Below are 55,541 nucleotides of genomic sequence, written 5' to 3'. Positions count from 1 at the left end.
CCGCAAACCCCCGCCCCGCCTCCCCTGCCCGAGCCGCTTCGATAGCCGCATTCAGGGCCAGCAGATTGGTCTGCTTGGCAACGCCGTCGATTCGGGTCGTCAACAATTGAATATCGGCTGTTTTTGCATTCAGGTCATCGAGTGCCCCAACGCCCCCTTCCGCCGCTTGTTGCGCCCCACCCAAGGCTTCCGACATGCGCTGGGCAGCTGCCGACATGCCGCTGGCCGACTCCCCGAAACTGGCCGCCAAGGTTCGCGAACTGCGCGAATTTCGGCCAACCTCGCCCAGAGCGAGTTCGACGTGCTCTATCGCCAGCGACAGACCGCGCTCTGAGCGCAGAAAAATCCGCGACAGCAGGGCTTCGCGGGCAATTGACTCCTGTGCTTCTTCGAGATGATCGAGCAGGCTCTGCATCTGCTCAAGAACGCTGCGAAACGTCCCGTGCAATCCGGGTAATTGCAGACGCCGCGCAGTATTTCCACTCGACGAAGCCTGCATTGCGCCCAGAATCTCACGAAACGCGGTTTCGGTTTGATCGAGCGCGGAATTCAGGTTCACCCGGATACCTTCCAGCATGGGATCGTCAAGGGTATGGGGCAAACGTGCAACCAGTTGGCCGCTACCAACCTTGCGCAACAATTCGTCAACCTTGGCGAGATCCGAGCGCGACTCCGAGCCCGGTAACAACAAGAGCAGCAATGCGGCGACCACGGCCCCGATCACCACCCAGGCTGATACAAAAGCCATTCCCCCGGCCAGCACCATGAGGAAGAGCACCAGCAACTTGCGCTTAAAGGGAGAAAACCAGTTCTTCATAGCTCATTCCGGTCTGTTTCATGATGTCGACCAGGACCGCCGCACCAGCCTCGATGGCCGAACGCGATCCGGCTGCCTTTTCTGCGGCCAGCATGCTCCGATAAACCGGCTCGATCTTGGCAACGGCCTCGGCTGACGGACAGCGACGCACCGAGGTATAGCCCACGATGTTTCCATTGGGATCGAAATCCGGGGTGATGTGGGTAAACACCCAGTAGAAACCACCATCCTTGGACATGTTCTTGACGTAAGCGAAGAACTCCTTGCCAGACTGTATGGTGTCCCAAGCCAACTTGAAGGCTGCACGAGGCATGTCGGGATGACGGATGATGTTGTGCTGAGAACCGAGCAATTCCTCTTCGGAATATCCGGAAAACTCGATGAATATCGGGTTTCCATAGGTAATGAGGCCCTTGGGGTTGGTTTTGGAAACGATGAAATCGTTTTCCCGCATCTTGCGTTCGACGTTGCTTGGTTCTATGGCTCTCTTCATTGCGCCCTCCGATTCTTGCGAATTTATTATAGATTACAATTTTCCAACATATCATCGGAAGCGAGGCGAAAAAAAACCCCGGCAGCCTGTGCTACCGGGGTTCGGTGAAACCTGAGCGGCTTAGTGATTGCTGGCCGACGCCGCACCAAAACCAGTCTGGGCTCGGACATACTGGTCTTCGAAGGCTTCGATTTCCTGTCCGGCGCGCACGCTGGAATCGCTCTTCGAGAAAACGTAGGCGAGCAGGAAGGCAATCGGCATCGCGAACAACGCTGGCTGGGTGTAGGGGAAGAGTGCCGCCTTGTTACCCAGCACATCGACCCACACCGACTTCGAGAAGAGCACGAACAGCACAGCGGAAACCAGACCGCCGTAGCCGCCGAACAGTGCACCGCGCGTCGTCAGGCCCTTCCAGTACATCGACAGGATGAGCACCGGGAAGTTGGCGGCAGCCGCCACGCCGAAGGCCAAGCCGACCATGAAGGCAATGTTCTGCTTCTCGAACAGGATGCCGAGCACGATGGCAACGGCGCCGAGGCAGATGGTGGCGATCTTGGAAACGCGGATTTCGGTCGCTTCCGAAGCCTGGCCCTTCATGATGACGCGGGCGTAGATGTCATGCGAGATCGCCGAGGCACCGGCCAGCGCCAGGCCGGAAACCACGGCCAGGATGGTGGCGAAGGCGACGGCAGCCAGGAAGCCGAGGAGCATGTTGCCGCCGACGGCCTTGGCCAGGTGCATGGCGACCATGTTGCCGCCGCCGATCAGCTTGCCACCGACCGTACCACCTTCGAAGAACTCGGGGTTCTGGCCGACGATCAGGATGCCGGCGAGGCCCATCAGGAAGATGACGTTGAAGAAGTAGGCCACGAAACCGGAGGCGTAGAGCACTGACTTGCGCGCTTCCTTGGCATCGGTCACGGTGAAGAAACGCATCAGGATGTGCGGCAGGCCAGCCGTACCGAACATCAGGCCGAGGCCTAGCGAAATCGCGGTCACCGGATCCTTGAGCAGGGCGCCCGGATACATCAGCTTGTCGCCCAACTTGTGGACAGCAGTCGCCTTTTCCAGCAGATTGGTGAAGGAGAAACCGAACTCACTCATCGCCAGGAACATGACCAGCGTGCCGCCCGAGAGCAGCATGCAGGCCTTGATGATCTGCACCCAGGTCGTGGCGACCATACCGCCAAAAGTGACGTAGACCATCATCAGGATACCGACGGCGAAGATCGCGGTGTTGTACTCCAAACCGAAGAGCAGCTTGATCAACTGGCCGGCACCGACCATCTGGGCGATCAGGTAGAAGCAGACGACGGTCAGCGAGGAAATCGCGGCCATCGTACGCACCTTGCCTTGGTCAAGACGATAGGCGGTAATGTCGGAGAAGGTGAACTTGCCCAGGTTGCGCAGGCGTTCGGCCATCAGAAACAGGATGACCGGCCAGCCGGCGAAGAAGCACAACATGTAGATGTAGCCGTCGTAACCCTGGGTGTAGACCATCGCGGTCAGGCCGAGCAGGGTGGCTGCCGACATGTAGTCGCCGGCAATGGCCAGGCCGTTCTGGAAACCGGTGATGCCGCCACCAGCGGTGTAGAAGTCGGACGTCGACTTGGTGCGCGATGCCGCCCAGTAGGTAATGCCCATCGTCATGGCGACGAAGATGCAGAACATGATGATGGCGTGCCAGTTGGTCGCCTGTTTTTCAGTCTGGGCAACCGCATCGGCCGCCAGCGCCAGAGTGCTCAGGCAGAGCAGGCTGAGCGCGGTAATCAGTTGACGCAACATTATTTGTTCTCCTTCCAGGCTTCCTTGACGATTTCCTGCGTCAAGGCGTCGAATTCGCTATTGGCGCGCTTGACGTAAACTGCGGTCAGCACCCAGAAGAAAATGAACATGAAAAGCTCGACGGCAACCCCCACCGTCACCTTCGATCCTTCGGCAATCGGCTGCCCCAAGGACAACGGATTGAAGGCAACAACCATCACGAAACCATAGAACATGGCCAGGACAATGAAGGCCAGGGTCCACGCAAACCTCCCCCGACGTGCAACCAGGTCCTGGAATTTCGGATTTGCCCGCATCCGCTCATACATAGCGCTGCTCATCGTTATCTCCCTTATTAATAATTAGTACAAACTGCATCAATAATTATATCTTATAGAAGACTGTAACAGGCATAACCTTGCCCCCCTATTTCGAATTAAACCGAAAGAAAGCAAGCACATGAGTAAGATCGACCTCGACCTTCAGGGCGAAATCGCGACCCTGACCTTGAACAACCCCGACAAGCTGAACGCCATCAATCGGGCCATGTGGCAGCAGCTATCCGAGCAAGTCTCACACCTCAGCGCCGACCCCGAAATCCGCTGCATCGTTCTGCGCGGCGCCGGCGATCAGGCTTTTGCCGCTGGCGGCGACCTCGAGGAATTCGTGACCGGCCGCGCTACCCTGGAACAGGCAATCGACTATCACGGCGAGGTCGCCAAGGCCCTCAACGCCATTGCCGATTGCCCACATCCGACCGTGGCACTGATCAGCGGCGCCTGTATCGGCGGCGGACTAGAAATCGCCGGCGTCTGCGACTTCCGGATCGCAGGTGAAAGCGCCCGCTTCGGGGCGCCGATCAACCGCCTGGGATTCTCGATGTATCCGGGCGAAATGGAAGGTCTGCTCCGCCTGCTCGGGCCGACCGTGGTCAAGGAAATCCTCCTCGAAGGGCGCATCATGCACGCCCGGGAAGCGTATGAAAAAGGCCTGCTGACACGGGTTGTCGCCGACAGCGAAGTAATCGACGAAGCCTACGCCACCGCCCGGCGTATCTGCGCCGGCGCCCCGCTGGTCGCCGGCTGGCACAAGCAGTGGATACGCCGCCTGCTGGACGGCAAACCGCTGACCGATGCGGAAAAGGCCGAATCCTTCGCCTTCCTCGACACCGAGGACTACAAGGAAGGACTCGCCGCTTTCCTGGAAAAGCGCAAGCCGGTGTTCAAGGCGCGCTGAACAAGCCCCACATCATCTTGCCGGCCAGGGCAAGCAGAATGCCCGCGAACACGCGCTTCAGCGTCTTCACCGGCAACTGATGGGTCAGGCGGGCTCCGATCGGCGCGGTCAGCATGCTGACCGCCGCCACGCCGACTACCGCCGGAACATAGACGAAGCCCATACTGCCCGACGGCAGACCACTCACCGCCCAACCATTCCAGATATACCCCAGCGCACCGCCCAGCGCGATCGGAAATCCGATCGCCGCCGAGGTACCGATAGCGTTCTGCATTTTGACGTTGCACCAAGTCATGAACGGCACCGACAGTACACCGCCCCCGATGGCTACCAAGCAGGAAATGAAGCCGATCCCGGCCCCCACTGCGCCGGTGGCAAGGGCACCCGGCAATTCGCGGTGCGGCTGCGGCTTGAGGTTGATGATCATCTGCACCGAGACGTAGCAAATGAACAGGGTGAAAATCAGGGCCAGCGCCTTGGTCGGCACCAGGCTGGCCACATGCGTGCCAATCAACGTACCAGCGATGATGCCCGGCGTAATGCGCAGCACGATGGGCCACAGCACGGCGCCGTGGGCATGGTGCGTACGGACACTAGAAATCGAGGTGAAGAAGATGGTCGCCATCGATGTGCCGAGTGCCAGATGCATGACTTCGCCCACCGGAAACGCCTGGGCGGTGAACACCATGACGAGCACCGGCACCATCAAGGACCCGCCGCCGATACCGAGCAGGCCGGCAAAAAAACCGGCGAATGCGCCAAGGGCAATGTAAGCCAGCCACCAGATCGTCATCGCAATCCCATCAATTGTTCGGTAATGAAAGCCCACTCGTCTGCAGCGACCGGCGTGATCGACAAACGGTTACCGCGGGCAAGGAGGCGCATGTTAGCAAGTTCCGCATGCGCACGCAGTTCGCCCAGTGACAGATAGCGTGTCTTGCGCACGAAACGGACATCGCGCAACAACCAGCGAGGCTTCTCCGGCGGGGATTTCGGGTCATGGTAAGGGCTGGATGGATCGAACTGGGTCGCATCCGGATAAGGCTCCGAACATACCTCGCAAATACCGGCAATACCGGGCTCGGCGCAACCCGAATGATAGAAGAGCGCCAGATCGCCGATTCTCATCGCATCGCGCATGAAATTGCGCGCCTGATAATTGCGCACCCCGAACCATGGAACAGTGCCCAGACGTGCCAGATCGTCGATGGAAACTTCATCAGGTTCTGACTTCATCAACCAGTACTGCATTGCTTGAATCCCGGAAATGAAAACGGGCGGCAGACGAATCTGCCACCCGTTTCTCTTACTGCAAATACAGGCCCCCGCGAGTGCCGTCAGGCCGGCATCCTGAACCTGGGTTCAGAGTGGCTGCTTTCCTCCCGCATCAGGCACACTCGATAAAGAGCGCGCACAACAGCGGTTTCAACGGTCCGCAACCGATGCCAATCAGCATTGGTTCAAGGAATGTATGGCCTTAACAAACACCGCAGGGAACACTCGGCGGGTGACGCCAGAAACGCCGGGAATCAGATGTCCAGACGTTGCTGAGGCGCCAGCACGGCATCCAGCCGCGCTCCCATGTCTCCGATTCTACGCTTCGTTTCGGAAGTATCAACCGCTTCCGCAAACTCTTTTTGCTCACCCGTTGCGGCTCCCGAAAGATGCTCGTGGGCGATGTTGAGCGCAGCCATGACGGCAACGCGTTCAGCGATGGTGTTCTTGGTACGCTGGGCGATCTCGCGCATCTTGTCGTCAACCAGATCGACCGCAGCAAGCAGTGCATCGCGCTCTTCGGGTGCGCAGGCGACACGGTACTCGCGCCCCATGATCTTCACGTCGAGGAAATTCGGCTCCAGACTCATCTCAGGCATCCTCGGGAATCTTGTCCATCAGGCCTTCGAGACGCTCGCGCGCAGCGGTCATGGTCTGACGCAAATGCAACCGCTCGGCCTCGGCAGCGACCATCTGGTTTCGCAAAACCTCGTTCTCGGCACGCAACTGGTGAACCAGGGCGATTACCTGCTCGATCTTGGCTTCAAGCGATTCAATTTCAGCGTTCATGGCGCGCACTATAGAGGCTAAAACGCCGCATGGTCAAGGACTAAGCCTTTATTCTCAAAGTGGTTTATAGCACTGTGCCGCAAATCGGCAGATGCCTCGGCGCCAAGATAAATGTAAAATGCTCGCCGTCTCAGGTGCTGCAGGAGGATTCTCCAACTGCAGTTAAACGGGAAAGCGGTGCGTCTCATAACAGACCATTCCGCTGCTGCCCCCGCAACGGTAAGCAAGTGCGGGCGTATCACGAGGCCACTGGGGTTTTCCTGGGAAGGCGATACGTCAAGACTTGCAAGCCCGGATACCGGCCTGACACGCCCATTGGAAGCGCCACGGGGAAGTGGCTTGTGCCCGCCCTCGGCCATCCCCTCGCGCTTTCCGTTCAATACTGATCCGGTATGCGGGGACGCCTGCCGGGAAAGGAAAGTCATGCATCCGATTCGTCATCGTGCTGCCGTTGCAGCCGCCATTTCCGTACTTGCCGGCCAAGCTCAGGCACAATCCAGCGAACTTGACACCGTGGTTGTCACTGCAACCCGTTTTGCTGAAGCTGATCCCAAGATTCCAGCCAACGTATCCGTCCTGACTCGCGACGATCTGCGTAATATTCCCGCCACAAACCTCCCGGAACTGCTTAAATCGGTTGCCGGCATCGAAAGCCGCCCTCTTTATGGCCCCTTGGGCATGGACGCCACTGTGGACATGCGAGGATTCGGTTCGACCGCAACCAGTAACACGCTGATTCTGGTCGATGGGATGCGCATGAACCCAGCCGACATGGGCAGCATCATCTGGTCGGCCATTCCACTATCCGGCATCGAGCGCATCGAAATCATGCGGGGATCGGGTTCGGTACTGTATGGCGACGGCGCCACCGGAGGTGTCATCAACATCGTCACCAACAAATCGGCAAAGCCGCGGGCAAATATCGCCGCCACGATGGGCAGCAGGCACTTCCAAAGCCTGTCCGGCGAATTCGGCACCGGTGGTGAAAGGGGATACTTCAATCTTTTCGCCAGCGAAGCATCGACCGATGGCTACCGCCAGAACAGCCAACAAGATCAAAAGGTGGCCAATGGCCGGGCGGGTCTCTGGCTGGGCAACGGGGAACTATTCGTCGACTATGCCGCCTATCAGGAATCGGCAGGACTGCCCGGCAATCGTCTGAGCGCCGCCTACCGGAACGATCCTCGCGGCACAGCAACACCGTATGACACGCAGGAGCGTGATGGCTACAAGATTCGTCCGGGTGTCAGCTATCGCTTGGGCAAAGACGTAACTATCGAAGCCGAAGTGGGCGTCGATCACCAGAATCTCAAGTCGAGCTATGTGAAATCGTCTTATTTCAGCGACCGTACTCGCGACACCGTTTCGTTTACGCCTCGAGTCCGTTGGCAACACGGCCTGATGGGACAACAGAGCGAAACCGTATTCGGATATGACTACTACGACAGCAGCGTCAGTTCGATCAACCGAGGAAGCCCCAACCAAGGGGCTGCGCAAACGAGCGCGGCCTGGTATTTCCAGAACATCACGAGCCTGACCTCCAATCTCAACCTGACAACCGGCTATCGTGAGCAAACCGTCCGGCAATCCGCCTACCAGGATGCCTACGCTCCCTGGTTCTCGCCAACCATGTCAGGCAACTCGACACGCACGCGCAGCGCCTACGACGTCGGGATCACCTATGCGAAGGAAACCTGGCGCGTCTTTGGCAAGACCGGCAAAACCTTCCGTTTCGCCAACACCGATGAGCTTTTCGGCTCCGATGCCTTTGGCACGCCTGTTTTTGCAGGTGATCTGCGCCCTCAACACGGCACCATCCATGAAATCGGCGGACAAATCCGTGGCTCGACAACATCGCTCAGGGCATCCCTTTACCGCCTCGACCTGAAAGATGAAATCGGCTACGACGGAGCCCTTTTCGCCAACACCAACTTCGCACCCACCCGCCGTGACGGAATGGAAGTCGAGGGTGATTGGCAAGTCAACGGCCTGCTGACCCTGAAGGCAAACTACGCCTATATTGATGCGAAATTCCGTGAAGGTGCCTACATGGAGAAGGCCATTCCGCTCGTCGCGCGCCATCAGGGCAACGTTCAAGCCATACTGAAAACCGGCAGCTTCGGGACTTACTCCGCAATAGTCCATCACACGGGCGAACGCCGTTACGGAAGTGACTTCGACAATACCCACGGCACCCTCGGCGGATACACAACACTGGATTTGCAAGCCACCTGGGACTTCAAACCCTGGCAAGTCAGCGCCAAGCTGATGAACGCTACCGATAAAAAGTACTCTCCGTTTGCCGGCTATTCTGCATTCAGAAGCGATACGTACTACTACCCAGCAGATGGCCGGGCCTTGTTCGTAACCGGCCGATACGCCTTCTGACACTGACGCAATGCCCACCCGCCAACGCGCCACCCTGATTCTCGCCAGCCTCGTGCTGTTGGCAGGCGTGAGTTTCGGATTTGCGCTGACGGCGGGTAGTTTCAAGGTTTCCTGCGCCGACGTGCTCGCCGCGCTGCTGGGCGGTGACGGCGGCGGTAGCGAGATCGTATTGCAGCTGCGCCTGCCGCGTGCCATTGCCGGCTTTGCCTGCGGAGGCTTGCTGGCGCTGGCCGGGGCGCTGATGCAGGTGCTGTTGCGCAACCCGCTGGCCGACCCTTACGTGCTGGGTATTTCCGGTGGTGCCGGGGTAGGTGCGATGTTCGCCATCATGATCGGTCTGCCGCTGCTCGGCATCGATGGGCTGGCTTTCGTCGGTGCCCTCGGCGCGATGTTCGTCGTCTTCGGGCTGGCGCACGGCGACGGCAGCTGGACGCAGACGCGCCTGCTGCTGACCGGCGTCATTGTCGCCGCCGGCTGCGGTGCGCTGGTCGCGTTGATGCTGGCCATCGCCGAGGAGCACAAGCTGCGCGGCATGCTGTTCTGGCTGATGGGCGACCTTGGCCAGAGCGCGCAGTGGTGGCCGGCCCTGCTCACACTGGGCGTCGCGCTGGGGCTGGCCATGCCTTTCGCCCGCGAGCTGAACCTGCTGTCGCGCGGCATGATGCAGGCGCAGGCGCTGGGCGTCGCGGTAGACCGGCTGCGCTACGCGATCTACCTGCTCGCCTCATTGGCAACCGCCGCATCGGTCACCACGGCCGGTTCGATCGGTTTCGTCGGCCTGGTCGTACCGCATCTGGTGCGCCTGGCCACCGGCAACGACCAACGCCTGCTGCTGCCGGCCTCGGTGCTGGCCGGCGGCTCGCTGCTGGTGCTCGCCGATACGCTGGCCCGCACGCTGATCGCCCCGCAGCAGCTGCCTGTCGGCGTCTTGACGGCACTGATCGGCGTGCCGGTCTTCCTCTTCCTGCTGTCGAGGCAGCCGAAATGAGCGCCCCACTGCTCGAAGCCCGGCAACTGCGCGTCGCAGTCGGCGACAAGACGATCATCGACCACCTCGACCTCAGTCTCGCGGCTGGCGAACGCCTGGCCATCCTCGGCCGCAACGGGGCCGGCAAGTCCACCCTGCTGTCGACGCTGGCCGGCCTGCGCAAACCCGCCGGTGGGGCGGTGCTGCTCGACGGCGAAGATGCGGCTTTGCTGCATCCGCGCCAGGCGGCGTTGCGCCGGGCCTGGCTCGGCCAGTTCCAGAACGACCCGTTCGGCTCGACCGTGCTGGAAACCGCACTGACCGGGCGCCATCCGCATCTCGGGCGTTGGGATTGGGAAAGCACGAAGGACGCAGACCTCGCCCGCAGCGCCTTGCGGGCGGTCGGCCTGGCCGGCATGGAAGGGCGCCAGATCCATACCTTGTCCGGCGGCGAGCGCCAGCGCCTGGCCATCGCTACATTGCTGACCCAGGCGGCGCCGCTCTACCTGCTCGACGAACCGCTGTCCCACCTCGACCTCAACCACCAGATGGCCGCCCTCGAACTGTTTGCCGGCGCGGCGCGCGACGGCGGAGCCGGCGTCGTCATGGTCCTGCACGACCCGGCACTGGCCCACCGCTTCTGCGACCGTGCCCTGCTCGTTTATGGCGATGGACAAACCAGCCTGGGTACCGTCGACAACATCCTGACGGCGGCAACGCTGTCCGAACTCTACGGCTACGGCCTGCGGCAGATCGAAGATCGCGGCCATCGCTGCTTCATCCCGGAATAGAAAAATGACCGTGACCCACGAACAACGCATGCAGAAAAAGAAAGCCGTCGTCGATGACAAGATCGCGGCAGCGCAGGAAGAGCGCGGCGTGCTGGTGATCAACACCGGCAACGGCAAGGGCAAGTCGAGCGCGGCCTTCGGCGTCGTCGCCCGCGCCTTGGGCCATGGCCTGAAAGTCGGCGTCGTCCAGTTCGTCAAGGGCCGCTCGGATACGGGCGAGGAAGCGTTCTTCCGCCGCCAGCCGGATGTGCAATGGCACGTCGGCGGCGAGGGCTTCACTTGGGAAACCCAGGACAAGGAGCGCGATGCGCGGGCCGCACAGGCCGCCTGGGAAGTGGCCTGCGGCCATTTGAGCAATCCGGAGATCGGCCTCGTCGTGCTCGACGAAATGACCTACGCCTTCAAGTACAGCTGGCTCGATCTCGAGGCCGTCATCGCCAAGCTGCTGGCGCGCCCCCTGATGCAGCACGTCGTCATCACCGGCCGCGCCGCTCCCCAAGCCCTGCGCGATGCCGCCGACACGGTAAGCGACATCGGCATGGAAAAGCATGCCTTCCAAAGCGGCATCAAGGCCATGCCCGGCCTCGAATTCTGAAGCCAGTCCGATGAAAACCCTGTGCCGCCTGGCCCTGTACGGCCTGCTCTGCCTGATCGTCACGGCCAGGGCCGGCGACATCGACCTGCCGTCCGAAGTCCGGGCCGAAGCCAGTATTCAACGCGGCGAACGCGATGGTTACTGGGAAAAAGTGCTGATCGTCCGCCTCCCCGAGGCACGCCGAACGCTCTCCACGTCCGACGGCCTGCTTGATGCCCGCGCCGCGATCAACCACGCCGGCCACCCGCAACTTTGGCACAAGCTGGGCATTGAGTTCATGGGCCGCGATGGCCGCGGGGGCAAGGCTTACAGCGAATACATCCATGCCGGGACGGCGCGCCGCCTGCACCTGGATAAATCGGCCGTCGCCCACATGGCTACCGCCGCCGACATGGACAATCTGGCGGTTGTGACCCGGCGCCACGGCCCGCTGACCGTCACCGTACTGGCCACGGCCGGCACCAAGTCCAATGCCATCCGCACGGGCGTCGATGCCGGCACCTACATCGAAGGCAGCGAACCGGCCGGCACCATCAACCTGTTGGTCCTGACCAACATCCGCCTCACCGACGCTGCGCTGTCCCGCGCCCTGATCACGATCACCGAGGGCAAGACGGCCGCCCTGCAAGACCTGCAGGTGCCCAGCACCTATACGCCGACGGCGCAGGCGACCGGAACCGGCACCGACAGCATCATCGTCGTTTCCGGTACCCAGGGGCCTCAGGCCAGCTACACCGGCGGCCACAGCCGGATCGGGGAACTGATCGGCAAGGCCAGCTACGAGGCCGTCGTCGCCGCGCTGGGCAAGCAGAACGGTTTCTTCCTGCCCGGCAGCCAGCGCTTCGCCGCGACCGACACGGCACCGGCCAAAGCCGGGGAATCCCTGCGCCTCGCCCTGCTCCACCTCGATCCGGTCCCGGGTGACATCGCCGACAACCGCCGCCGCATCGAAGCCGGCATCCGCGAGGCGATTGGCCAAGGAGCCGACTGGATTGTCACGCCCGAACTGGCCGAAACCGGCTACAACTTCGCCAAGCGCATCGGCACCGACTGGATCGCGCCCTATCCCGACGCCTGGATGGGCAAGCTGGCCGCCATCGCCCGCGACAACCGGATAGCACTGTTCATCGGCTTTGCCGAGCGCGATGCCAAAAGCGACAAGCTGCACAACAGCGTCGCCGTCATCGACCGCGATGGCAAGCTGCGCGGCACCTATCGCAAGCAGCGCCCGGTCGGCAGCGTTGAAAGCTGGTCGACGGCGGGTAGCGATGCAGCGCCCTTCATCATCGATGGCATCCCCGTCGGCGTACTGATCTGTGCCGATACCTACAAACCCGAACCAGCGGCCCGCCTGCGCGAGCAAGGTGCCGCCATCCTGCTCGCGCCCAGCAACTGGCCGCCGGTGGATGGCATGGGGCCGGGTAGCGCGTGGGAAGAACGCAGTGCAGAAACCGGCGTGCCGCTGGTGGTGAACAACCGCACCGGCCGCGAACCGGAACTCGATTTCACAAACGGCGAAAGCGTCGTCGCCGTGGGCGGGGAGCGACGTTTTGTTTTTGCCGCCGAGCAGACACGCCTGTTCTACGTCGACTGGGATCGCCGACAAGGCTTCCGCCAGGCAAGGCCATGACACATTTGCCCAGCCGGCATGCTGCTCGGCCTTGGCATCGAACGTGCTGCGGTGCACCTGTCGAAGCTGGCCTTACTGACGGCGCACAACAGGCCGGCAGTGGCCACGACCGGGTCGGCAAAGCTTCCACAACCCGAAGACCGGCAAGGCGGTGTTGAGCGAAGCTAGCAAATCGTAATTCTTCAGCGCCTGCCCTTCCGGCGGCAGGACGCGACGCGCAGTCAGCCGGAAACACGCAACAGGTGCCCGCCGCCATATGGTGTCGGGTGAAACGGGAACGGGGTGCGCGATCCATGCGATCGCAATGCCCCGGCTGCCCCCGCAACGGTAAGCGAGTGCGGATGCACCATCAGGCCACTGGGTGAAAACCTGGGAAGGCGGTGCGTCAAGACTTGCCAGCCCGGAGACCGGCCTGTCGCTTCGTGCTGTCCGCCCCGTGCGGCAGCGAATGCAACGGACCGTCTGCGGGAATGCGGGCGGTCGTTCGATGGAGTTTCACCATGCAGCATCCCTTGTTGCTTCCCACCACCCTGGCCGCCCTGGCCGGCTTCGGCACCGCCCACGCCGCCGGCGCGCCGATCTTGCAGGAAATCACCGTCAGCAGTGGCCGCCAGGACCTGACCGGCGTTGCCGATTCGGCGACCGAAGGCACCGTCACCGCCCGGCAACTCGCCAACCGCCCCTTGCTACGCCCGGCCGAGGCGCTGGAAACGGTGCCCGGCATGATCGTCACCCAGCACTCCGGCGACGGCAAGGCCAACCAGTATTTCCTGCGCGGCTTCAATCTCGACCACGGCAGCGATTTCGCCACCCACGTCATGGGCATGCCGGTCAACATGGTCAGCCACGCCCACGGCCAGGGCTACATGGATCTCAATTTCCTGATTCCCGAGCTGATCGGCGGCATCCAGTACCGCAAGGGGGTCTATGCCGCCGAGGACGGCGACTTCGCCACCACCGGCGGCGCCCGCATCGACTATCTGCGCAAGCTCGACCACAGCTTCGTCGAACTCGGCATGGGCCAGCGCAATTTCCGCCGCCTGCTGGCCGCCGGCGGGCACAGCCTGGGGGATATCAACCTGCTCGGCGCCTTTGAAACGAGCGGCTACGATGGCCCCTGGGAGCAGCCGCAGAACCTGCAGAAATACAACGGCGTGCTGCGCCTGACCTCGGGCACCGCAGCCAACGGCTTCAGCCTGACCGGCATGGCCTACAAGGCCGATTGGACGGCCACCGAACACGTACCGGAACGCGCCATCAGCCGCGGCGAAATCGGCCGCTACGGCGCCCTGTCCGCCAAGGATGGCGGCCGCACGCACCGCCACAGCCTGTCCGGCGACTGGACGCGCACCACCGATGCCGGCGCCAGCAAGCTCAATCTCTACGTCGTCGACTACGGCCTGAACTACTTTGCCAATCCTTCCGGCTACATCGGCGGCGTGCAGGGCGACCAGCACGAACAGGCCGACGAGCGCACCCTGTGGGGCGGCCAGGTCAGGCACAGCTGGTTCCTCGGCCCGCAATGGAAGGACACCGAGCTGAGCGTCGGCGCCCAGTTGCGCCAGGACCGGATATCGTCGGTCGGCCTGTACGCCACCGAGAACCGGCAACGGACCAACACCATCCGCGAGGACCGCATCCGCGAAACGGCACTCGCCTTCCTGCTCGAAGCCCGCACGCAATGGACGGGCTGGCTGCGCAGCACGCTCGGCCTGCGCCGCGATCAGATCGACGCCCGCGTCACGCCGCTGGCCGGCCAGTTCAACATGCGCAATGGCGGCGACACCTCGGCCGGGCAGACCAGCCCCAAGCTCGGCCTGGTCTTCGGCCCCTTCGACCTGCTCGGCCCGACCGAGTTCTACGCCAACTGGGGGAGAGGTTTCCACAGCAACGACGCGCGCGGCGCCACGGCGCGGAGCAATCCGCAAGACGGCAGCAGCGCCGATGCGGTGCCGCTGATCGTCAAGGCCAAGGGCAGCGAAGTGGGCATACGCACCACGCCGCTCAAGGGCTGGCATAGCAGCCTGTCGGTGTGGCAGATGGCGCTTGCCTCGGAACTGGTCTTCGTCGGCGACGAAGGCATCACCGAACCCAAGGGCGCCTCGCGCCGGCATGGCATCGAATGGTCCAACTACATCACGCCGGCCGACGGCTGGATCATCGACGCCGACCTCGCCTGGTCGCAAGCCCGCTTTATCGAAGCCAACCCGGACAACGGCGGTCGCCGCGTACCCAACGCCATTCCACTCACCGCCTCGCTTGGACTCATTGCCGACAGCGGAGGCCCGTGGTTCGGCGGCCTGCGCCTGCGCTACCTCGGCGCCTACGCGCTGGAGGAAACCGGCGAGCGAAAATCAGCGCCATTCTGGATGGCCAACCTGAAAGCCGGCTACCGCATCACGCCCCAGCTGCAACTGACGCTCGATGTCCTCAACCTGTTCGACAAGAAGGCCAACGACATCGAGTACTGGGGCGGCGCCTGTACCCGCAACGAGGCGGTCAACGCAACTGGCGGCTGCGGCTCGGGCACGGCGATTGACGGCCGTCTGGTGCACCCGCTGGAACCCCGCACCTTCCGCGTCGGCCTGCGCGCCAACTTCTAATCAAAACGCATTAATTGATGCAATTAGCGATAATTGGCTGAACTACTATCAAAGGTACTTGGATGAACGCAACAAGCGCACAACTTCCAGAGAAACTCTACAAGTACGAGCCTTTTTCCATTAACGCGCTCACCAATCTGAAAAAACAGTCGGTTTATTTTGGCCCACCCAGCGGCTTTAACGATCCATACGACTGCGCGATAACTCCCACCATTGTCGCCCCCAAAGACTCTAGCATAGAGAAAATCCGCGAAAAGTACCTCGCGACCGCTGAGTTACCGACGAATATACGTGAGCAATTCACCCACGTAAGTCCTAAACATCTTCGCGAAGTGCTTACGAACTCGGCGAGAGATGTACTAAATAGATCTATCTCCGATTTCGTGACAACTAAAGGGGTTACCTGCTTTTCAGAGACCAATCGCGACCTTCTTATGTGGTCCCATTACGGTGGACGCTACAAAGGGTTTTGTTTGGAATTTTCAACCTCAGCGGAATTGTTCTCACTGGCGAAAAAGGTTCGTTACGTTACTACCCCGCCATCAATTGATATCGAGAAGTTGCTTCCAGATATACAACTAGATATTGTTCAGGAGCTGTTTTGCACTAAATCTCTACCTTGGCAACACGAACAGGAATGGCGCTGTTTTCATCGTCAAGCAGGGACTTCGTTCACATATCCTGCAGACTCACTGTCTGGCGTTTATTTTGGCCCAGACATTGACATTGAGTCCAAAGAGATCGTTTGCCTCATCTTACAAGGGCAAAACGAGCACGTGCGCTTCTGGAACGGCACCAGAAGCGCAACTAATTTCCGTGTGGAATTTCAAGAATTCACATACACATCTTTCCTTGATGCAAAAGCCAAAGGCTTGCGATAGCCATTAAACCTATTTCCATGCCCACCTGTCCCGCCCTTCTCATCGCCGCCCCCGCCTCCGGCCAGGGCAAGACCACCGTCACCGCTGCCCTTGCCCGCTTGCACACCCGGCAAGGCCGCCGCGTCACCGTCTTCAAGTGCGGCCCCGACTTCCTCGACCCGCAGATCCACGCCTTCGCCAGTGGCCGCCCCTGCCAGAACCTCGATCTCGGCATGTGCGGCGAGGCCGATGCGCGCTGGCGCCTGGCGCAGGCCGCCGCCGATTCCGACCTGATCCTGATCGAGGGCGTCATGGGCCTGTTCGACGGCCAGCCCTCGGCTGCCGACATCGCCGAACGTTTCGCCATCCCGGTCATGGCGCTGATCGACGCCGGCAAGATGGCGCAGACCTTCGGCGCCGTCGCCCACGGCCTGGCCAGCTACCGAGCCGGCCTGCCCTTCGCCGGCGTGCTCGCCAACCGCGTCGGCAGCCCGCGCCATGCCGCCATGCTGAAGGACAGCCTGTCGCCCGGCATGGGCTGGTTCGGCGCCCTGCCGAAAAGCGACGACAGCCTGCCCGAGCGCCATCTCGGTCTCCTGCAGGCAGCCGAGATCGACGACCTCGGCCAACGCCTCGACAAGCTGGCCGACGCGCTAGCCGCCAGCGCCAGCATCGACCTGCCTGCGCCAGTCGAATTCCCGGAGGCCGATGCGCCGGCCATCCCGCCGCTGCTCGCCGGCCGGACCGTCGCCATCGCCCACGATGCCGCCTACGGCTTCATCTATCCGGCCAACCTAGACACCCTGCGCCGCCTCGGCGCGAAGCTCGCCTTCTTCTCGCCTATCGCCGGCGACGCCTTGCCCGTCTGCGATGCGGTGTGGCTGCCCGGTGGCTACCCGGAACTGCACGCCCCGGCCATCGGCGGCAACGCGTGGCTCTGGGCGCAACTGCGTACCCACGTCGAGGCCGGCAAACCGCTGCTCGCCGAATGCGGCGGCATGATGAGCCTGTTCGGCGAGGTCGTGGACAAAACCGGTGTCGCCCATCGCTTCGGCGGCCTGGTGCCCGGCCGTTCGGTCATGCAGAAACGCCTGGCCGCCCTCGGCACACAGTTCGTCGACCTGCCGGAAGGCGCGCTGTCCGGGCACACCTTCCACTACTCGAAAAGCGAGTCGCCGCTGGCCCCGCTGGCCCGCGCGCGCACCGCCGACGGGCGCGAAGGCGAGGCCATCTACCGGCTGAACCGACTGACCGCCTCGTATGTCCACATCTTTTTCCCCTCCAATCCAGCAGCCATCGCGGCGTTGCTCGGCCGACACTTCGAAAATACCGAAGAGTAGCAACTGAATACACTGCTAAATTCAAAGCAACTAAGCGGTTACACTACCTCGGTCGCTTTCCACAGACAGGAGACAATGCATGAAAAACTTCGTAATGATGGCCGCCGCCCTGGTGCTCGGCTTCACCCTGCAAATCAACGACGCCGAGGCCAAGCGCCTGGGCGGCGGCAGCTCGTCCGGCATGCAGCGCCAGTCGGTCGCCCCGAACAACACGCATCAGGCCACGCCGGCCCAGGCTCCGCGCCAGGCAGCTGCTCCGGCACCCGCCGCGCAACCGAAGCGCTCGTGGATGGGTCCGCTCGCCGGCCTCGCCGCCGGTCTCGGCCTCGCCGCACTGGCTTCCCACTTTGGCTTCGGTGAAGAACTGGCCAACTTCATGATGATCGCCCTGCTCGCCATGGTCGTGATCGGCGCGATTGCCTTCTTCATGCGCAAGAAGGCGGCCGCCCAGGGGCATCAGGGCATGCAGTACGCCGGTGCCGGCGCGCCCTACGGCAGCAATGCCGCGCAGCCTGAATTCACGCCGGCCGGTGGTTCCTCCGCCGCTCCGGCCGCTGCGGGCATGGCTAACATCCCGGCTGATTTCGATGTCGAGGGTTTCGTGCGCAATGCCAAGGTGAACTTCATTCGCCTGCAGGCCGCCAACGACGCCGGTAACGTCGACGACATCCGCGAATTCACCGCGCCGGAAATGTTCGCCGAGATCAAGCTGGCCATCGACGAACGCAAGGGCGCCAAGCAGACGACCGATGTCGTCCAGCTCAACGCTGAAGTGATCGATGTCGCCGAAGAAGCCAGCCGTTACATCGTGACCGTGCATTTCTCCGGCCTGATCCGCGAAGATGACCACGCTCCGGCCGAGGCCTTTGCCGAAATGTGGCACATGACCAAGCCGCGCGACGGCTCCCGTGGCTGGGTTCTGTCCGGCATCCAGCAAGTCCAGTAAGCGCCAGGGCGCTTCCCCGAAGAGCCGGCGGCACACTTCCGCCGGCTTTTTTTCGCCCGGAATTTCTTCCTTGCCGACGATAGCGGATGGCGCGATCCGCCAACGGTTCGTCGAGTAAAATGCCCCGGTAACGACAACACCCGCACCGATCATGCGCCGCTACCCTCGCTCCTTCATCATCCTGACCGCGCTGGGTGCGCTCTGCACGCTTCCCGGCGCAATCGGCCTGGCCGGCTTTGGCGGGCTGCTTCACCCGGTACTGGATGACCCGATGGCCGGGCTGGCCTTCATCATCTCCGCCGTGGCCTTGTTCGGCTCGGGCGCTTTTCCGCTGGTAATCGAGAAGCTGAAGGAAAACGAGGGGGCCTGAGCCCCCCGGTCGATTCGGCAGCGGCGCGCTCAGTCGGCGCGCATCAAGCGCCAGTACTGGAACTTGAGCGTCGCTGCAGCGGCCGCGACGATGGCGCCGAAAGTCAGCAGCGAACCCAGCGCCAGCGTCGAGAAGCCGCTGATGCCTTGGCCGACCGTGCAGCCCATGGCAACGACGCCGCCGAAACCCATCAAGGCGGCGCCAATCAGGTGGCTGGCCGTATCCTCGACACTGGCAAAGCCTTCCCAGCGGAAACTGCGCGTCAGCACGCTCCAGGCGAAGGAGCCGGCGATCACACCAAGCGCCGTGGCGATGGCAAAAGTTATCGTGCGGCTGGCATCGGACCACAGCATCAGCAATTCAAGCGTATAGGCCTGCGGCGCAACGAAGCTCAGCGACTCCATGCGCCCGCTGTTGGTGGCGATAAAGGCTTCTTCGAGCGTTTCCGGATGCTCGGCGAGGTAGCCGATGTGGCCGCTGACATACCATGCGGCAACGACCGTCAGGCCGACCCCAAGGCCGCCAAGCAGGTTATCCAGGGTCCAGAAATCACGCTTGAGCAGGCAGAAGGCCGTCAATCCGCCGCCGATGCCCAGCACAGCCAGCCAGAAGGCCGTCTTCGCCTCGATACCGGCTGCCGTCAGCAGCGCGGGAATATCCTGCCCGCCCGGCAAGGTGATTGCCGCCTTTTCCAGCACGTTCACACGGAAAATGCCGAAGATGCCGCGCATGGTCATGTAGGCCACCAAACCCAGCACGATGAAAACGACCACCGATTTCAGATTGCCGCTGCCGATGCGGATCAAGGTCTTGCCGCCGCAGCCCGAGGCCAGCACCATGCCGATGCCGAAGCAGGCGCCACCGAGCAGGTAGGACAGCCAGGCGAAGGTCGGCGTTCGGTAGATGGTCTTGCCGAGGTCGATCTGGCCGCTCGCATGCAGGAAACCGGCTCCCAGGATGGCGACGCCGATGGCCAGCAGCCACATGCGCATGCGGCTCCAGTCACCCATGTTCACGATGTCGGAGACCGCTCCCATGGTGCAGAAATGGGTCTTCTGGCCGATGGCGCCGAAAACGAAGGCAACGGCAAAGGCCAGCCAGACGACGGTGTTGGGGGCAACAGTTTCCATGATCAGCAACGGTACTGGGTGGGGTCCGGAATGCCTGCCGCAGCAAAGCCTTCGGCACGCAGCCGGCAGGAATCGCAAGCGCCGCAGGCGCGGCCTTCGCTGTCAGCCTGGTAGCACGACACGGTCAGGCCGTAATCGATACCGAGCGCCGCTCCGGCACGGATGATCTCGGCCTTGGAGAGGTTGATCAGGGGGGCATGAATGGACAATTTATGGCCTTCGACGCCAGATTTGGTGGCCAGGTTGGCCATCTTTTCGAAAGCGGCGATGTATTCCGGCCGGCAGTCGGGGTAACCCGAGTAATCGACTGCATTGACGCCGACGAAGATGTCGTCGCTGCCCAGCACTTCGGCCCAGGCGAGCGCCAGCGACAGCATGATGGTGTTGCGGGCCGGCACGTAGGTGACCGGAATGCCCGGCTGCACGCCGCCGGTCGGCACGGCGATCGAGGTATCGGTCAGCGCCGAGCCGCCGAACTGGGCGATGCCGAAATTGACGACGCGGTGCTCGCGGGCGCCCAGCGCCTGGACGACCCGCTCGGCCGCCTTCAGCTCGGCGTTGTGGCGCTGGCCGTAGTCGAAGGAGAGGCAATAACAATCAAAGCCCTGCGAACGGGCGATGGCAAGGCAAGTGGCGGAATCGAGTCCACCGGAAAGGAGTACGACGGCTGGCTTCATCATGGGGCGCGAATATACCCGAAAATGCCCATGGACCGCGACGGTATCTGTTTGTTCCTGCGCTACAATTTCCCGCTTTAGCCCACTAGCCCGGAGATTCCGATGATGCCCCGCCTGACCGCTCTCGCCGCCGCCTTGCTGCTTGCCGGTTCCGTCCACGCCGCCGACAAGATCAAGGTCGGCCTGGTATCCACCCTGTCCGGCCCCGGCGCTGGCCTCGGCGTCGATATCCGCGACGGTTTCCAGCTCGGCATGAAGCACCTCAACGGCAAGCTGGGCAACCTGCCGGCCGAAGTGATCGTCGCCGACGACCAGCAGAACCCGGACATCGCCAAGCAGGCCGCCGACAAGATGCTGAAGAAGGACAAGGTCGATTTCATGACCGGCATCGTCTTCTCCAACATCATGCTCGCCGTCGGTCCGGCCGTCTTCCAGAACCAGACCTTCTACATCTCGGCCAACGCCGGCCCGTCGCAATATGCCGGTGAGCAATGCAACCCGTTCTTCTTCAACGTCGCCTGGCAGAACGACAACCTGCATGAAGCCGTCGGCAAGGTAGTACAGGACAAGGGCTACAAGAACGTCGTGATCGTCACCCCGAACTATCCGGGCGGCAAGGACGCGGTATCCGGCTTTAAGCGCTACTACAAGGGCCAGGTTTCCGAAGAGATCTACACCAAGCTCGGCCAGCTCGACTATGCCGCCGAACTGGCGCAGATCCGCAGCCTGAAGCCGGATGCGCTGTTCTTCTTCCTGCCGGGCGGCATGGGCATCAACTTCGTCAAACAGTTCGTCTCGGCCGGTCTGTCGCGCGACACGCAACTCTTCGCCCCCGGCTTCTCGGCCGACGAGGACGTGATCAAGGCCGTCGGCGGCTCCATGCTTGGCATGTTCAACTCGTCGCACTGGGCGCACGACATGGACAACGCCGAGAACAAGCGCTTCGTCGCCGATTTCCAGAAGGAATACGGGCGCCTGCCGTCGCTCTACGCCTCGCAAGGCTACGATGCCGCCCTGATGATGGACGCCGCCGTGCGCGACGTGAAGGGCAATGTCGACGACAAGAAGGCACTGCAGAAGGTGCTGGAAGCCAAGCGCTTCAAGTCCGTGCGCGGCGACTTCAAGTTCAACGCCAACCACTACCCGGTGCAGAACTACTATCTGCGCGCCATCGGCAAGGATGCCAGCGGTCGCATCACCAACAAGACCATGGGCACCATCTTCGCCAACCACGCCGACGCCTATGTCGGCCAGTGCAAGATGAAGTGAGCCTTGGCGACGGCAGGCCCCGGGTGAGGCCCGGGGCGGCTAGTCGCTCTTGCGGATGCTTTTTGCCAGGCGCAGCAGATTCGATTGCGGCTTCAGATTGGCGCGCTTGCAGTAGTCCAGATTGACCTCGAAGGCGAGGCGTTGCCCGACCAGCGAGATGACCACCCCAACCTGCGGTAGGACCGGGGCATCGGTCACGGTCAATACCGGCTGATGGCCCAGTTCATGGGCAATACGCCCCAGGTTGTGCACCTCGGAATCGCCAATGAAAAGGAGCTGGCAATCGGCAATGGCCGCCAGCGACGAGAGACGCGCCACGACCACCCGCCGGTTGCTGATCAGCTTGCCTTCGTAACGCTTCAGCGAACGGCCGATCTTGTCGTCACCCAGGACACAGATATTGAAGCTGATCCGGTTCGACTCCGGCCATTCCGTAAACGCGCCGAAGTTATAGATGTAGGCGGCCTTCATATCGGCCTCGGCCACCGGGTCTGTCCGCTCACCCGGAGAATCGGCCAGCACGGTCCCGGCGAGCCAGAATGAGGCGAGGAGGAAGAATATCCGCATGGCTGTCGCCTCAGAAATCGCAGCGCAGCTGGAACCAGTAGGTCCGGCCGTCCATGCGCAGGGTTTCCTGCGGGATATCGCTGGCCGGGCGCCAGTCAAAAGGCGAAACCGCTTCGTAGCGCCTGTCGAACAGGTTGCGGATGCTGAACGAGGCCGAAAAACCGTACCACGTGCGCTGGCTGGACAACGTCAGATTGGCCAAGGCCATCGCCCCCAACCGTTTCTGATCGGGAACGGTGCCGCCCATTTCCTCCTGAACCAGTGCCAGGCGCGCTCCCAGGTACTGCCCCTCGAAACCGACCCGCCACTGATCGGCCAGCACCGGAAAAGTCAGGTTGAGCTTACCCAGCACATGCGGCGAGTTGGCCAGTTGCGCGCCCTGCACATTGCTCGCATCCTGCCAGGCCATGCTGCCGCGGACCCGGACTCCGCTTTCCCACGAACGCTCCAACTCGACCTCTAGCCCCCGGCTGGTGCTGGAGCCTTCCGGCAGGTAATCGTCAACTACGGCGTTGTACACCAGTTGCCGGCTCCGCTTGTAGCGATACAACGAGCCGGTGAAGCGCATGCGCGGGGTGAATTCGTGCTGGAAGACCAGTTCGCTGGCCGCCACATATTCCGGCGCTGCCATCACCCCGTAGGTCGAGCGATCGTTGGCATTCGGCATGCGGAAGGCTTCACTGTACGAAGCCTTCCATGTCGTCCCGGCGGTGGGTCGATAAATGGCCGCCAGGCGCGGGCTCCAGGTGGGCGCCAGATCGCTGGCATCGTCGTAGCGGGCGCCTATATTGAGCGACCACTGGTCGCTGAGGCGTATCTCGTCGGTCAAATACAGGCTGATCGTGCGTCTGGCGTAGTCCTCCTGCACCGTGCGCACGGTCTCGTGCGCAGCCGAAAGATAACGCCAGTGAAAATTCTGGCGAAAATCGTTGCGATACTCGACACCGAAGACGAGAGCATGATCCTGGAACCAGTTGCCAACAAATTTCTGGTCCAGCCCCCACCATTTCCCTTCAAAACGACGCTGCCCGTATTTTTCGCCATCGCTATCGTCGGCAAATTCCCGGAAAGTGTCATAGACATACTGACCGTAGTAAAAACGCGTCGAGGAATAGAGGCTCAGACCCAGATCGGTTTCGTAGCGGGCATTCAGGAAGGCGTTTTCATCGCGGATCGCAAACAGCGAATTGAACGCCGTGTAGTAACTGGGATTGGTCGGCACCGCCTTGTTGCGGTCGACATAAGCCCCTTCGAGCGTCAGGCCCTGATACGAGAATTTTCCGAACAGGCGCTGGTTGCGCTCCCAGTCCCTGGCTTCGGCGATGCCGTTATTGGTCGATGGTGAATCGTAGGCTGGGAAATAGCGATTCCGGCCATTGACGTCGAGGGCCGACACCGAGAACAGCACATCGGCGCCGTTTTCGAAGCGTTTGCCATAGGTCAGCCGCTCCTTCCTGCCGCCGTGACTGAAAACTTCGCCCGCCACCTGCGTGCCATTGAACGAGCGGCCTTGGCGCGTGACGATGTTGATGATGCCGAGCATCGCATTGCTGCCGTAGGTCACCGAACCGGTACCCGGGACATATTCGACCCGCTCGACCAGATCGAGATCGATCAGGCCGGAGTTGTCGATATAGGCCTGGTTGAAGAGGCTGTCCTGCGTCGCATAACCGTCGATCATCAGCATGATGCGGCCAGCGTAGTCACCCGGTACACCGAAGCTGCGCCCGCCCATGTATTGATAGCGGTAGTCGTAGGTGGTGTACAGGCCGCGCATGCCGTTGATCACGTCGGCCAGCGTACGGTAGCCGTAGGCCCGGATGTCGTCTGCCGTGACGATGGCGACGGCCGAGGGCGAATCGCTGATCTGCTGGGCAAGCCGCGAGGCCGGCACGACCTCCTGCTGCACCAGTTGCTCGAACGGCGTCGTCGACAGGTCGCGTGCGGTTTCGGCGCATGTCAGCCCGGCGACCATCTGCAAGCCGATCCAGACGAACACCGATTTCAGCACGCGGAACCTCATGACTCCCCCTCAAGTAGCGCGCATGGAAACACACAACAGTCGCGGTGTCAATTTTATCATTTTGGAAACTTATGCCAAAACAATCCACCCATCCCCTCGCCATCCAAAATTACAAACCTTGCTTCGCCCGCTCGTTTTTGCCGGATAATCTCGCCCCATCCCGGCCGGAAGCCCGCGCCACCCACTGCCGCCCCATCACGCATGCTCCAGCTCATCCTCGAACAGACTCTCAACGGCCTCCAGTTCGGCCTCATGCTGTTCCTGCTCGCCGCCGGATTGACGCTGGTTTTCGGCATCATGGACTGCATCAACCTGGCCCACGGATCGCTGTACATGGTGGGCGCCTACTTCGTCGCCGCAGCCACCCAGGCTGCCGATTCGTTCTGGATCGGGCTCGGCGTCGGGGTAGCCGGTGCGGCCGTACTCGGCCTGCTGCTCGAACTGACGCTGTTCCGCCGCCTCTACCAGCGCGACCACCTGTCGCAGGTGCTCGCCACCTTCGCCCTGATCCTGATCGCCAACGAAGCGGTCCGGGTCATCTGGGGCCCGGCTGCCCTGCTGCTCAATCCGCCCGAGGCGCTGGCCGGACCGGTCGAGATCGGCGGCTTTTTCTACCCCGCCTACCGCCTGCTCATCATCGCCTTCGGCATGGCGGTCGCCCTCCTGCTCTACCTGCTGGTGGCCAGGAGCCGGATCGGCATGTGGGTACGCGCCGGCGCCGCCAACCGGGAGATGACCGAGGCGCTGGGCATCAACGTGCGGGCGCTGTTCACGGCTGTCTTCGTCTTCGGCGCGGCCCTGTGCGCCCTGGCTGGCGGGCTGCTCGGGCCGCTGCTTGCCGTGCAGGTCGGCATGGGCGAAAGCGTGCTGATTCTCGCCTTCGTCGTCATCATCATCGGCGGCATCGGCTCAATCCGTGGCGCGCTGGTCGGCAGCCTGATCGTCGGCACCGTCGACACGCTCGGCCGCGCGCTGCTGCCCAGCCTGCTGCGCGCCCTGCTGCCGGCGGATGCAGCGTCAACGCTCGGTCCGGCGCTGGCTTCCATCCTCATTTACCTGCTGATGGCCGCCATCCTCTTCTTCAAGCCGCAAGGCCTTTTCCCGGCACGGGCCTGAAACCATGTCTTCCGCTCCGCGCCTGCACCCGGCGGCATTCGTGCCAAGGATCACCTGAATGGCTTTCTACCGCCCAGCCCCCTGGCAGAAACCGCTGTCCTTGGCCTTGCTGCTCGCGGCCCTCGCCTTGCCAAGCGTTCTCACGGCGCTCGACCAGACGTTCTACATCGGCTTCGCCAGCCGCGTGCTGATCTTCGCGCTGGCCGCCTCCAGCCTCAACTTGGTGCTCGGTTTCGGCGGCATGGTCTCCCTTGGGCATGCCGCCTTCCTGGGGGCCGGTGCCTATGTTGCCGCGATTTGCCAACAAGCGGGGATCAACGAAGCCTTGATCGCCTTCCCGCTCGCCATGGGCGTCGCCGGCCTGTTCGCCCTCGTCGTCGGCGCCATCAGCCTGCGCACCCGGGGCGTCTATTTCATCATGATCACGCTCGCTTTCGCCCAGATGGCGTACTACCTGTTTGTTTCGGCACGCAGTTGGGGCGGCGACGACGGGTTGCCGCTGAACGGCCGGATGACCCTGGGTGGATGGCCCCTGGCTGCCGACGATGCCCTGTACTATGCCGCCCTCGGTGCGCTGGTCGTCGCCATGCTTTTCTTCGGCCGGCTCGTCGATGCCCGCTTCGGACGTACCCTGCAAGCCATTCGCGAGAACGAAACGCGCATGGAGGCGCTCGGTTACCCGGTATTCCGCTTCCGCCTCGTCGCCTTCGTTCTCGGCGGCATGGTCGCCGGGCTGGCCGGGGCGCTGCTCGCCAACCTGACCGGGCTGGCCAGCCCCAACCTGCTGCAATGGACGCAATCCGGCACCCTGCTCGTCATGGTCATCATCGGCGGCGTCGGCTACCTGTATGGCGGGGTGGTCGGGGCTGCGGTGCTGCTGATACTGGAAGAAACGCTGGTCGGCTTCACGGCGCACTGGCACATCGCGCTCGGCCTGTTGCTACTCGCGGTCGTGCTCTTCGCCCCCCGGGGAGTTGCCGCCCTGTTCGGGGGGACACGGGGTACCAGCCATGACTGAAGCCCTGCTGGAGGTTAGCCGGCTGTCGCGCCGCTTTGGCGCGGTCGATGCGTTGAAGGAAGTCGATTTCAACGTCAGCGCCGGCGAGGTCCATGCCTTGATCGGTCCGAACGGCGCCGGCAAGACGACCTTCATCCACCACATTTCCGGCGCGCTGCAACCGGACAGCGGCCGCATCCGCTTTGCCGGGCGCGACGTAACGACCTTGTCCATGCACCGCCGGGTAAGCGCCGGCATGGCGCGCTCCTACCAGATCACCAACATCTTCCCCGGCCTCTCCGCGCACGATAACGTCGCGCTGGCCGTCCAGGGACGCGCCGACGCCGGCAGCAGCTTCCGTTTCTGGCGCCCCGTCGGCACGGAGACCGCCCTCTTCGATGACGCGCAGGTCTATCTCGAACAGGTTGGCCTGGCGGGCAAGGCTACGACGCCTGCCGGCATGCTGTCGCACGGGGAACAGCGGGCGCTCGAACTGGCCATGGCGCTGGCCACCCGGCCCAAACTGCTGCTGCTCGACGAACCGATGGCCGGCACCGGCCCCGAGGAATCGGCACGCATGGTCGAACTGATCGAGCATCTGGCCCGCCACGTCACCATTCTGCTCGTCGAGCACGACATGGCCGCCGTTTTCCGGCTGGCCGACCGCATCTCGGTATTGGTGAACGGCCAGCTGATCTGCACCGGTACGCCGGAAGACGTCCGCAACGACGCCGCCGTGCGCCGCGCCTACCTGGGAGACCATCTGTGAGCACCCTGCTGGAAATCTCCGGACTGGAAGTCGCCTACGGGGCAAGCCAGGTACTGTTCGGTGTCAATCTGAGCATGGCGCAGGGCGAGGCCAGCACGCTGCTCGGCCGCAACGGCATGGGCAAGACGACGACATTGCGCGCCATCTGCGGGCTGGAACCGGTGAAGGCCGGGAGCATCCGCTTTGCCGGCGAGGAAATCGCCGGTTGGCGCCCCGACCGCATCGGCCGCGCCGGTATCGCCCTGGTGCCGGAAGGCCGCCAGTGCTTCCCCAACCTGACCGTCGACGAGCATCTGGTGGCTTTCTTCGCCAATCGCCACGGTAATCCCGAAGCGTGGACGCCGGCCCGCGTCTACGCCCTGTTTCCGCGCCTGGTGGAACGCCGGAAAAACCTGGGCAATCAACTCTCCGGCGGCGAACAGCAGATGCTGGCCATTGGCCGGGCCTTGGTCACCAATCCGCGGCTGCTGATCCTCGACGAGGCCACGGAAGGCCTCGCGCCGCTGATCCGTGACGAAATATGGGCTTGCCTGGCCCGCCTGCGCAGCGAGGGGCAGAGTGTCCTCGTGGTCGACAAATACGTCGAGAAACTGATCGAACTGGCCGATCACCACACCATCGTCGAGCGCGGACAAGTCGTCTGGCAGGGCAGTTCAGGCGCCCTCGGTGCCGACCACGGCATCTGGCACCGCTACTTGGGCATCTGAAGTCTCGTAGTCTGCCGCACCAACAACTGAGCAGCGCGCTAGATCATCCAGTCATCGAACGAGGCCGCTGGTGCCGTTCCACGATAGCCGCCCAGGGTCTGGCGAAACTCGGCGCAGGACATCGGCTTGCCGAACAGATAGCCCTGAAAGAGGGCACACCCGTGCCGGACCAGATAGGCATGCTGTTCGGTGTCCTCCACGCCCTCCGCAACAACGTTCAGGCGCAGCGTATTGCCCATTGCCAGGATAGCCCGCACGATGCCGGCGTCGTCGCTGTTGCGCATGATGTCGCTGATGAAGGAACGATCGACCTTGAGCTGCTCGAACGGAAAACGCTTCAGGTAGGACAGCGAGGCATAACCGGTACCGAAATCGTCGAGTGAAAAACGCACGCCCATGCGGCGCAGCGCCTGCATCTTGGCGACGACATCGTCGACCTTATCGAGCAGCAGACTCTCGGTCAGTTCGAGCTTGAGCAACCCCGGATTGACCCTGTATCGCGACAGGGCGTCGCCGACCTGACTGACGAAATCACCCTGGCGGAACTGACGAGCGCTGACATTGACCGCCATGGTCAGGCTCGCGGTCGCCGGATCCTCAGCCCAGCGGCGCAGTTCCGCACAAGCCTGGTCAAGAACACACAGGCCGATCGGAACGATCAGGCCGGTGTCTTCGGCCAGCGGGATAAAATCGGCCGGCGGAACCGTCGCCTGCCCCGGAGGCTTCCAGCGCAGCAGAACCTCGACGCCGACCAGGCGGCTTGCCGCATTGACCTGCGGCTGCAGATAGAGCACGAACTCATTTCGCGACAAGGCCCGGCGTAGGCCCGATTCCAGCGCAGCCCGTTCGTCCAGCGCGACCTGCATCGCGTTGTCAAAAAAGCGGATCGCGTTACGGCCGGCATCCTTGGACTTGTACAGCGCAATATCCGCCTGCTTGAGCAACACATCGACGGTTTTTTCGCAGCCTCGATAGAGACTGATCCCGATGCTCGCCGAACGGAAATACTCGGTATCGCCGCTCAGCAGATAGGGGCGCGCCAACTCAAAACGAGCCTTCTCGGCAACAGCCTCGGCCTGGAGTGCGGCTCCCTCGGTATCGCTGCCCAGGTTTTCGAGCATGACCACGAATTCGTCGCCGCCCAGGCGGGCCGCCGTGTCTCCTTCGCGTATGCATGCCGTCAAGCGGTTGGCGACCTCGGTCAGCAGGCGGTCGCCAACGTCGTGGCCCAGCGTATCGTTCAGCGTCTTGAAGTGATCGAGATCGATCATCAGCAGCGCCCCGTAATGCCCATCGCGTTTGCTGGCAAGGCACGATTTCTCCAGCCGATTGAGCAGCATGCGACGATTCGGCATGGCAGTCAGCGGATCGTAATAGGCCAGGTGATGAATCTCCGACTCGGCGACCTTCAGGTTGCTGATATCCGAAAAGGTACTAACGAAGTGGGTCACCGTGCCCCCGACGTCGCGTACGCTGGTGATCGTCAGCCATTCCGGAAAAATTTCTCCACTCTTGCGGCGGTTCCAGATTTCCCCCTGCCAATGCCCCGTCTCGGCGAGCATGCGCCACATTTCGGTATAGAACGCGGCATCCTGTCGACCGGACTTGAGTATGCTGGGCGTGGCACCGATCGCCTCTTCGGCCGGATAGCCTGTCAGTTTTGAAAAGGCCTGGTTAACTTGGAGGATGCGCTGCTCAGCGTTGGTGACCATGATCGCCGCTTGCGATTCGAATGCAATCGCCGCAATCCGCAAATCCTGCTCATGACGGTGGCGCTCGGAGATGTCCGTGGCGATCCCGAGATAACCAAGTACATTTCCACACGCGTCGCGCAACAGGCTGATGCACAGACTGACGGGAAAACTCGAGCCATCCTTTCGGACATAGGTCCAGTCGGCTTCGATAGCCGGCCTGTCCGGACCGAGCCCCGCCACGAAAACGGAAAAACCCTCGGGCGCTGCCGTACCGGGCGGATGCGACAAGCCCCGGGCACGCTCGCAGACCTCTTCGGCCAGGTGAAAAATCAGGGGTGTTTCCCGGCAAACGACCTCCTCCCATGTGTAACCCAGCATTTTCTGGGCCTCCGGGTTGAAATAGAGGATCATCCCCTGCGTATCGGTCAGGACAATTGCACGTCCGGCATGCTCGAAAATGGCTTGCTGGAAGGCACAGAGTTGGGGTTGCAGCAGACCGGTCTGCTGCCATGGCCCGTTCAATCCGCATGGCTCCGGGGGTACGGGCAAGGAAGTCATGGCCAGCACCCGGCCAACAGACGGCTTTCCGGCGGCGAACCTGCCGCACGAAATGAAGTACCTCGTGCAACCATACATCCTCCCCAAGCTCCTGCCTCTGAGCCCCGCCCAGCGCGGGCTGCGGCAATATTATGGGAAGATTATGAACACAATGACAGCAGGGTAGCAAGCCCCGAGCCAGGTTTCGCCGGTTATTTCACACTCAGTGGCGAAAATTATCCGTTCGTCAACAGTGCAAACTCGCGTTCGGCGAGTTTCTCGTCGCCGAGATTCAACTCAACCAGACGACGCAGGTGCGTCACACTGTCCAGGTCGATCTCGCGGCATAGCAGCCCGTAATAGCTGGCAACGTGATGCACGACGGCTACATCCATGCGAATACCGGCACCGAGATCATCGAGACGGATTTTCAACGTTCCCTGGCTGCCGACGGTTACGTACATCGGGGTGGTCGGCGAAATCAACGCCCCCTGCAGCGAGAGATCGAGCACCTCGACGACATGCTCGCCATCCGGCAGGAACAGCCTGGCTTCACAGTGAAAAGGGATGCGGGAAAACCGGCGACGATTCTGGTTCAAGCTTGCCTCCGTCGTTTTACTTTCCCTGCATGTTACCCCAAAGCAGCTTGTGCAGTTGCAGCTGGAACCGCACATTCAGGCCGTCGGCGAGAATCCACTCCGCCAGCGACCGGGCTTCGAGCAGGCCCTGGGCAGGCGAGAGCAGAACCGGGCACAGACGGTCGAGATGGCGCTGACGAATCGCCTCACGCGCCCATTCGTAGTCGTCGCGCGAGGCGATGACCACCTTGATCTCATCGCGGGCATTCAGGCAATCCAGGTTGCTCCACAGGTTACGCTCGACCTCGCCGGAGCCCGGCGCCTTGAGGTCCATGATGCGCGACACGCGCGGATCGACACCGGCCACATCGAGCGCACCGGACGTTTCCAGCGACACGTCGTAACCCGCATCGCACAGGGCACTCAGCAGCGGCAGGCATTCCTTCTGAGACAATGGCTCGCCACCGGTCACGCAGACTTGCCGGGCCGGATACTTGCCCACCTCGGCCAGCACGGATTCAATGGTCGCCGCCTCGCCGCCGGTAAAGCTGTAGGTGGTATCGCACCAAGTACAGCGCAAGGGACAACCAGTCAGGCGGACGAAAACGGTCGGCAGGCCGACGCGTGACGCCTCACCCTGCAGCGAATAGAAAATTTCGGTGATGCGCAACGCCAATTACTTCTTCTTCAGTCTTTCGCGGGCCGCCTCGGCGGCCGGAGCACTCGGGTATTTGGCGACCAGGGTTTCCAGCGAGCGCCGGGCGGCGCCTGCGCCCCCCATTTCTTGCTGGCAAGTAGCCATCGCCAGCCAGGCATCAGGGGCCTTCGCACTGTCGGCATACTTGGTGGTCACCACGCTCTGTGCCTCGATGGCGCGCTTGCAGTCGCGCTGTGCATACCAGGCATTGCCCAGCCAGTACTGGGCATTGGGCGCCAGCTGGCTATCCGGATACTTCTGCACGAAGGCGCCGAATCCCGCTGCCGCCTCCTTGTACTTGGCGGCCTTGAACTGGTTCAGGGCAGCTTCGTACTCCTGCCCCTCCTTGACCGGATCGCCAACCGGCTTGGCCGGCGTTGCGGCCGCCGGATCGGCTCCGGCAGCAGCAACCGGGGTCTCGAACTTGCGCAGACGCGTATCTAGATCGAGGTAAAAATCCTGCTGGCGTTTCTTGGCCGTTTCCAGCTCGTAGTTCAAGGTTTCGATCTGCCCGCGCAAGCGGGCGATCTCTTCGGCCTGGCGCTGGATCTGCGCGGACAGATCCAACTGGGCCTTGGCCTGCTGGTCGAATCGCGCCTCGGTCTTGATGCGCAGATCGGAAATCTGGCGACGCGCTTCGTCGTCATCGAAGACGCCGGCCTGGGCTTGTGCAGCACCCAGGGCGGCAATCAGAAGGGCGATTCGAACCGGGCGCATGGCTTAGAACTCGCCGCGGCCGTCCGGGGCCTTGTAGAGGATGTCGGCGCGACGGTTCTCTGCCCAGGCGGCTTCATCATGCCCCGGGTTCTTCGGCTTTTCCTCGCCCAGGCTGACAGATTCGATCTGGTCATCCTTGACGCCGAGCAGGGTCAGCGAACGCTTCACCGCTTCGGCACGCTTCTGGCCGAGCGACAGGTTGTATTCGCGGCTGCCGCGCTCATCGGTATTGCCCTGGAGCAGAACCTTGTAGCCCTTGTTGGCGGTCAGGTACTTGGCATGGGCGGCGACCAGATCCTTGTACTCATCCTTGACTTCGTAGCTGTCGAGATCGAAATAGATGCTGCGCTGCGACAGCTTGCTCTTCGGATCGGTCAGTTCGCGCGGCAGGCCGCTGGCATCGAGGCCGCTGGCAGTCACCGGAGTCACGCCGGTGGAGGAGGAGCCGCCGGTACGCGACTCGACAGGGGCGCCGGCGCCGTCTTCCGGCAGCGGGGTGGTGGAACAGGCAGCCAGCAGGGCCGACAGCAAGGCAGGGATCAGCAGTTTTTTCACGGTGTTCTCCGGTGTGGATTATTGATAGTAGGGACCCCAGGCCGGTTCGCGGACATCGCCGGCCGCGACCGTGAGGCGTTGTTTGATCCTGCCATCGCTGGACACAGCCGATAGTACGCCGCGACCGCCAACTTCCGTGGCGATCAGGATCATGCGGCTGTTGGGAGCGAAACTGGGGGACTCATCCTTGTTCGAATCGCTCAGCACCTGGACCTGGCGGCTGGCCAGATCCATGACGGCAAGCTGGAAGCGGCCCTCGCGACGCGTAATGAAGGCAAGGCTCTTGCCATCCGGCGACGGGCGCGGCGACACGTTGTAGCTGCCTTCGAAGGTGACGCGGCGGGAGTCGCCGCCATTGGTACCCACCTGATAGATTTGCGGGCTGCCGCCCCGGTCCGAGGTGAAGAAAATGCTGCCGCCATCGGCCGCGTAGCGCGGCTCGGTATCGATACCTGAAGACTGGGTGATGCGCTGCAAGCCGCTACCGTCGGCATTGACCGTATAGATCTGAGAATTGCCGTCCTTGGACAGTACGACGGCGAGCTTGCGGCCGTCCGGCGACCAGGCCGGCGCCGAATTGGAGCCCTTGAAGTTGGCGACGATGATGCGCTGGCCGGAAGATAGGGAATGCACGTAGATGACCGGTTTCTTCTTCTCGAACGACACGTAGGCCAGCTTGCCGCCGTCCGGGGACCACACCGGGGAAATGATCGGCTCGGTCGAGGTCAGCGCGGTAGCTGCATTCTGACCGTCGGAATCGGCGATCTGCAGCAGGAACTGGCCACGCGATTTGACGACGTAGGCGATGCGCGTCGAGAAGACGCCCTTTTCGCCGGTCAGCTTTTCGTAGATATAGTCGGCGATGCGATGGCCAGCGGCGCGTAACTGGGTGTTGCTGGTGACGTAGGCAGCGCCGCCCAGCGACACGCCTTTTTGCGAGTCATACAGGCGGAAACGCGCTTCCATGCGGCCATCGGCACTGCGTGCGATGCTACCGGCGGCCAGTGCGTCGGCGCCCTTGCCCTTCCAGTCGGCATGGTTGATCGGTGCATTTTCGTCGAAGGCGAGGCCGTTGTGGTCGACCAACTTGAACAAACCGCTACGCTCCAGGTCGCTGCGCACGGTGGCGGTGATGACGCGGGACGCGGCGAAATCGCCCGGGAAATCGACAATGGCCACCGGGATACGGTTGGCACCTGCACCGGTGATCTCGATGGATAGCTGGGCCTGGGCCAGCCCCGTGGCGAGCAGGGCGAAGGCAAGGAAAACTCGGCGGGAAATTCGGGACATTGCGTTCATTTTCAAAAGTTTCGCGCGATTTTACTCTTCAAACGGGCGGTATTTGATTTCCAGCGTCCGCTCGAACAATGAGGGATCGTCCGGCTTGGGTAGCGGAGAGGATTTGCGGATCGCCCGCTCGATGGCGGCATCAAGCGCACCATTACCGCTTGAGCGCTTGAGGCGGACCTCAAGAACCTCGCCACCCGGCAACTGATCGACCATGAAGACGGCTTCCGGATTCCCCTGGATAGCCTGCGGCAGGACGATATTGCCACGAATCTTGCCGCGAATCTTGTTGGCGTAGTCGGCCTTGCCGCGCTTGTTCGACGACGCGCGCTGCTCGGCTTCGGCGGCAGCCGCATTGGCCATCTGCTGGGCAGAGGCCTGTGCCTTGGCCGAGGATTTCAGCTGCGAGGTCTCGCTGGCCAGTTCCTTGCTGAAATCGAATTTCGGTTGCGGCTTGGGTTCCGGTTTGGGTGGCTCCGGCTTTTTCGGTTCGGGTTTCGGCGGCTCCGGCTTCTTGGGCTCCGGCTTGGGCGGCTCGGGCTTTTTTTTCTCTTCCTTGACCACGATGTCCGGCTTTTTCGGCGGCGGGGGTTCGACCTTGGGCTCCGGCTTCGGCTCGGGTTTCGGTTGGGGCTTCACTTCCGGTTCGGGCGGTGGCGGAGGCGGCGCAACCTGCGTGGCCGGCCGCGACGTCGGCGACCACAACTCGACCTCGTATACCTCCGGCTTGCTGCGTTTCCACTGGACACCGAAGAACAGCACTACGACCAGCAGCAGATGCACCAGCACGGTCAGTGCCAGCGCATATTTCTTTCCAGGTTCGTCGGGCCGCTCGAGGATCATCGCTTACTTGCTGCGCGTTTCCAGGCCAACCTTGTCGAAGCGCAATTTCTTCACCTCGTCCAGGACCTCGATCACGTTCTTGTAGGGTGCATCGCCATCGCCGGCGACGAGCACGGCCGGCGCCTGTTCGCCATCGCCCTTCAGCGGGCCAAGGACGCTTTTCAACTCACGCAGGCTAGCGACCTTGGTTTCCTTGCCGTTGGTATCGAAAACCGACAAATGACCGTCCGGCTTGACCTCGACCTTGAGGTACTTGTCCGGCTTGCCCGGCGCCGTTCCCGATTCGGGTAGATTGACCGAACCGGTGGTCATCATCGGCGTCGCCACCATGAAGATGACGAGCAGCACCAGCATGACGTCGATGTAGGGCACGACGTTGATTTCGTTTTTCAGGCGGCGTTGGCGCATCAAGCCCTCCGCAAAAATGGGTCACGCGCCGCGAGGACGAGGCGGCGAATGAGACAGTGCGGATTGCACGGCGAAAGAGCCAACGAAGTCATCGCAAGCGTGGCCATTATTACCGCATCTGCCGCTGGATGATGTTGGAGAACTCTTCCATGAAGCTTTCGTAGCGCACGGCGAGACGGTCGATATCGTGCGAAAAGCGGTTATAGGCGAGCACGGCCGGAATCGCCGCGAACAGGCCGATGGCGGTAGCGACCAGCGCCTCGGCAATGCCGGGGGCGACCGAGGCGAGGGTCGCCTGGCCGACGTTGGAGAGCCCACGGAAGGCATGCATGATGCCCCAGACGGTGCCGAACAGACCGATGTAGGGGGACACCGAACCGACCGAGGCGAGGAAAGCGAGGTGCGACTCCAGACCATCCATCTCGCGCTGGTAGGTAGCGCGCATGGCGCGGCGGGAACCGTCGACGATGTCCTTGGGATCGAGGTTCTTCTGGCCGCGCAGCTTGGTGAATTCGCGGAAGCCGGCTTCGAAGATACGCTCCATCGAACCGGCGTGGTGGCGGTCGTTGACTGCGCTGTTGAACAAGTTGTTGAGGTCACCGCCAGACCAGAAATCGCGCTCGAAGGTCTCGGTCTTTTCGCGCGCCTGCTTGACGGCAAAGAGCTTCATGAAGATGTAGTACCACGACATCAGCGAAACGCCGGCGAGCAGCGCCATGACGATTTGCACGACCGCGCTGGCCTGCAGGATGAGGTGGAGGATGGAGAGGTCCTGGGTGACGTTCATTTAAGCGCTTCCAGCTTGGAATACAGAAAATCGGGAATCGGTGCGGGTTTCATGCTTGCCATCTCGACACAGGCGATCTCGACGGTACCGGTGACCAGTTCGTCGTCGCCGCGACGAACGTGCTGGCGAAAGACCACCCGCACGCGGGTCAGTTTTTCGACTTCGAGGCCCACCGTCAGTTGATCGTCGAGATGCGCCGGCCGCAGGTACTCGCAATTGGCCTTACGGGCGACGAAGCCGATGCCCGATTCGAGCACCAACTGGCGCTGGTCGTAGCCGGCCACACGCATCCACTCGGTACGACAGCGTTCGAAGAACTTCAGGTAATTAGCGTAATAAACGACCCCGCCCGCATCGGTGTCTTCGTAATAGACGCGCACCGGAATGGTGAAGGCATTGGGGCTGGGCTCAAATTTCATCCCGGGATTTTACCTTGCATCGCAACATTGTTTTGTAACGGTCTGTTTCTGCGACGATTGCAACCATTCGCTGAAAATTGACGACATCCTGAAGCTTAACGCCCGCCGCGCCGTTCGGCTGACACAAGCTATTCGTCGGCCAGCAAATCGCGGACGACGGCGCTGGCCGGCTCGGCCAGCCCAAGATGGCGGTAAATCGCCGGTGTGGCGATGCGGCCGCGCAGGGTGCGCTGCAAATAGCCTTGCTGGATCAGGTACGGCTCCAGCACGTCTTCGATGGTGTCGCGCGCCTCGCCGATGGCCGCAGCCAGGTTGTCGACGCCGACCGGCCCGCCGCCGAACTTGTCGATCACCGCCGACAGCAGCTTCCTGTCCATCAAGTCGAGCCCGGCCGGATCGACATCGAGCATGTGCAATGCCTTGTCGGCGACAACACGGGAAATGTTGCCATCAGCCTTGACCTCGGCGTAGTCGCGCACACGACGCAGCAGGCGGTTGGCGATACGCGGCGTGCCGCGCGAGCGCCTGGCGATTTCCAGCGCTCCTTCTGCGTCGATCGGCGCCCCCAGCAGCGAAGCCGAGCGACTGACGATGCTTTTCAGCTCATCCGCCGTGTAGAACTCCAGGCGGGCGACGATGCCGAAACGGTCGCGCAGCGGGTTGGTCAGCATACCGGCGCGCGTGGTGGCGCCGACCAGCGTAAAAGGCGGCAGATCCAGCTTCACCGAGCGGGCCGCCGGACCTTCGCCGATCATGATGTCGATCTGGAAATCCTCCAGCGCCGGATAGAGGATTTCCTCGACCACCGGGCTGAGGCGATGGATTTCATCGATGAATAGCACGTCGTGCGGTTCGAGGTTGGTCAGGATGGCGGCAAGGTCGCCAGCACGTTCGAGCACCGGACCCGAGGTCTGGCGCAGGTTGACGCCCATTTCGGCCGCGACGATGTGGGCCAGCGTGGTCTTGCCCAGCCCCGGAGGACCGAAAAGCAGCACGTGGTCGAGCGATTCGCTGCGTTTTTTCGCCGCCTGGATAAAGATTTCCAACTGTTCACGGATTTTCACCTGACCGGTGTAGTCGGCCAAGCGCTTGGGGCGCAGGGCGCGCTCCAGCGCTTCCTCCTGAGCCGATTTGCTTTGCGGGGCAATGATGCGGTCGCTGGCGACCAGCTTGTCGGTTTCGATCATGTGACGTGTTCCTCGCGAATCCAGCGGCGAAGCAGCATCTCGCCCAGTGCCAGCAACACCGGCCCGAGGAAGATGCCGATGAAGCCGAAGACCAGCACGCCGCCAAGCACGCCCAGCGCAATGAGCAGGATGGACAACCCGGCGCCGCGCGCCATCAGGATCGGCTTGACGAAATTGTCGATGCTGCTGATCACGAACAGACCGTAGAGCACCATGAAGACGGCCCAGCCGGTCTGCCCTTCGCTGTACAGCCAGGCCGCTGCGCCGCCCCAGATCAACGGCGGCCCGACCGGAATCATCGACAGGAAGAAGGTAGCGAAGCCGAGCAGAACGGCGGCAGGTACGCCGGCGATCAGGAAGCCGAGCATCGCCACGGTGCCTTGCGCCGCCGCCGTGCCGACGATGCCGAGCATGACCCCGACGACCGTGCCACGGGCCTTTTCGAGCATGTTCTCGCCAAGGTCGCCACCCAGCTTGCGTGAGCCGACCAGCAAGGCGTGGCTCAACGCGGCCCCATCGCGATACAGGAAAAAAACCACAAAGAGCACGAGCGCCATCTGTAACAAGCCGTTCGCGGCAATACCGGCGAGCGCCAGCGCCAACCGGCGGGCGGGCGCGATCAATTGCCGGATGGCGCCGTTGAGCTCCTCGCGGTCGACGGCGAGGCGATGCCAGGTCGCGTCGATCTCGGTGCCGATGAAAGGCAGGCCCCTCAACCAGTCCGGTGAATTCGCCGGCAGGCCCTGATTGACGTGGGGCTTGATGAACTCGATCAGCTTGTCCGCGCCATTGGCCAGCGAACCGGCCAGGAACAGCGTGGGCAGCAGCATGACCAATACCAGCGCCAGCGTCATCAGCGAGGCACCCAGGGTGTTGCGCCCGCCGATCGCGGGCAGCAGGCGGTCGGCGTAGAGACGCCAGGTACACACCCAGACCACGAAGGCAAACAGCACCGCGCCGATGAAGGGCAGCAACACAGCGATGCAGCCGACAATGAGCAGCACCACCAGCGCAATTTGCGCCATGCGCTTGGGGTCTTGTTCCTCGATCATCAGGCCTTGGAGAGCAATTTGAGCGCCTGGCGGATACCGTCGGACGTGGTCACGTCGGCCGGCAATTGCTTCATCGCCGCGGTCGCTTCCTTCTCGTTGTAGCCGAGGGCGAGCAGGGCATTGGCGATGTCCTGCTTGGTATCGTCGACCGGCGCATGCAGCGACACGCCAGTGGCATCGGCCAGCTTGCCCTTCAGTTCGAGGAGCAGGCGCTCTGCCGTCTTCTTGCCGATGCCGGGAATCTTGATCAGGCGGCCCAGTTCCTGCTGCGCCACGGCGGCCGAGAGATCATTGACCGATAGGCCCGACAGCACCGACAACGCAGTCCGCGCGCCGATACCGGACACCTTGAGCAGTTGGCGGAAGGCGAAACGTTCGGCCTCGGTCTGGAAACCGTAGAGGAAATGGCCGTCCTCACGCACGGCGAAATGCGTCAGCAACTTCGTCTTTTCACCCGCTGCCGGCAGGTTGTAGAAAGTGCTCATCGGCACGTCGAGCTCGTAGCCGACGCCGTTCACGTCGAGCACGATCTGCGGCGGATTTTTTTCGGCAAGGATGCCGGTGAGTCTTCCGATCATGGGGATTCCAGATACTGTATGTTCAAACAGTCATCATCCTATCAGGCGGCCGCCACGAACGCGATACCCGGCTGTCGCCAAGGCACCCAGACCTTGCCCGCCGTGGGCATGACAAATGGCGCAGGCCAGCGCGTCGGCGGCGTCGGCGGTCGGCGACCCGGCCAGCGACAAAAGCCGCACCACCATGTCCTGCACCTGCTCCTTGGCCGCCTTGCCGTGGCCGACCACGGCCTGCTTGACCTGCAACGCCGTGTATTCGGCCACCGGCAGCCCGCCGTGCACCAGCGCGCTGATCGCCGCACCGCGCGCCTGGCCGAGCAGCAGCGTCGATTGCGGATTGACGTTGACGAAGACCTTTTCCACCGCCGCCTGATCGGGCCGGTAGGTGGCTATCACCTCGCTGATCCCGGCAAACAGCGTGGCGATGCGCTCGGGCAGGGCCTGCTTGTCGTTCGACTTGATGCAGCCGCTGGCCACGTAAACCAGCTGGTTGCCATGCTTCTCGATGACACCAAAGCCCGTTACCCGGAGCCCCGGATCGATGCCCAGTATGCGTGGCACACTCATTTTACCCGCGCCACCAGATAGACCCCGCCAACCGCCACCAGCATGCCGATGATGGCCGTCAGGGTGAGCGTTTCACCGAAGACGACGAATGCGATCAACGCCGTGGTCGGCGGCGTCAGGTAGAACAGGCTGGCAACATTGACCGCGCTGCCACTACGGATCAGCAGGTTGAGCAGGCTGATCGCCCCGAGCGACAGCACCAGCACCAGCCAGCCCAGCGCGAACAGGAAATGGCCGCTCCAGTCGATACGGTAATCCTCGAACAGGGCGACGGCGATGGCCGTAACAATGGCCGTCGGCACAAACTGGATCACCGAGCCGCTGCGCAGGTCGAATTTCGGACAGAAGCGCTTCTGGTACAGCGTACCGGCGGTGATGCCGAGCAACGCGACGACTGCCGGAATCAGCATCGGCCCCAGCGCCCCATCGCCCAGCTTGCCCGACACAACCATGCCGACACCGACAAAGCCCAGGGCCAGTCCGCCCCATTGGCGCGCCGTCACCTTTTCGCCGAGCAGCCAGCCGGAACCGAGTCCCGTCAGCAGCGGCTGCATGCCGACGACCAGCGCGGTTATGCCCGCCGACAGGCCATGCTTGATCGCCACGAACACGCCGCCGAGATACACCGCATGCACCAGGCTGCCAGAGATGCCGATATGCAGCCAATCGCTGCGCCGGGCCGGCCATGGCGCACGCGTCGCCAGAGCGATGACCAGCATCAGGGCGATAACCAGGCCGTAGCGGGTAAGCAGGAAAGACAGGGGTTCGGCATAGGGCAGGCCGTACTTCGCGCCGATGAAGCCGGTACTCCACAGAAAGACGAACAGCAAGGGGTAGAGTCGTTGCATCAGGTTCAGTCCGGCGTGCAGTGCTTGCGGGCCTCGAGCAGGGTTTCGAAAAGCATGCGCGCGTCGCTGCTGGCACGATGGCGACGCAGCTGCAAGCGCAGCTCCACCGCAGCGCGCGTGGCATGCCACAGCTTCTGCTCACACTCGCCGAGCAGGTCACGGATATCCTTCAGCTGGAAGAGCGGCACCTGCTCCGCCGCATCGAACAGTTTGCTGAGCCAGACATAGTCGTACGCCCAGGCATCGCAGTAAACGTATTGGCCGCGCAGTTTTTCATTGAGCTCGTGGCAGACATCGCGCACCCGACGCCCCTTGTCAAACAGCAGCTCGCGCCGGATACCGTGAACCTTCTCGGCCGATTCGTCCCAATGGCTCCACGCCGGCTCCGGCGCGATCAGTGTGCAATAGGCCCGGCCGTCCGGCAGATACAGCCCGACCTCGATCGGATAACTGCCCTTCCCGAACCCGGAGGCCTCGATATCGATGATGGCCGGCTGGATCATTCAGCCGCCGCGCGCCTCAGTCGCAACGCGCCCGGCAGGCAGCCGAATTGGCCGCGCAGGCCTTGTCATCTTCAACCTTGCAGGCGACCTTGGTCCGATGGGTAAAACTGACCCCGTTCGGATAATTGCACACGACCTTGGTGATCGACCCCTGTTTCGCGACCTTCATGCCGGTCGCCGACAGCGCCTTGAGCTTGCCCGGCGGCAGGTCGCAGGAAACATAGCCGTCGAAGGCACCATCCGCCGACTCCCACAGGGCGGTGTTCTTCATCGCCCGGTAGTCGTCGTAGCGCATGCAGTTGTCCGTTTCGCCGGCATACGCCTTCTTGTCGTCGCTACAGAAGCCGCTGTAGGTGTGCTTCAACTCCTCCTCGCTCGGGCAGGCATTGACCTGCTTTGCCGCAGCCAGGTCCGGACAGCTGAACTGTGCCGCACCGGCGGACAAGGACAGAACAAGCAAAAACAGGGCGGGGAGAATCCGGCGGAATTTCACAAACGATCCTTTATAACGCGATATGCAATCAAAAAGCCGGCATCGTCACCCAACAACGGCGAATTACCGGCAATCGGCTTATTCTTCGATAACCGCCGTCGTATAGATTTCCTGCACGTCGTCGAGGCCTTCCAGGGCGTCGAGCAGCTTCTGCATCTTCACGGCGTCGTCGCCGGTGAACACGTTCTCGCCCTCCGGCTTCATCGTCACTTCGCTGAATTCCGGCGTAAAGCCAGCGGCTTCCAGTGCATCCTTGACGGCAATGAACTCGGTCGGCGCGGTGATCACCTCGATCGAACCGTCGTCATTGGTCGCCACGTCCTCGGCACCGGCTTCGATGGCGGCATCCATCAGCGCGCCTTCGTCGGTGCCCGGGGCAAACAGCATCTGGCCGCAGTGCTTGAACTGGAAAGCCACGCAGCCGTCGGTACCCATGTTGCCGCCGTGCTTGGAGAAGGCATGGCGCACTTCGGCGACGGTGCGGGTCTTGTTGTCGGTCAGGCAGTCGACCATGATCGCCGCGCCGCCGATACCGTAGCCTTCGTAACGAACCTCGACGTAATCGACGCCTTCGAGTTCGCCGGTGCCCTTCTTGATCGCGGTATCGATCTTGTCCTTGGGCATATTGACGGCCTTGCCCTTGTCCACGGCCACGCGCAGGCGCGGATTGAAGCTGATGTCGCCGCCGCCCATCTTGGCAGCCACGGTGATTTCCTTGGCGATCTTGGAGAAGGCGGCGCCGCGCTTCTCGTCCTGGCGACCTTTACGGTGCTGAATATTGGCCCATTTGGAATGACCAGCCATGATGATGTCCCACTGCAATAAACAAAGAAGGCGAGATTTTACCCGCCGCAAGCTTTCTCGTCAGGTCGGCGGCTTACGCTATTTCACAAAGCCGCAGCCCGGCGTTGCTAGAATGTTTGGATAATTTTCCCGAGGAACCCGCCGCCATGTCCGATCCCCTGTATCTCGCCAAGTCCGAAGACGGTTATCCTGCCCTGCTGCCGCAAATGGCCAATCGTCATGGCCTGATCACCGGCGCGACAGGAACCGGCAAGACGGTCACCCTGCAATCCATCGCCGAGCGCCTTTCCTACGCTGGCGTGCCGGTCTTCATGGCCGATGTGAAGGGTGATCTCTCGGGCATGGGCGCCCCCGGCAATCCCTCCGAAAAGCTGTTGAAGCGCGTCGCTGAGCTCGGCCTCGAAGGCTTCCAGCCCTACGCCAATTCCGTCGCCTTCTGGGATGTCTTCGGCGAAAACGGCGTGCCGGTACGCGCCACGATTTCCGACATGGGCCCGCTGCTGCTCGCCCGCCTGCTCAACCTCAACGACACCCAGGCCGGCGTGCTGCAACTGGTCTTCAAGATCGCCGACGACCAGGGCCTGCTCCTGCTCGACCTCAAGGACCTGCGCGCCATGGTCCAGAACGTCGGCGACAACGCCAAGAGCTACACCACCGAATACGGCAACATCGCCTCCGCCTCCATCGGCGCCATCCAGCGCGGTCTGCTCACCCTCGAACAGCAAGGCGGCGACAGCTTCTTCGGCGAACCGATGCTCAACATCAACGACCTGATGCAGGTCGACAGCAACGGGCGCGGCGTCATCAACATCCTCGCCGCCGAAAAGCTGGTGCAGGCCCCGGCGCTCTACTCCACCTTCCTGCTCTGGCTGCTCTCCGAACTGTTCGAGCAGTTGCCGGAAGCCGGCGACCTCGACAAGCCCAAGCTCGTCTTCTTCTTCGACGAAGCCCACCTGCTCTTCAGCGATGCCCCGCAAGCCCTGACCGACAAGGTCGAGCAGGTCGTCCGCCTGATCCGCTCCAAGGGCGTCGGCGTCTATTTCGTCACGCAGAACCCGCTCGACGTCCCGGAAAAAATCCTCGGCCAGCTCGGCAACCGCGTCCAGCACGCCCTGCGTGCCTTCACGCCGCGCGACCAGAAGGCCGTGCAGGCCGCTGCGCAAACCATGCGCGCCAACCCCAAGTTCGACGCCGCCACCGTCATCACCGAACTCGGCGTCGGCGAAGCGCTGGTTTCCTTCCTCGACGAGAAAGGCCGCCCCAACGTCGTCGAACGCAGCATCATCTTCCCGCCCGCCTCGCGCCTCGGCCCGCTGACCGCCGATGAGCGCAAGGCCATGATCGCCGCCTCGCCGATGCTTGCCGCCTACGGCCAGGGCGTGGACCGCGAATCAGCCTACGAAGTCCTCAAGGGCAAACCGACCGCCCAAGCACCCACGGCACCGGGCGCCATTCCCGCCCCCAAGGGTGGCGGCATGAACGCCAACGACTGGGGCAACCACGCCGGCCAGTCGCAACCGCAGCCGCGCTACGAACAGGCCCCACAACGCCAACCCGCCCCCGAAGCCCAGGCTGAACCCGGCGGCGGCATCCTCGGCGGCCTCGGCGACATCCTGATGGGCAGCACCGGTCCGCGCGGCGGCAAGCGCGAAGGCGTGCTCGAAAGCGCCGCCAAGAGCGCCGCACGCGGCGTCGCCGGAACAGTTGGTCGCGAAATCGGCAAGCAGATTCTGCGCGGGGTGCTGGGGTCGATTTTGGGTGGGCGGCGCTAACAAGACCTCCGTCGCCACCATGCCACACCGACTTTTCGTTTCTCGAGGAATTTTCAGTGTCCGTTGACTCCTCCTTCTACGTCTACGCACTTAAAGACCCTCGCAGTTCTCCAGCATTGCCTTTCTACATTGGCAAAGGTACAGGTACGCGCTCCTTCGACCACCTGACCAAACCCGATAGCACCCGCAAAGGACTTCGCATTCAGGAGATTCAGGCTTCCGGTGCCAATGTGCTCGTTTCTCGCCTCGTCGACTCACTGACTGAACAACAGGCCATGAAGTTGGAAGCTGAGTTGATTGCCTCATTTGGAACGATCGACACGGGTGGCTTGCTTACCAACTCGGTCCTACCGTCCGGACTTGGCAAGAAAGCCCGCAAATCAGTTGTTCTGCCATCAGGAACCAAAGAAAAAGCCCAGCTTGGCCTTGCTCTGCTCAAGGAATCAGTACTTGAATTAGCAAAAGCAAATCCGAAAGGGATTTCAAATTCTGACGCAGCAAGCCTTCTGGGACTTCGTAGCGACTATGGCGGTGGCTCGAAGGATTATCTTTCGTACAGCGTCATCGGGATTTTGATGCGTGAAGGTAAGCTTGCTCGAGACGAATCCTCCAGGAAGCACATCGCGCGCGTCGAATAGCAGCAATTCTCAAGAATAATCAACCCGGCATACCCCTTGCATAGTAGCCCCCGTCACCATGATTTTTTCGGGGTTGCACCATGGCAATTGCCTCTCTGGCCGCATCGGCGGCGCTTTCGCTGGTTGGATCGGTCGCCAAGAGCCTGATTTCACCCAGTCAACCGGCGGCAACATCAGCCGCTGGGGTGGAAAATTCTGCCGCCGTAAAAATCTCCGAGGCCGGGCTGGCACGGCTGGCGGCCGAGGCAAACACCTCCGGGGGCAAGAACGGGGCAACCTACGACACCTCGCAAGGCAGCCAGGCACTCGATATCGACGCCTATTTCACACCCGATCCGTCGCGCTCGCTGATGTCGATACCGCTGTTGATGCCGACGCAGAACAATATCAACGCCTTGAGCCAACAGGTATCGGCCAAGATGCCGGGCTTTCTGGCAAAACACGGTATTCCCGAAGCGCCAGCGAGCATTACCTACGATGCCTACGGCCAGATTCAATTTCCCGGCAATTACGCCTATGCGACACAGTTTCGCGAAGCCCTAGCCGACGATCCGGTGCTCGCCCGCCAACTGAGCACCGTGAGCGCCCTGTCGTCGCAGATGACAGAGATGAACAAGGCATTGAAGTTCGATACCGAATACCGTGCCGCCCGCAGCCCGTCCGAAATTCAGGCGGTGATTGCCAAGTACCGAGCCTTGCTCGACGGCCAGACCACGCCCTCTACCATAGCGCTGCATTTCGACGGGCAAAACCGCCTGACAGTCACTGCCGACGGCAAGCCGCTGGCCGCCTAGCATGATGCCTTGATTTCGCCGCCGGGCGAACGGGCATACCTGGCTGATTCCGCAGCGGGATTTGTTCGCCGCTGATCGAGAACCCATTGCTGAAACCGGTGTCGAAAAACCATTCCCCGAGAGGAGTGCGACGCCATGCCAGGAACCGTTCGTCTTCACCGTGTCTTGAAAGCGCCTGCCGAACGCTTGTACCGAGCCTTCACGACAGCCGAGGCGATGGCCAAGTGGCTGCCGCCGCATGGCTTCACGTGCACCGTCCATCATCTCGATGCACGGGTCGGCGGCAGCTTCCGCATGTCCTTCACCAGCTTTTCGACCCAGCAGGAACACAGCTTCGGCGGTGAATACCTCGAACTCGTTCCCTACAGCTTGCTGCGCTACACCGACCGCTTCGACGACCCCAGCTTGCCGGGCGTCCTGAATGTGACCGTGATGCTGACGCCGGTGCTGTGCGGCACCGAGTTGAACATCGTGCAGGAAGGCATTCCCGACGCAATCCCAGTCGAGATGTGCTATCTCGGCTGGCAGGAATCGCTGGCGCAGCTGGCGGCACTGGTCGAACCGGAAATCCCGCAGTAGCGCTATCGACTCCCATGATTGCCATATCGCCGGGGAAGGCAATCGCCACCCCGGGATAGAAATGCGCCTATCATTCCGCATCCATTCCTCCGAAAGTTTACAAGATGACAAATTCCCAACGCATCCGCTTTGCCACCATTCCGCTGGCAGGCCTGCTGCTGGCGCTCCAGGGCTGCACGACCGAAGCGTGGTACAAGGGCTACAATCAGTCTTTCGAGCATCACTGTCGCAAGCAGCCGCCCGACGAAAGCCAGAAGTGTCTGGAACAACTCAACAAGACCAGCTATTCCGACTACGAAAAGGAACGTGCGGCGCAAAAGCAGTAGCTGCGTGGAGCATCGCCCATTGGCGGCGCCTCAATCATTCTTGCGAAAGTTTTCCTTGCCCATGTTGCCCCGTCCCATTTGGCCGAGAGCGCAGTCTTTCCCGAAACCCGAGCACGCGGACCCATGCAGCATATTCCTCCCGACAAACCGTGAGCGATGCAGACACCATGCCCTACGTCAATATTCAAATCACCAAGGGCGCAAGCCGTGAACAAAAAGCGGAACTGGTCCGGGAGGTCACCGGCTCCCTGGCCCGTATTCTTGGCAAGAAGCCCGAGCATACACATATCGTCATCCAGGAAATAAACGAAGAAGACTGGGGATTTGCCGGTCTGCTGACCGACGACTGGAAAAGGCAGGCAAGCGACCCAAACGCCTGACAAGCCCCGGCCCGCCTGTGCTCCGCCACCCCACGACACAGGCGGCCTGTCAAAATAGTTCGGATGAAGATCACGACCTTCCCACCCCTCCTCGATCACATCACGGTCACCGCCCCCACCCTGGAAGCAGGTAGCGCATTCGTGCGCGAGGTGCTGGGGGTCGCGCCACAAGAGGGCGGAGAGCACCCGCGCATGGGAACGCACAATCACCTTTTGCGCCTCGGCGAATCGATGTTTCTCGAAGTGATCGCGATCAACCCGTCAGCCGTCGGCCCCGATCGCCCCCGTTGGTTCGCACTCGATACGCTGAGTCCGCACGCGCTGCCGACGCTGTCGACCTGGGTCGTCCGCACCACGGACATTCGGCGTGCCTTGACGGCTTCATCAGAGCACCTGGGCCGTATCGAACCGATGCGTCGCGGTACGCTCGACTGGTTGATCACCATCCCCGAAGACGGTTCGTTACCGCTGGCCGGCCTTGCCCCTGCGCTGATCGAATGGTCGTCCGCCGCGCACCCCGCCGCCAAGCTCATCGACCACAACCTGCATCTCATGAAGCTGGAGCTGTTTTCACCGCACCCCGAACGCCTCGAACACCTGCTCCGGGCACTGGGAGTCGATGCTCCGGTATCGATCCGCCCAGCCCCTGTCGCACGGCTCGTCGCCCACATCGCCACACCGCAAGGCATCCGCCTGCTATCGTCTCCGGATGCAACCGACAACGCCCCATGCCCACCCATACCCAGACCATCATGAATCTCGACGGCGCGCTCGCCGTGCACAGCTGATCGCCGACTCAACGCGCAGCCATGCACGACCTGCCCCCACTCCACGCCTTGCCTGCTTTTGAAGCTGCGGCCCGCCTGGGCAGCTTTCAGGCGGCGGCCACAACCCTGCACCTGACGCCATCGGCGATCAGCCATCGCATTCGCCAGTTGGAGGCGCACCTCGGACAGGACCTGTTCGAGCGGCGGCATCGGGCCATCGTGTTGACGGCCACTGGGCGGCGTTACCTGGCGGTGGTGCGCGATGCCCTGGTTCGCCTCGACGAAGCCAGCGCCGTGCTGCGCGCGCCGCGTCGGGAACGCCTGCGCATTTCGGTGGCGCCGGCCTTGGGCAGCAAATGGCTGGTCTCCCGTATTGCCCAGTACCAGGAAGCGCATCCCGACCTCGAATTCAGCCTGGCCACCGCCACCGGCCTCGGCCCCTTGCTCAATGGCGAGGCGGACATCGGCCTGCGCTACGGCGAGGAGGAATGGCCGGGACTTCTCGCCTGGAAGCTGTTCGAGGAACGGGTGTTTCCGGTGTGTTCGCCAGCCCTGTCCAGCGGGCTCAAGTCACCCGTCGACCTTGATTGCGTACACCTGTTGCGTCATCCCCTGCTCTCCTGGCAGCGCTGGTTCGCGGTCGCCGGGCTGGATCGCCCCGAACCGGCCACCGGCCCGATCTACGAGGATGCCCTGCTCATGCTCGAAGGCGCTGTTGCCGGGCACGGCGTGGCGCTGATGGCGGCAACGCTGGCCCAGCCTTATCTGGATGCCGGGCAATTGGTCAGGCCCTTCGCCGAGGATTGCCCTGACCGCAGCTTCTATGTTGTCGCGCCACCGGCCGCGCAGGACAAGCCGGCGGTCGTCGCCTTCATTCGCTGGCTGCAGCGCTCGACACGCTGAAGACAGAACCGGGGCAGTTGCCGTTTGCAGCGGCAGGGTGACTACCCGCTCAGGGATGGGCGGCTGATCGACGACAGGTTCATAGCGTGCCTACCTGGTTTCGCGGTAGCAAGCGCTGGCACCGGAATACGCATGAATTGAATTCATCCAAACCCAAATCAATTCGTTTGAGCACGCCTGAATGCCCCGGCATGCTTCATTCACCGCCGACTTCCGTCCGCGCCTCGCCTACCCGGCACCGGCCGCCACGGAAAACGCCACCTCACCCCGGTGCGCTCCAGGGCCGCCCCCGCGGCCATTTCACGGATTTCTGGAGAACGATCATGCAAGACCGCGACGGTTATATCTGGCTCGACGGCCAATGGCTGCCCTGGCGCGAAGCAAAGGTGCACGCACTGACCCATACCCTGCATTACGGCTACGGTTGCTTCGAGGGCATCCGCGCCTACGAAACGGCCAACGGCCCAGCCATCTTCAGGCTTGACGAGCATGTGCGCCGGCTGGTGGATTCGGCCCATATCCTCGCCATCGACCTGCCGGTCGACCGTGCCACCCTGAGCAGCCTCTGCTGCGAAGCGATTCGCCGCAACGAGCTGCGCAGCGGCTACATCCGCCCGCTGGTTTTCCTCGGTGCCGAAAAGCTCGGCGTCGATCCGGCCGGCGCCGACACTCACGTCATGGTGGCCGCCTGGCCTTGGGGCGCCTACCTGGGCGGCAATGCCATCAAGGACGGCATCCGCGTCCGCGTCTCGTCGTATGCCCGTCATCACCCGAACGTCCAGATGTGCCGGGCCAAGGCGATTTCCACCTACGCGAATTCCATCCTGGCCGTGCGCGAAGCGCGGCGCGACGGCTACGATGAGGCGCTGTTGCTCGACACGGAAGGCTATGTGGCCGAAGGATCGAGCGAGAACGTGTTCATCGTGCGCGATGGCGAAGTGTTGCAACCGGAAACCACCTCGGCGCTCGACGGCATTACCCGACGTACGGTGGAAACGCTGGCCCGCGAGGCCGGGCTGACCGTGCGCGCCAAGCGCATCACGCGTGACGAGGTGGTTTGCGCCGACGAGGTCTTCCTGACCGGCACGGCCGCCGAAATCACGCCGGTGATCGAGGTGGATCGCCGGCGCATCGGGACCGGCCAGCCGGGGCCAGTGACTCGCCTGCTGCAACAGCGTTACTTCGCCTGCGTCAGGGGCGAGGATGCCAGCCACACCGCTTGGCTAACGCCCATCTGATGCCTGCCGGGGCCACCAACACGGACCCCGGGCAAGGGTTTCAGGCACGACGCCGGAAGCCGCGCAGCATCTCCCACTGGTGCGCGCTCAAGCCAAGCAGGATGAGCGCCGTACCGGCCCACAGGCGCAGCCCGATCGTCTCGCCGTTGAACCAGTGCCCCAGGAAGAGGGCGATGACCGGGGTGATCAACGTGATCAGCGCCACTTTCGCGGTCTCGAGATGCTTGATCACGTAGTAGTACATGGCGAAGCCGATTACCGAACCGAAAACGCCGAGATAGGCGATGGCCGCCCCGGCACGCGGCGGCACGACGGCTGGCAACTGGCCGTCGCCGAACCACCACACCATCCCGAACAGCGGCAGCGAAACCGTCAGCGTCCCTAGCGTTGTTGCCAGCGGCGGGCTGTCGTCGCCGATCTCCTTCAGCCAAACCATCCCACCCGAATAAATTGCCACGGCCGACAGGATGGCCGCCAAACCCATCAGCGCCGAGGCGTGGCCAAGGCTGTCGCCATGGATGAAGATGGTCGCCAACCCGGCTGCGCCGAGCAACATGCCAAGCAATTTCATCGGCGTCAGCGAGCGCTCGCCGACGAATAGCGCGCCGAGAATGGCGGCAGCGAGCGGCGACAAACCGAAGAGAACCGAAATCAGGCCGGAATGCACGTAACGGGCGCCCCAATAGGTCAGCGCCATCGCCCCGAACAAGGCCAGGCCGCCGACCAGATAAGCACGACGCGCCCGCGCATGCAGCGGAATGCGAATACGCCACAGCGCAATGACCAAGCTGGCGACGACGACACCAATCGCCATGCGGGCCAGCACGGCCAGCGCAAAACCGATGCCTTGCGTGCTCCACTGGATGGCCAGCGGGGTGGTGGACCAGATGACGATGATGCCGAGATAGGCGAGCGGAACGGACATGCGATTCTCCAGGTTTAGTTCGCGGGGGGTGACGGGGGATGCAAGGCTGCGTGATGTTGGTGCTCGCGCTCGATGAAGGCGGCGATCATGGCCCGCCAGGTGGCCTCGACCACATCGGGGTCGGCACCGCTTTCCAGCGCCAGGGCATTCACCTTGGCCAGTACTTGGGCAACGCGCTGCGGCGCCGGAATCTCATCGGCCGTCTGCTTGAAAGCGGCGGCCTGGCGCACATAGGCACCACGCTCGGCAATCAGCGCGACCAGCTGGCTATCCACGCGATCGATGTGGCGACGAACCTCGGCCAGCGAGGTGCAGGGGGTAACGGGGATCATGGCGACTCCTTGTGATGAATGGAACGACGGAAAACAAAAAGGCCGCGGGTTTCGATGCCGCGGCCTTGGAATGAAATCGGGATGAATCGACGACTAATACACCACAGGCCCCGGGCAAACGACAACGCGCCACGCGCGCAGGGCGCGGCAGGGCAGTTGATGCAGGGAGAAGGTGACGGGTAGTCGAGTCATGGCTTTATTTTGGCGGCATATTGTGCAGTGCGTCAAGCCGCACTCGGTGCCGGTTGGGGGCAGGATATCCCGAGGGGAAAAACAGCCCGCCGCCGAGGAAAGAGTTTAATATTAGAGTTATCTAATTTATCGGAGCACGCCATGAAATCCCTCCTTTCCGTCGCACTGCTGATTTCCGCATTGCCCAGCTTCGCCCAGGATATCGTCGCGCTGACCGCCGAGACGAAGAAGATCGTTCTGCCAGTCGTCCCCAAGGTAGTCAACGCCATGCAGGAAGCCGTAGCGGACAAGGGCGTGGCCGGTGCCATTCCCGTCTGCAAGGAACAGGCGCCCGAACTGATCAAGGAAAAACACCAGGAAACCGGCTGGGACATCCGCCGCGTCAGTCTCAAGACACGCAATGCCGAGCGCGCCACCCCCGATCTCTGGGAAGCCCGCCAGTTGGCCGATTTCAACATTCGCGCAGCCCTGGGCGAGAAGATCGACAGCCTGGAAAAAAGCGAGATCACAACCGTCGATGGCAAACCGGTATTCCGTTACATGAAGGCGCTGCCGGTCGGCGATGTCTGCCTCAAATGCCACGGCCCGGCCGAGACGCTCGATAGCGGACTGAAAAACGTGCTGACGACCACCTACCCGCACGATCAGGCCACCGGCTATGCCAAGGGACAGATTCGCGGTGCGCTGACGGTCAAGCGCCCGCTGTAGCATCCAGCCCCACGCACCGGCACCGCGCTGGCGCGCCAAGGTCATGATGCAGCGACATGCCCGGGTTCAAAGCAACCCTGAGCATGTCGCCGCGTGCGAGCGGAGAGTGCTCATGAGCAGATGCATCCTCATCAGCTATCGCCTCCTCGATTACCTGGCCGATATTGATCATCTTGCCGCTCACGCCGCGACTGCTCAGCTGGCCCCCCCTATCTGCTAGACAGCGTGCCAGCCGACCAGACAAACATGCCGACGCCCTTGTCGCACTAAACCTGGCACGCTGAATAGCGCCCCGGCGCGATGATGCCGTTCGGATCGAGGGCGGTTTTCAGGTGCCGGTGCAGTTCTGCCTGCTCCGAACCCTCCTCATGGCCGATCAGATCCATGTAGTCGACTCCCAGACGATACGGAGGCCAGCCCTGACGCAGGCCGGACTGCACCAGATCGCGATAGCAGGCCTTGGCCCGCCGCACCTCGTCCGGCAGCCTCCGATCAAAGAGCAGCGGGATGGTCGCCGACAGTACGCGGGACGAGCGGGAAGTGACCGCCAGCAGTGGGTCGAAGCCGTGGCGGGCCAGCACTTCGCCCATGATCTCCCGGTAGCGCCGTACCGACTGCGGTGTAAACGGTAGCAGCGGCGCGTACCAGAGGATACCCTGCCCGTCGCGTGCCGGATGGGCCGAGGTATCGAGCAGGCGGCTGGACGATTCGAGGGCGTAGGCGATTTTCAGGAAGGCGGTGATCGGCACGCCCTCGACGGTTCCCAGCGCATTGACCAGCGAACCGAGATGGCGCCGCAGGCTGGGAAAGAAGCTACCGGGCAACAGCCGGAAAAGCCGCTGCAGCAGACGTACCTGCCCGGTGCTGAAACTCCAGATGCGGCATCCGTCCACACGCCGGCGAATATCGCGCACCGCACCGCGCACCGAGGCTTTCGAGCCGTAGAGCGTACCCAGCGCCGTCCAGCTCGATATTTTGCGGCGAAGCGCTTCGCCTGCCAGGTATTCGGCCCGTTCGGCGCCGCGTCGTGTCGTGGCGAGCGGTGCGTCCGGCTGGGTCGCCAGGATGCGGCTGTCGTTCATCATGATGATGCCGCCGATGCCGGGGATTTCCTCGACGATGCCGCTCAGCGCCGCCTGGCTGGCCTCGAAGCGCGCGTCGGAAGCCCATTCGAAGACCAGGATGCGGCAATCCTCGGGCATGCGCGCCAGTTGCACTGTCGCCTGCGTAGCGATACCGAAGCTGCCCTGGCGCAACAAGCCCGCCCAATAAGGACCGGTTCCCATCCGCCAGCGCTCGGCCAGATCCTTGCAATCGAGCGCCTGATAGACGTGGCGGAAAGGCAGGCCGCTACCCCAGAAACCGCGCAGCTCGGAGATCGCCTCGAAGTGGTCGACCACCGGCGTCAGGCCGTAGCCGCCGTCGAGCGCGTTGCCGAGGATGTTGCCGTTCGGCCCGACCCCGGTGGTCGGCACCAGCAGGCGGGCACCGGCGCGACGAATGGCCTGTTCGAGATCGTGCTGGGTGACCCCCGGCTGGATGCGTGCCACGGCCGCTTCACTGTCGATCTCGATCTGCTTGAGCAGCGACAGATCGACCAGCACGCTGCCGGCATGCACAGGCTGGGCGGTACCGTAGCCGAAATTGCGGCCGCCGCTGATCGGCCACAACGGCACGCGATGGGCATTGGCCGCCACCAGAATGCGCGGTACCGCGGCCACGTCGGTAACCACCAGCGCCCCGGCCGGATAGCGTGTCGCCGCACCGGTATCCGGGCGATACGGTTCGAGCGCACCCGGTTCATCGATAACCAGCAGGCCGGGAACATTGCGTAGCGTGTCGTAAAATGTTTTGAGCATTGCAGACTCCTGTTGTGAATGGGAGCCGCCATGGAAACCGAATTATTTCCATATGTCATTTCTTCATGCCATGCCCCGGTATCGAAGAACCGAGACATCGCTCGATACCCGCGCTTGGCGCGAATTTCGTGCTTCGCAATCGGGAGAATCGGGAAAGGATGACCGGCAAACTTGCTGATTGCTCCCCCGCCCCGGGGGCACAAGGTATGCCCCAGGGACTCAGCCAGGACTCGCCCTGAATATCACCCGGAATACGCTCGCCGGCTGGCTGGCAATCCTGCACGCCGAGACGGCTTGAGGAACGCAACAGGGTACGTCGTCAAACACATCCAGCACGCCATGGACATATCCTTGCCGGATAAGTATCCTTCCGCGCGCCTATTTTCTCTCCGACCGCTTTCCGATCCATTTTCCGCAACAAAAGGCAGATACCCCTCGATGAATTTCTTCCACCACGCCGCCAGCCCCGCCGAACGAATCGTGCTGGCGATCCTTGTCGTCGCCGGGATCGTCGCCTGCGGCTGGGCGCTCGCCCATATCGCCACCGCCATCCTGACCGGGGTCGGCCTGATGATCGCCGTCGCCACAACAGGATTTGCCACAGCTGGCGCCGTAGCCAGTTGGATGCCGGCCGCCACCAGTATCGGCGTCGCGGCTGGCGGGGCCAGCCTGTGCGTATTTGTGGTCGGCAAGGTTGTCGAGTCGGGAAAAAAGCAACCATATGAGTGGAGCCTGCCAGCACTGACCGCCTTGGCCGTATTCTTTGTCGACATGACCAAGGAAATTGCTTTTTCCACACAACTGGAAAGAGCTACGTTCGCGGTAGTCACAGCCTTGCTCACGCTGGTCAGCGGTTTCTTGCTGATGCAGCCCAAATGGGGCGTCAAGGTAATCGGCTTTTTGCTGCCTTTCTTTCCGGTGTTGATCGTTGTGCTCGTCTATCTGCAGGACAAACAAATCGAAAGCCTGTTAAACGACATACTCGCGGCCGGCTCCATGGGTGCAATAGGACTGGTCGGTGCCATCGTCATCGCGCTCCTGACCGGTATTCTCGGGCTGATGTTGAGCGACAAATCCCGCTGACCACCATGTGCAAAACACTTTGAGAAGTGCTCAGAATGGCCAGAGCGGACAATAGCCCGGCCGACGCACTCGATAGCGCTGTTAAAAACCGGCCGACCACCACCTGACCGCACAACCTGGCCGCCGGATACGCCAAGCGACTGATTCGCGATGCGCTGACGGTCAAGCACCTGCTGCAACAAGCAATCAGGAGCCGGGGTGGCCGGCGGCCTGAATCCGGCAATATGGCCGCGTACCGACCGACGGTCACATGCCATGTGCAAAACGAACGGTTGACACTCTGCAATTCAGAGTTATAAGCTCTGCAATATAGAGTTACCAATCCGCAAGCTCATGACCGTTCCAGCCCAGCAACTCGCCGCCATTCAATCC

At 62.4% G+C, this 55,541-nt stretch carries 61 protein-coding genes, 1 other RNA gene and 2 riboswitches (2 of these 64 cut by a window edge); of the genes, 28 read left to right on the top strand and 34 right to left on the bottom strand.

All coding sequences use genetic code 11. The features are described from left to right. From AB6Q56_RS20050 to AB6Q56_RS20035, 4 genes are all read right to left on the bottom strand, one after another. A protein-coding gene (locus AB6Q56_RS20050; RefSeq protein WP_434514786.1) for a methyl-accepting chemotaxis protein crosses the window boundary here: on the bottom strand, positions 1-817 show its 5' portion. 470 nt of this gene lie to the left of the window's left edge; the window shows 817 of its 1,287 coding nt (coding positions 1-817); the start codon lies at positions 815-817; the stop codon falls past the left edge of the window. After that, positions 792-1,310, bottom strand: a complete 519-nt coding sequence (locus AB6Q56_RS20045; protein WP_434514785.1) for a PAS domain-containing protein — start codon at positions 1,308-1,310, stop codon at positions 792-794. The genes AB6Q56_RS20050 and AB6Q56_RS20045 overlap by 26 nt, the downstream gene beginning before the upstream one ends. Before the next feature lie 120 nt (positions 1,311-1,430). Then, a complete protein-coding gene (locus AB6Q56_RS20040; RefSeq protein WP_434514784.1) occupies positions 1,431-3,095 on the bottom strand; it encodes a cation acetate symporter in 1,665 nt (554 codons plus the stop codon). Then, a complete protein-coding gene (locus AB6Q56_RS20035; RefSeq protein WP_434514783.1) occupies positions 3,095-3,415 on the bottom strand; it encodes a DUF485 domain-containing protein in 321 nt (106 codons plus the stop codon). Before AB6Q56_RS20035 ends, AB6Q56_RS20040 begins: the two co-directional genes overlap by 1 nt. Positions 3,416-3,533: 118 nt before the next feature. On the opposite strand from AB6Q56_RS20035, the gene AB6Q56_RS20030 reads away from it, so the two are divergent. Then, on the top strand, positions 3,534-4,310 hold the full coding sequence (locus tag AB6Q56_RS20030) for an enoyl-CoA hydratase/isomerase family protein (RefSeq protein WP_434514782.1): 777 nt from the start codon (positions 3,534-3,536) through the stop codon (positions 4,308-4,310). Here the strand turns inward: AB6Q56_RS20030 and AB6Q56_RS20025 are convergent. The 5 genes from AB6Q56_RS20025 to AB6Q56_RS20005 form a co-directional block, all read right to left on the bottom strand. After that, entirely contained in the window at positions 4,297-5,109 is an 813-nt protein-coding gene (locus tag AB6Q56_RS20025) for a sulfite exporter TauE/SafE family protein (RefSeq protein ID WP_434517183.1), read from the bottom strand. The genes AB6Q56_RS20030 and AB6Q56_RS20025 overlap by 14 nt on opposite strands. Beyond that, the gene (locus AB6Q56_RS20020) at positions 5,100-5,561 is read right to left on the bottom strand and encodes an EVE domain-containing protein (protein WP_434514781.1); all 462 of its coding nucleotides are present in this window, start codon (positions 5,559-5,561) and stop codon (positions 5,100-5,102) included. The genes AB6Q56_RS20025 and AB6Q56_RS20020 overlap by 10 nt, the downstream gene beginning before the upstream one ends. Before the next feature lie 67 nt (positions 5,562-5,628). Then, positions 5,629-5,809, bottom strand: a non-coding RNA gene (gene ssrS, locus AB6Q56_RS20015) — 6S RNA. A 30-nt stretch (positions 5,810-5,839) separates the two neighbouring features. Beyond that, positions 5,840-6,175, bottom strand: coding sequence for a cell division protein ZapA (locus tag AB6Q56_RS20010; RefSeq protein ID WP_434514780.1), 336 nt, complete (start codon positions 6,173-6,175; stop codon positions 5,840-5,842). A gap of 1 nt (position 6,176) precedes the next feature. Further along, the gene (locus tag AB6Q56_RS20005) at positions 6,177-6,374 is read right to left on the bottom strand and encodes a hypothetical protein (RefSeq protein WP_434514779.1); all 198 of its coding nucleotides are present in this window, start codon (positions 6,372-6,374) and stop codon (positions 6,177-6,179) included. Positions 6,375-6,489: 115 nt separating this feature from the next. Next, a riboswitch (cobalamin riboswitch) is annotated at positions 6,490-6,695 on the top strand. Positions 6,696-6,887: 192 nt separating this feature from the next. Between AB6Q56_RS20005 and AB6Q56_RS20000 the strand changes: the two genes are divergently transcribed. The 10 genes from AB6Q56_RS20000 to AB6Q56_RS19955 all read left to right on the top strand — a co-directional run bounded on the left by AB6Q56_RS20000 (position 6,888) and on the right by AB6Q56_RS19955 (position 18,864). Continuing rightward, a complete protein-coding gene (locus AB6Q56_RS20000) occupies positions 6,888-8,762 on the top strand; it encodes a TonB-dependent receptor (RefSeq protein WP_434514778.1) in 1,875 nt (624 codons plus the stop codon). Between the two features lie 10 nt (positions 8,763-8,772). Beyond that, positions 8,773-9,750, top strand: coding sequence for a FecCD family ABC transporter permease (locus tag AB6Q56_RS19995; RefSeq protein WP_434514777.1), 978 nt, complete (start codon positions 8,773-8,775; stop codon positions 9,748-9,750). Beyond that, entirely contained in the window at positions 9,747-10,520 is a 774-nt protein-coding gene (locus AB6Q56_RS19990) for an ABC transporter ATP-binding protein (protein WP_434514776.1), read from the top strand. The genes AB6Q56_RS19995 and AB6Q56_RS19990 overlap by 4 nt, the downstream gene beginning before the upstream one ends. 4 nt (positions 10,521-10,524) lie before the next feature. After that, complete coding sequence (cobO, locus tag AB6Q56_RS19985) at positions 10,525-11,115, top strand: cob(I)yrinic acid a,c-diamide adenosyltransferase (RefSeq protein WP_434514775.1); 591 nt, start codon at positions 10,525-10,527, stop codon at positions 11,113-11,115. Between the two features lie 10 nt (positions 11,116-11,125). Beyond that, complete coding sequence (locus AB6Q56_RS19980) at positions 11,126-12,745, top strand: adenosylcobinamide amidohydrolase (protein ID WP_434514774.1); 1,620 nt, start codon at positions 11,126-11,128, stop codon at positions 12,743-12,745. Between the two features lie 223 nt (positions 12,746-12,968). Beyond that, positions 12,969-13,175, top strand: a riboswitch (cobalamin riboswitch). A 70-nt stretch (positions 13,176-13,245) separates the two neighbouring features. Further along, positions 13,246-15,348 carry a TonB-dependent receptor gene (locus AB6Q56_RS19975; protein WP_434514773.1) on the top strand — a complete coding sequence of 701 codons (2,103 nt, stop codon included), beginning with the start codon at positions 13,246-13,248 and terminating at the stop codon, positions 15,346-15,348. A 62-nt stretch (positions 15,349-15,410) separates the two neighbouring features. Next, positions 15,411-16,229, top strand: coding sequence for a DUF2971 domain-containing protein (locus AB6Q56_RS19970; protein ID WP_434514772.1), 819 nt, complete (start codon positions 15,411-15,413; stop codon positions 16,227-16,229). Between the two features lie 17 nt (positions 16,230-16,246). Continuing rightward, positions 16,247-17,548 carry a cobyrinate a,c-diamide synthase gene (locus AB6Q56_RS19965; RefSeq protein WP_434514771.1) on the top strand — a complete coding sequence of 434 codons (1,302 nt, stop codon included), beginning with the start codon at positions 16,247-16,249 and terminating at the stop codon, positions 17,546-17,548. A gap of 79 nt (positions 17,549-17,627) precedes the next feature. Continuing rightward, positions 17,628-18,494: a Tim44 domain-containing protein gene (locus AB6Q56_RS19960; RefSeq protein WP_434514770.1), complete on the top strand. Its 867-nt coding sequence runs from the start codon at positions 17,628-17,630 to the stop codon at positions 18,492-18,494. Between the two features lie 151 nt (positions 18,495-18,645). Beyond that, complete coding sequence (locus AB6Q56_RS19955; protein ID WP_434514769.1) at positions 18,646-18,864, top strand: hypothetical protein; 219 nt, start codon at positions 18,646-18,648, stop codon at positions 18,862-18,864. Between the two features lie 29 nt (positions 18,865-18,893). On the opposite strand, the gene AB6Q56_RS19950 is transcribed toward AB6Q56_RS19955, so the two are convergent. After that, on the bottom strand, positions 18,894-19,994 hold the full coding sequence (locus AB6Q56_RS19950) for a YeeE/YedE family protein (RefSeq protein WP_434514768.1): 1,101 nt from the start codon (positions 19,992-19,994) through the stop codon (positions 18,894-18,896). 2 nt (positions 19,995-19,996) lie between these two features. After that, a complete protein-coding gene (gene queC / locus AB6Q56_RS19945; protein WP_434514767.1) occupies positions 19,997-20,674 on the bottom strand; it encodes a 7-cyano-7-deazaguanine synthase QueC in 678 nt (225 codons plus the stop codon). Between the two features lie 99 nt (positions 20,675-20,773). Between queC and AB6Q56_RS19940 the strand changes: the two genes are divergently transcribed. Continuing rightward, a complete protein-coding gene (locus tag AB6Q56_RS19940; RefSeq protein ID WP_434514766.1) occupies positions 20,774-21,940 on the top strand; it encodes an ABC transporter substrate-binding protein in 1,167 nt (388 codons plus the stop codon). Between the two features lie 39 nt (positions 21,941-21,979). Here the strand turns inward: AB6Q56_RS19940 and AB6Q56_RS19935 are convergent, their stop codons facing one another. Both AB6Q56_RS19935 and AB6Q56_RS19930 read right to left on the bottom strand, forming a co-directional pair. Further along, positions 21,980-22,507 (bottom strand): YfiR family protein, encoded by a 528-nt coding sequence (locus tag AB6Q56_RS19935; protein ID WP_434514765.1) that lies wholly within the window; start codon positions 22,505-22,507, stop codon positions 21,980-21,982. Positions 22,508-22,517: 10 nt separating this feature from the next. Then, the gene (locus tag AB6Q56_RS19930; RefSeq protein WP_434514764.1) at positions 22,518-24,530 is read right to left on the bottom strand and encodes a TonB-dependent receptor plug domain-containing protein; all 2,013 of its coding nucleotides are present in this window, start codon (positions 24,528-24,530) and stop codon (positions 22,518-22,520) included. Between the two features lie 201 nt (positions 24,531-24,731). Here AB6Q56_RS19930 and AB6Q56_RS19925 point away from each other — a divergent pair, with 201 nt between their 5' ends. The 4 genes from AB6Q56_RS19925 to AB6Q56_RS19910 are packed head-to-tail and all read left to right on the top strand — an operon-like array spanning position 24,732 to position 28,119. After that, on the top strand, positions 24,732-25,646 hold the full coding sequence (locus AB6Q56_RS19925; RefSeq protein WP_434514763.1) for a branched-chain amino acid ABC transporter permease: 915 nt from the start codon (positions 24,732-24,734) through the stop codon (positions 25,644-25,646). Between the two features lie 58 nt (positions 25,647-25,704). Beyond that, complete coding sequence (locus tag AB6Q56_RS19920; protein WP_434514762.1) at positions 25,705-26,664, top strand: branched-chain amino acid ABC transporter permease; 960 nt, start codon at positions 25,705-25,707, stop codon at positions 26,662-26,664. Further along, complete coding sequence (locus AB6Q56_RS19915; RefSeq protein ID WP_434514761.1) at positions 26,657-27,412, top strand: ABC transporter ATP-binding protein; 756 nt, start codon at positions 26,657-26,659, stop codon at positions 27,410-27,412. The genes AB6Q56_RS19920 and AB6Q56_RS19915 overlap by 8 nt, the downstream gene beginning before the upstream one ends. Further along, on the top strand, positions 27,409-28,119 hold the full coding sequence (locus AB6Q56_RS19910; RefSeq protein WP_434514760.1) for an ABC transporter ATP-binding protein: 711 nt from the start codon (positions 27,409-27,411) through the stop codon (positions 28,117-28,119). The genes AB6Q56_RS19915 and AB6Q56_RS19910 overlap by 4 nt, the downstream gene beginning before the upstream one ends. A gap of 38 nt (positions 28,120-28,157) precedes the next feature. On the opposite strand, the gene AB6Q56_RS19905 is transcribed toward AB6Q56_RS19910, so the two are convergent. The 18 genes from AB6Q56_RS19905 to AB6Q56_RS19820 all read right to left on the bottom strand — a co-directional run bounded on the left by AB6Q56_RS19905 (position 28,158) and on the right by AB6Q56_RS19820 (position 42,673). Continuing rightward, positions 28,158-30,335, bottom strand: a complete 2,178-nt coding sequence (locus tag AB6Q56_RS19905; protein ID WP_434514759.1) for a sensor domain-containing protein — start codon at positions 30,333-30,335, stop codon at positions 28,158-28,160. A 251-nt stretch (positions 30,336-30,586) separates the two neighbouring features. Continuing rightward, a complete protein-coding gene (locus AB6Q56_RS19900) occupies positions 30,587-30,949 on the bottom strand; it encodes a PilZ domain-containing protein (protein WP_434514758.1) in 363 nt (120 codons plus the stop codon). 16 nt (positions 30,950-30,965) lie between these two features. Beyond that, positions 30,966-31,604, bottom strand: coding sequence for a 7-carboxy-7-deazaguanine synthase QueE (gene queE, locus AB6Q56_RS19895; protein ID WP_434514757.1), 639 nt, complete (start codon positions 31,602-31,604; stop codon positions 30,966-30,968). Continuing rightward, positions 31,605-32,342 (bottom strand): tol-pal system protein YbgF, encoded by a 738-nt coding sequence (gene ybgF / locus AB6Q56_RS19890; protein ID WP_434514756.1) that lies wholly within the window; start codon positions 32,340-32,342, stop codon positions 31,605-31,607. Positions 32,343-32,345: 3 nt separating this feature from the next. After that, on the bottom strand, positions 32,346-32,897 hold the full coding sequence (gene pal / locus AB6Q56_RS19885; protein ID WP_434514755.1) for a peptidoglycan-associated lipoprotein Pal: 552 nt from the start codon (positions 32,895-32,897) through the stop codon (positions 32,346-32,348). Positions 32,898-32,915: 18 nt separating this feature from the next. After that, a complete protein-coding gene (gene tolB / locus AB6Q56_RS19880) occupies positions 32,916-34,187 on the bottom strand; it encodes a Tol-Pal system beta propeller repeat protein TolB (RefSeq protein ID WP_434514754.1) in 1,272 nt (423 codons plus the stop codon). Positions 34,188-34,217: 30 nt separating this feature from the next. Then, the gene (locus AB6Q56_RS19875; RefSeq protein ID WP_434514753.1) at positions 34,218-35,027 is read right to left on the bottom strand and encodes an energy transducer TonB; all 810 of its coding nucleotides are present in this window, start codon (positions 35,025-35,027) and stop codon (positions 34,218-34,220) included. 3 nt (positions 35,028-35,030) lie between these two features. Then, the gene (locus AB6Q56_RS19870; RefSeq protein ID WP_434514752.1) at positions 35,031-35,435 is read right to left on the bottom strand and encodes an ExbD/TolR family protein; all 405 of its coding nucleotides are present in this window, start codon (positions 35,433-35,435) and stop codon (positions 35,031-35,033) included. A gap of 109 nt (positions 35,436-35,544) precedes the next feature. Continuing rightward, positions 35,545-36,222: a protein TolQ gene (gene tolQ / locus AB6Q56_RS19865; RefSeq protein WP_434514751.1), complete on the bottom strand. Its 678-nt coding sequence runs from the start codon at positions 36,220-36,222 to the stop codon at positions 35,545-35,547. Beyond that, positions 36,219-36,641, bottom strand: coding sequence for a tol-pal system-associated acyl-CoA thioesterase (gene ybgC, locus AB6Q56_RS19860; protein ID WP_434514750.1), 423 nt, complete (start codon positions 36,639-36,641; stop codon positions 36,219-36,221). The genes tolQ and ybgC overlap by 4 nt, the downstream gene beginning before the upstream one ends. A gap of 128 nt (positions 36,642-36,769) precedes the next feature. Further along, positions 36,770-37,828 carry a Holliday junction branch migration DNA helicase RuvB gene (ruvB, locus tag AB6Q56_RS19855; RefSeq protein ID WP_434514749.1) on the bottom strand — a complete coding sequence of 353 codons (1,059 nt, stop codon included), beginning with the start codon at positions 37,826-37,828 and terminating at the stop codon, positions 36,770-36,772. Beyond that, a complete protein-coding gene (locus tag AB6Q56_RS19850) occupies positions 37,825-38,880 on the bottom strand; it encodes an AI-2E family transporter (protein ID WP_434514748.1) in 1,056 nt (351 codons plus the stop codon). The genes ruvB and AB6Q56_RS19850 overlap by 4 nt, the downstream gene beginning before the upstream one ends. Continuing rightward, a complete protein-coding gene (ruvA, locus tag AB6Q56_RS19845) occupies positions 38,880-39,458 on the bottom strand; it encodes a Holliday junction branch migration protein RuvA (protein WP_434514747.1) in 579 nt (192 codons plus the stop codon). Before ruvA ends, AB6Q56_RS19850 begins: the two co-directional genes overlap by 1 nt. A 33-nt stretch (positions 39,459-39,491) precedes the next feature. Then, positions 39,492-40,025, bottom strand: a complete 534-nt coding sequence (gene ruvC / locus AB6Q56_RS19840; protein WP_434514746.1) for a crossover junction endodeoxyribonuclease RuvC — start codon at positions 40,023-40,025, stop codon at positions 39,492-39,494. Further along, positions 40,022-40,873, bottom strand: coding sequence for a DMT family transporter (locus tag AB6Q56_RS19835; RefSeq protein WP_434514745.1), 852 nt, complete (start codon positions 40,871-40,873; stop codon positions 40,022-40,024). The genes ruvC and AB6Q56_RS19835 overlap by 4 nt, the downstream gene beginning before the upstream one ends. A 5-nt stretch (positions 40,874-40,878) precedes the next feature. Beyond that, on the bottom strand, positions 40,879-41,376 hold the full coding sequence (locus AB6Q56_RS19830; RefSeq protein ID WP_434514744.1) for a 3'-5' exonuclease: 498 nt from the start codon (positions 41,374-41,376) through the stop codon (positions 40,879-40,881). Positions 41,377-41,392: 16 nt separating this feature from the next. Beyond that, a complete protein-coding gene (locus AB6Q56_RS19825) occupies positions 41,393-41,869 on the bottom strand; it encodes a hypothetical protein (RefSeq protein WP_434514743.1) in 477 nt (158 codons plus the stop codon). Between the two features lie 78 nt (positions 41,870-41,947). Next, complete coding sequence (locus tag AB6Q56_RS19820) at positions 41,948-42,673, bottom strand: YebC/PmpR family DNA-binding transcriptional regulator (RefSeq protein WP_434514742.1); 726 nt, start codon at positions 42,671-42,673, stop codon at positions 41,948-41,950. Positions 42,674-42,819: 146 nt separating this feature from the next. Here AB6Q56_RS19820 and AB6Q56_RS19815 point away from each other — a divergent pair, with 146 nt between their 5' ends. The 9 genes from AB6Q56_RS19815 to AB6Q56_RS19775 all read left to right on the top strand — a co-directional run bounded on the left by AB6Q56_RS19815 (position 42,820) and on the right by AB6Q56_RS19775 (position 50,070). Then, entirely contained in the window at positions 42,820-44,445 is a 1,626-nt protein-coding gene (locus AB6Q56_RS19815) for a helicase HerA-like domain-containing protein (RefSeq protein WP_434514741.1), read from the top strand. 56 nt (positions 44,446-44,501) lie between these two features. After that, entirely contained in the window at positions 44,502-45,083 is a 582-nt protein-coding gene (locus AB6Q56_RS19810) for a GIY-YIG nuclease family protein (RefSeq protein ID WP_434514740.1), read from the top strand. 80 nt (positions 45,084-45,163) lie between these two features. Next, positions 45,164-45,877, top strand: a complete 714-nt coding sequence (locus tag AB6Q56_RS19805) for a hypothetical protein (RefSeq protein ID WP_434514739.1) — start codon at positions 45,164-45,166, stop codon at positions 45,875-45,877. A gap of 135 nt (positions 45,878-46,012) precedes the next feature. Beyond that, complete coding sequence (locus AB6Q56_RS19800; RefSeq protein WP_434514738.1) at positions 46,013-46,456, top strand: SRPBCC family protein; 444 nt, start codon at positions 46,013-46,015, stop codon at positions 46,454-46,456. A 104-nt stretch (positions 46,457-46,560) separates the two neighbouring features. Further along, positions 46,561-46,782: a hypothetical protein gene (locus AB6Q56_RS19795; RefSeq protein WP_434514737.1), complete on the top strand. Its 222-nt coding sequence runs from the start codon at positions 46,561-46,563 to the stop codon at positions 46,780-46,782. Between the two features lie 167 nt (positions 46,783-46,949). Further along, complete coding sequence (locus tag AB6Q56_RS19790) at positions 46,950-47,162, top strand: tautomerase family protein (RefSeq protein ID WP_434514736.1); 213 nt, start codon at positions 46,950-46,952, stop codon at positions 47,160-47,162. A 63-nt stretch (positions 47,163-47,225) separates the two neighbouring features. After that, positions 47,226-47,918, top strand: a complete 693-nt coding sequence (locus AB6Q56_RS19785; RefSeq protein WP_434514735.1) for a VOC family protein — start codon at positions 47,226-47,228, stop codon at positions 47,916-47,918. 53 nt (positions 47,919-47,971) lie between these two features. Then, on the top strand, positions 47,972-48,832 hold the full coding sequence (locus AB6Q56_RS19780) for a LysR substrate-binding domain-containing protein (RefSeq protein WP_434514734.1): 861 nt from the start codon (positions 47,972-47,974) through the stop codon (positions 48,830-48,832). A 323-nt stretch (positions 48,833-49,155) separates the two neighbouring features. Then, positions 49,156-50,070: a branched-chain amino acid transaminase gene (locus AB6Q56_RS19775; protein ID WP_434514733.1), complete on the top strand. Its 915-nt coding sequence runs from the start codon at positions 49,156-49,158 to the stop codon at positions 50,068-50,070. A 40-nt stretch (positions 50,071-50,110) separates the two neighbouring features. Here the strand turns inward: AB6Q56_RS19775 and AB6Q56_RS19770 are convergent, their stop codons facing one another. Then, a complete protein-coding gene (locus AB6Q56_RS19770) occupies positions 50,111-50,995 on the bottom strand; it encodes a DMT family transporter (RefSeq protein WP_434514732.1) in 885 nt (294 codons plus the stop codon). Positions 50,996-51,009: 14 nt separating this feature from the next. Further along, positions 51,010-51,327 carry a chorismate mutase gene (locus tag AB6Q56_RS19765; protein ID WP_434514731.1) on the bottom strand — a complete coding sequence of 106 codons (318 nt, stop codon included), beginning with the start codon at positions 51,325-51,327 and terminating at the stop codon, positions 51,010-51,012. 333 nt (positions 51,328-51,660) lie between these two features. Between AB6Q56_RS19765 and AB6Q56_RS19760 the strand changes: the two genes are divergently transcribed. Continuing rightward, positions 51,661-52,227, top strand: coding sequence for a Tll0287-like domain-containing protein (locus AB6Q56_RS19760; protein WP_434514730.1), 567 nt, complete (start codon positions 51,661-51,663; stop codon positions 52,225-52,227). Between the two features lie 266 nt (positions 52,228-52,493). Here AB6Q56_RS19760 and AB6Q56_RS19755 read toward each other — a convergent pair whose 3' ends face one another. Then, positions 52,494-54,086: an FAD-binding oxidoreductase gene (locus AB6Q56_RS19755; protein ID WP_434514729.1), complete on the bottom strand. Its 1,593-nt coding sequence runs from the start codon at positions 54,084-54,086 to the stop codon at positions 52,494-52,496. Between the two features lie 438 nt (positions 54,087-54,524). Between AB6Q56_RS19755 and AB6Q56_RS19750 the strand changes: the two genes are divergently transcribed. Further along, positions 54,525-55,169, top strand: coding sequence for a hypothetical protein (locus AB6Q56_RS19750; RefSeq protein WP_434514728.1), 645 nt, complete (start codon positions 54,525-54,527; stop codon positions 55,167-55,169). 333 nt (positions 55,170-55,502) lie between these two features. After that, positions 55,503-55,541: the beginning of a hypothetical protein gene (locus AB6Q56_RS19745; RefSeq protein ID WP_434514727.1), read on the top strand. Its footprint extends 1,005 nt past the window's final position; only the first 39 of its 1,044 coding nucleotides appear in the window; it begins with the start codon at positions 55,503-55,505; the stop codon falls past the right edge of the window.

The organism is Dechloromonas sp. ARDL1, assembly GCF_051122455.1.
Taxonomy (GTDB): Bacteria; Pseudomonadota; Gammaproteobacteria; order Burkholderiales; family Rhodocyclaceae; genus Azonexus.
This window is presented reverse-complemented; position numbering and strand designations above follow the sequence as displayed.

Coding starts and splice junctions, on each gene's coding strand:
- AB6Q56_RS19970 (WP_434514772.1), top strand. CDS start 15,411: ATGAACGCAACAAGCGCACAACTTCCAGAGAAACTCTACAAGTACGAG.
- AB6Q56_RS19965 (WP_434514771.1), top strand. CDS start 16,247: ATGCCCACCTGTCCCGCCCTTCTCATCGCCGCCCCCGCCTCCGGCCAG.
- ruvC (WP_434514746.1), bottom strand. CDS start 40,025: ATGAGTGTGCCACGCATACTGGGCATCGATCCGGGGCTCCGGGTAACG.
- AB6Q56_RS19830 (WP_434514744.1), bottom strand. CDS start 41,376: ATGATCCAGCCGGCCATCATCGATATCGAGGCCTCCGGGTTCGGGAAG.
- AB6Q56_RS19820 (WP_434514742.1), bottom strand. CDS start 42,673: ATGGCTGGTCATTCCAAATGGGCCAATATTCAGCACCGTAAAGGTCGC.
- AB6Q56_RS19775 (WP_434514733.1), top strand. CDS start 49,156: ATGCAAGACCGCGACGGTTATATCTGGCTCGACGGCCAATGGCTGCCC.
- AB6Q56_RS19795 (WP_434514737.1), top strand. CDS start 46,561: ATGACAAATTCCCAACGCATCCGCTTTGCCACCATTCCGCTGGCAGGC.
- ruvA (WP_434514747.1), bottom strand. CDS start 39,458: ATGATCGGAAGACTCACCGGCATCCTTGCCGAAAAAAATCCGCCGCAG.
- AB6Q56_RS19850 (WP_434514748.1), bottom strand. CDS start 38,880: ATGATCGAGGAACAAGACCCCAAGCGCATGGCGCAAATTGCGCTGGTG.
- AB6Q56_RS19990 (WP_434514776.1), top strand. CDS start 9,747: ATGAGCGCCCCACTGCTCGAAGCCCGGCAACTGCGCGTCGCAGTCGGC.
- AB6Q56_RS19935 (WP_434514765.1), bottom strand. CDS start 22,507: ATGCGGATATTCTTCCTCCTCGCCTCATTCTGGCTCGCCGGGACCGTG.
- cobO (WP_434514775.1), top strand. CDS start 10,525: ATGACCGTGACCCACGAACAACGCATGCAGAAAAAGAAAGCCGTCGTC.
- AB6Q56_RS19875 (WP_434514753.1), bottom strand. CDS start 35,027: ATGATCCTCGAGCGGCCCGACGAACCTGGAAAGAAATATGCGCTGGCA.
- ruvB (WP_434514749.1), bottom strand. CDS start 37,828: ATGATCGAAACCGACAAGCTGGTCGCCAGCGACCGCATCATTGCCCCG.
- AB6Q56_RS19980 (WP_434514774.1), top strand. CDS start 11,126: ATGAAAACCCTGTGCCGCCTGGCCCTGTACGGCCTGCTCTGCCTGATC.
- AB6Q56_RS19790 (WP_434514736.1), top strand. CDS start 46,950: ATGCCCTACGTCAATATTCAAATCACCAAGGGCGCAAGCCGTGAACAA.
- AB6Q56_RS19960 (WP_434514770.1), top strand. CDS start 17,628: ATGAAAAACTTCGTAATGATGGCCGCCGCCCTGGTGCTCGGCTTCACC.
- AB6Q56_RS20030 (WP_434514782.1), top strand. CDS start 3,534: ATGAGTAAGATCGACCTCGACCTTCAGGGCGAAATCGCGACCCTGACC.
- AB6Q56_RS20020 (WP_434514781.1), bottom strand. CDS start 5,561: ATGCAGTACTGGTTGATGAAGTCAGAACCTGATGAAGTTTCCATCGAC.
- AB6Q56_RS20045 (WP_434514785.1), bottom strand. CDS start 1,310: ATGAAGAGAGCCATAGAACCAAGCAACGTCGAACGCAAGATGCGGGAA.
- AB6Q56_RS19955 (WP_434514769.1), top strand. CDS start 18,646: ATGCGCCGCTACCCTCGCTCCTTCATCATCCTGACCGCGCTGGGTGCG.
- AB6Q56_RS20035 (WP_434514783.1), bottom strand. CDS start 3,415: ATGAGCAGCGCTATGTATGAGCGGATGCGGGCAAATCCGAAATTCCAG.
- queC (WP_434514767.1), bottom strand. CDS start 20,674: ATGATGAAGCCAGCCGTCGTACTCCTTTCCGGTGGACTCGATTCCGCC.
- AB6Q56_RS19870 (WP_434514752.1), bottom strand. CDS start 35,435: ATGCGCCAACGCCGCCTGAAAAACGAAATCAACGTCGTGCCCTACATC.
- AB6Q56_RS19755 (WP_434514729.1), bottom strand. CDS start 54,086: ATGCTCAAAACATTTTACGACACGCTACGCAATGTTCCCGGCCTGCTG.
- tolB (WP_434514754.1), bottom strand. CDS start 34,187: ATGTCCCGAATTTCCCGCCGAGTTTTCCTTGCCTTCGCCCTGCTCGCC.
- AB6Q56_RS19940 (WP_434514766.1), top strand. CDS start 20,774: ATGATGCCCCGCCTGACCGCTCTCGCCGCCGCCTTGCTGCTTGCCGGT.
- AB6Q56_RS19915 (WP_434514761.1), top strand. CDS start 26,657: ATGACTGAAGCCCTGCTGGAGGTTAGCCGGCTGTCGCGCCGCTTTGGC.
- tolQ (WP_434514751.1), bottom strand. CDS start 36,222: ATGAACGTCACCCAGGACCTCTCCATCCTCCACCTCATCCTGCAGGCC.
- AB6Q56_RS19950 (WP_434514768.1), bottom strand. CDS start 19,994: ATGGAAACTGTTGCCCCCAACACCGTCGTCTGGCTGGCCTTTGCCGTT.
- AB6Q56_RS19835 (WP_434514745.1), bottom strand. CDS start 40,873: ATGCAACGACTCTACCCCTTGCTGTTCGTCTTTCTGTGGAGTACCGGC.
- AB6Q56_RS19815 (WP_434514741.1), top strand. CDS start 42,820: ATGTCCGATCCCCTGTATCTCGCCAAGTCCGAAGACGGTTATCCTGCC.
- AB6Q56_RS19780 (WP_434514734.1), top strand. CDS start 47,972: ATGCACGACCTGCCCCCACTCCACGCCTTGCCTGCTTTTGAAGCTGCG.
- AB6Q56_RS20010 (WP_434514780.1), bottom strand. CDS start 6,175: ATGAGTCTGGAGCCGAATTTCCTCGACGTGAAGATCATGGGGCGCGAG.
- AB6Q56_RS19800 (WP_434514738.1), top strand. CDS start 46,013: ATGCCAGGAACCGTTCGTCTTCACCGTGTCTTGAAAGCGCCTGCCGAA.
- AB6Q56_RS19975 (WP_434514773.1), top strand. CDS start 13,246: ATGCAGCATCCCTTGTTGCTTCCCACCACCCTGGCCGCCCTGGCCGGC.
- AB6Q56_RS19785 (WP_434514735.1), top strand. CDS start 47,226: ATGAAGATCACGACCTTCCCACCCCTCCTCGATCACATCACGGTCACC.
- AB6Q56_RS19805 (WP_434514739.1), top strand. CDS start 45,164: ATGGCAATTGCCTCTCTGGCCGCATCGGCGGCGCTTTCGCTGGTTGGA.
- AB6Q56_RS19930 (WP_434514764.1), bottom strand. CDS start 24,530: ATGAGGTTCCGCGTGCTGAAATCGGTGTTCGTCTGGATCGGCTTGCAG.
- ybgF (WP_434514756.1), bottom strand. CDS start 32,342: ATGCGCCCGGTTCGAATCGCCCTTCTGATTGCCGCCCTGGGTGCTGCA.
- AB6Q56_RS20040 (WP_434514784.1), bottom strand. CDS start 3,095: ATGTTGCGTCAACTGATTACCGCGCTCAGCCTGCTCTGCCTGAGCACT.
- AB6Q56_RS19995 (WP_434514777.1), top strand. CDS start 8,773: ATGCCCACCCGCCAACGCGCCACCCTGATTCTCGCCAGCCTCGTGCTG.
- AB6Q56_RS19750 (WP_434514728.1), top strand. CDS start 54,525: ATGAATTTCTTCCACCACGCCGCCAGCCCCGCCGAACGAATCGTGCTG.
- AB6Q56_RS19765 (WP_434514731.1), bottom strand. CDS start 51,327: ATGATCCCCGTTACCCCCTGCACCTCGCTGGCCGAGGTTCGTCGCCAC.
- AB6Q56_RS19925 (WP_434514763.1), top strand. CDS start 24,732: ATGCTCCAGCTCATCCTCGAACAGACTCTCAACGGCCTCCAGTTCGGC.
- AB6Q56_RS19760 (WP_434514730.1), top strand. CDS start 51,661: ATGAAATCCCTCCTTTCCGTCGCACTGCTGATTTCCGCATTGCCCAGC.
- AB6Q56_RS19920 (WP_434514762.1), top strand. CDS start 25,705: ATGGCTTTCTACCGCCCAGCCCCCTGGCAGAAACCGCTGTCCTTGGCC.
- AB6Q56_RS19770 (WP_434514732.1), bottom strand. CDS start 50,995: ATGTCCGTTCCGCTCGCCTATCTCGGCATCATCGTCATCTGGTCCACC.
- AB6Q56_RS20005 (WP_434514779.1), bottom strand. CDS start 6,374: ATGAACGCTGAAATTGAATCGCTTGAAGCCAAGATCGAGCAGGTAATC.
- ybgC (WP_434514750.1), bottom strand. CDS start 36,641: ATGAAATTTGAGCCCAGCCCCAATGCCTTCACCATTCCGGTGCGCGTC.